The sequence below is a fragment of the Corynebacterium uberis genome (assembly GCF_020616335.1).
In the GTDB taxonomy this organism is placed as follows: Bacteria; Actinomycetota; Actinomycetes; order Mycobacteriales; family Mycobacteriaceae; genus Corynebacterium; species Corynebacterium uberis.
Window position 1 is genome coordinate 2,127,606 of record NZ_CP085051.1, and the last position, 57,671, is coordinate 2,185,276.

The window sequence follows — 57,671 nt, forward strand, 5'->3', positions numbered from 1 at the left end:
GAGGGCGTCGATAAGCTGGCCCAACGGGATGACAAACTGGCCCAACGCGAGGTTCGCCAGCAGGGACACCACCAGCGCGACCAGCAGGACAATCAGCGTGACCCGTCGCGCCATTAACTCGCGTCACCCACATACACGGCGCGCGCCGCCCGGACCAGGGACAATCCGGACTGCGGGCCCATGGAGATGGCCTCCGAGTCCGGCAACGCCACCACGCGGCGATTCTTCCCCGCGGTCGTCTGGGCCACACCGGGGCGGGCCAGCAGGCCCTCAATGCCACCCGTGGACTCCAAGCCCTTGGTCATCACCAGGATCACGTCCGGGTTGAGCTGGGCCAACGCCTCCGCGTTCGCCGGCTTGACGTCATTGATGCCCGCCTCCGCTGCGGCATCCACGCCGCCGAGGGCCGCAATCGTGTCATCTGCGCCCGAACCGCGACCCAAGATGAAGAACACGCCGCCGTTGCCGCGCACGTACAAAAACGCCATGCGCAGCCGCTTATCGCCGGTCGGCGCCAGGTTGGTCACCTGCTCGGCGGCCTGCTGCATCTGCTCGCGGGAGCGCTTACCTAGGGTCTTGCCTTCCTCGCGCAGACCCAGCGCCGCGGCGACGAGCGTGACGTCATCTTCTATCGAGTCCTGGTTGCGGTGCGGATCGAGCACCGCAACCGCAACGCCGGCGTCGCGGATCTGGGAGATCGCCTCCGGCGGCCCCACCGAGTCATCGACCAACACCACCGTCGGGCGCAGCGCAAGCACCGCCTCCGCGTTGATGTTGTGGCCGCCCTCCGTCACCACGGGGCGATCTGCGATAACCGGCTCCTCCGAGGAGATGGACCGGCCCACAATATTCGACGCCAGCCCCAAGCCTTCTACCGTGCGCGACAGGGTTCCATACAGATCCAGCGCGAGGATGCGGGAGACATCCGTGACCTCAACCTCACGGCCAGAGGCATCCGTGAAGCGGGAGGGCAACTGGGGCGTGGGATTGTCCGCCACCGGCTCAATATCGCCCACCGGAGCGGCGGTGCTCAGGCCCGTCAACGTCGCCGGGTCCGGGGCGTCCGCCCGGGCCGGCAGCGCCTCTACCTGGGTGGTGTCCTGCTCGGAGGGGTGGGACGAGGTGCCCACCCCGCAACCGGCCAGGCCTAGGCCCAGGGTTATGGCAACGGCGGCCGCGCTGGCGCGGAGAAGGCTGCGACGCATCATTCGGGCTGCGCCCCCTGCTGGCGACGCCGGCCGGTGGCCAGCCACGTAATCAGACCGCCGGCGGCGATGATCAGCAGCGCCAGGGCCACCGGGGTGGCCGGGTTCTGTGCGAAGGCCATGGCCACGGAGGTGTTTTCCACAGCGGGCTCATCAAGCAGGCTGGTCCGGGAGCCGGTGCGGCTGCCGTCCTCGCCCGGCGCCTGGGTCTCTTCGCCGTCCTTGCCAAAGGAGGCAAGATCCTCCGGGGAGAGCTTGTCCTTGTCCCCATCCTTGCCCTTGATGGCCTTCGGGCCGGAGGGCGCGGAGATGCGCGCGGTGTTGGTGTTGGATCCCATGATGGCCGCGCAGTCGCCGGAGCCAGACAGCGCAGCCTTGAAGCTCACCGGCGACAAGGCGGTACCCGGCTCGTAGAAGTTGCCCAACGCGGCGGCACCCTGCTGGGTCAGCGACGCCGAGGCGGAGCCGTCCAGCACGCTGCCGTCCAGGCTGGCGCGCAGCGACAGGTCCGCCAGCGGGATGCGGCCGTAGCTGGCCGGGTTGCCGTTGGTGTCATTGGACTGCACGTCCGCGGTGAGGACACCCGCGGCACCGTTGAAGGTGATCTCCGGGTTAGCGATGGTGGTGTTGAGCACCCCATCGTGGCCGTAGAACGTCACGGCACCCGAGTACTTCACCGAACCACGGTTCGCGGCAGTATCCACCGCGCCCTGGTTACCGGAGAAGATGAACGCCCCGCCGGCTTCCGTCACATTGTCCAGCTTCCAGCCGCCCTTGGCGATGGGCCCGCGGATGTAGGTGCGGAAGGAATCCTTCACGCCCCAGCCCATGCGGGCATCGCTGACCGACTTGGTCGTCGAGGCATCACACGTCCCGGTGGTGGCTGTGGTGGCGGCCGGCTGTTGCGCCCCGGGCTGAGCGCCCTGCTGCGGCTGGCGCGGCTGGTTGAGGTTGACCATCCCCAGCGGCGGCTTGGTCAAATCCTGCTCAGGCTGGGTCTGCGGCTGGGTTTGCTGCGGCGACGTCTGCTGGGGCTTGTTGTGCTGCGGCGTGTTCTGCTGGGACGCGCAGTTGCCTCCGATGACCAGGTGCAGCGGATCCGCCTGGTTGTTGCCCTCCCCGTAGTTGCCACCAAAGGCCCGGTTGCCCTCCGCGGTGATCACGCCCGGTCCGCTCAGGGTGGCAGGACCGGAGGTGTACGGGGCGTCCAGGGTGAAGGTGGCGATGGCCGCCTGCGTGCCGGTCTCCTGCCCGGTGACGGTGGCGCCCTTGTTAAAGCTGCTCACCGTGTTGGACTCGAAGTCCGCCACGAAGGACGCCTGGTTGCCGTGAACCTGGATGCTCATGTTGCTCAGGTGGATCTTCAGCAGGCCGAGGTGGCCGGTGAAGGTGATCTCCCCGCGCAGCGGGATGGTGGCGCCGTCGCCGGTAGGAGTCGCCCCCTGCGGGGCGGTGAAGTCAAACGTGGAGTCCGGGCCGCCGGGCTCGCCGCTGAAGCCCACGCCGGACAGCTCCCACTTGCCGTTGGCGATGGGCCCGGTGAGGTAGCGGCGGAAGGACTGCTTGATGCCCCAGCCCGCGGTGACGGAGTTGGCCTCGGCGCATTCCTGCGGCTGCGGGGTAGCAGCGGCTGGTGCGGGTGCCGGAGTGGGCGTGGCGGCAGGAGTCTCGGTGGCGGCGGGGGCGGCGGGCGTGGCGATGGGGGCGGCGTCGATAGTCCCGCACGAGGACGCGGGGGTGGTGGCCAGGTTGATGGTCACCGGGTCAGCGTCATTGTTGCCCTCCCCGTAGTTGCCGCCCATGGCCTGGTTGGCGTCCTCGGTGAGCACGGCGGTGCCGGTGAGGGTGGCGTTGCCGGACGCGTCGGTGGCTGCGGGCAGGGTGTTGTCCAGGGTGAAGGTGGCGATGGGCACCTGGCCGTCCCCGTCGCCGCCCTTAAAGATGCTGGACAGTTCCGCGACAGCGCCGCCGCGCCCGAAGCTGCCGACGAGCTGGCCCTTATCGCCCCGAATCTGCAGGACCAGGTCCCGCATGGTCACGTCAAGTAGACCAAAGTGCCCAGTGAAGTGAACAGACCCGTTAAGCGGAATATCAGCATTCTCACCGTCAATGGTGGCACCCGCGGGGTCAGCGGTGAAGTGGAAAGCGCCTTGGCCGCCCGGGTCACCGTTGTAGTCCACGCCGTTCAGGTCCCACCCGCCGCGCGCGATGGGGCCGGTGAGGTAGTGGCGGAAGGATTGCTTCAGGCCCCAATCAACGCTTCCAGAGGTCAGCTGCCTGCACTGCTGGGGCGCGGCCTCCGCGATGGGTGCCGCGGTCGCCGGGCTCAGCACGGGAGCAACAACAAGCGGCAAGCCTGCGATAACAAGTGCCGCCGCGAAGCGGCGAGCGGTAGTCAGGTGAGTCATGTCCTTTAAGGGATCCTCTGCGCGATGGTGATGACTGATTGATAACGTAACGGAACCTGAACACAAATCCCGCCCAATTCTTAGGTCATGCTACGCCTTCGATGACAACAAAGCCACGCCTGCGTCCAAAGGTTCCCCCCGGAAGAGGTGGTTCATGGGGCGTGTTTGTGCCCGGGCCGGCACACGTCGCCGCGTAATTTGGTGCTATTGGCTTCAACCAGACCAAATACCGTAATTCCCTTTCATTATGCCCCTGAAAGTTTCCTGATGAGGTCCCAACCGTGACCCTACGCTCCGCCTCTTTTACTCACCGCCACGCCAGCGCCCGCGTGATGAGTGGCCCCGCCGTGGCCTTTGCCACCCTCGTGGGGGCCCTCAACGCGTTGCTGTGGCACGGCCACCAGTATCCGGACGATTGGGCGTCACTGTGGATCGGCGGAATGCTGGTGCGCGACGGCCGCACGGACTGGCTCTACGACGTGTGGGAGGGGGACTTCGCCCGCTGGACGGAGCGCGTGTGGGATGCCTACGTGGTGGGCAACCCGGATTTCACTTTCCCGCACCCCTACTTGCACATCCCCGTGGTGGCGTGGGCGGTGGCCGGCCTGCAGTCCTTCATGAGCTACCAGTTTTCCGTCCTGGCGCTGACCTTTGCCCAGGGCTTTTGCCTGGTGGTGCTGGTCGCGTCGGCGTGGCGGCTGTGGTTCCGGCGGGTGGCGCCCCTGCCGCAGCTCGCGGGCGCGACGGTGGCGGTGTGGCTGACTGCGGCTTTCCAGTTTTCTTCCCACATCGGCCAAACCACGCCACTGATCCTGGCGGGCGTGGCCTACGGCATGGCGGCTGCTTATCGACGCCCCCTCGTCGCCGGAGTCATCCTGGGCATCGTGGGAGCCATCAAGCTGACTCCGTTGGTTCTGGTGGTGGTGCTGGCCATCTCTGCACGCACGCGCCTGACCGCGCTGGTGACTGCCCTCACGGCGGTGGCGATGGCCGGGGTGTCCTGGCTGCTGGCCGGCAGCGCGGTGATGCGCACCTGGATTGATACGCTGCGCTGGCTTTCTGGGGCGGGTATCGTCGAGCCGGTTAATCAGGCTTTTACCTCTGTTTTTTTGGAGCCGGGAATCGTGCGTAACAAGGACCAGCTGGTTCCGATAGTCACTGATATGGACCCGTGGATGTCTCTTGTTCCGCAACTCGTAGCCGTGGTGTTGGGCCTCGGCGTGGTTGCCGCAGCGTGGCGCAACCCGCTGCGCGCCCCGGAAATTTTAGGCGTGGGATTATTCTGCGTGGCCACCCTGACCGCGGACATTCTATGGACGCACTACCTCATCGTCGCCGTGTTGCCCACCGTGGGAATCCTCGCCTTGTGCTGGCGCCGCCACCGCACGGTGGTGTGGTCTGTACTGGCCGCCGCGTGGGTGGCCCTCTACCCGCCGATGGCGCAGTATACGGGCGTTGCCCCCGGGGACTTTTTTGTTGTCTGGGGCGGGCTGGCGTCATTGAGCGCCATCTGCGTGCTGTTTGTTGTTGTGGCATTCATTGGCCCGGAACCGCGCAGGAGGGCCCGTGTCTAAGCAAAGATCTGCGCGCCGGATCCTCTCCCCCGCCATCCTCGTGTGGGCGGTACTCGCCGGGGTACTCAACGCCGTGGTGTGGCACGGCCACCAACAAACCGACGATTGGTCCTCCCTGTGGATCGCCGGGCTGATCGCCCACGGCGGCGATAGCGCCTCGCTCTACGAGATTGATCTGGTTGACTTCGCCCGCTGGTCCGGGCCCGTGTGGGAGCGCTATACCGCCATGGTTGACGGCGCGACCCCGCACCCGTTTATCCACCTGCCCATCGTGGCCTACGCGCTGGGTGCGCTGTCTACGGTGATGACCTACCCAGTATCCGTGACGGTGCTGACCTTCCTTCAGGGCTTTTGCCTGGTGGTTCTGGTTGCCTCCGCGTATTTCCTGTGGTGGCGGCGCACCGCAGCGCCCTCGCTGGTGGTGCCGTTGAGCCTGGCGGTGTGGCTCAGCCCGGCGGCCCAGATGTCCTCCCACATCGGGCAGACAAGCCCGCTGATTTTTGCCGGCATCACGTATGGCCTTGCCGCCGCGCGCATTCGCCCGGGCCTGGCCGGCATCATCCTGGGGATCGTTGGGGCGATCAAGCTGACCCCCCTGGCACTGTTGCTGCCGTTGGTGCTGTATCCCAGTACGAGGCGCGCGGCGGCGTGGATGGGGGCGTCGGCAAGCGCCATGTTTGTGGGCTCCCTGGCGGGCGGGCTCGGCGTGATTGCTGAGTGGGCGCGCACGGTGCGATGGATCGGCTCATCGGCGGTCGTGGACTCGGTGAACCAGGCGTTTTCCGCGGTGGTGCTGCTGCATACGCGCGAGCTTCCCCAGGGGGTGTTCGCCCCGATCCTGCGCGACATTCCGCTGTGGGTGGAGTGGACGCCCAAGCTCATCGCGGTACTGCTGGGAATTGGTCTGTGCTGGGCGGCGTGGCTGCGGCCGCGCTATGGGTTTGAGATTTTGAGCATCGGCGGGCTGGCCGTAGCCACGCTGGCCTCCAACATCTTGTGGACGCACTACATGCTCATCGCTGTTCCCATCATCGCTGGTCTGGTGGCATTGACGCGCCCGTGGACCCAACCGATTTATCGGGTCATCGCGGTACTTTCCGCGCTGTGCGTGGTGGCGTTCTACCCGCCGTTGGCCCCCTCGGTGGGCTTTACTGGCAATGGTTTTACGGTCATTTGGTCCAGCATGGTCGGACTGCTAGTGATCACGGTTTTGCTCATCTGCGGCGGATTGGCAGGTCCGCCCAAGGTCAGCGGGGGTAAACACCGAGTCAGCCGCTAGCTTTTACATGCGCCTCACAGATATGATCTTTGATCGTGTCTACCCGGAAATCCCAGCTCAAGAAGATCTTTGCCTGGATCAGCGCCGGATTCGGCGCGCTCATCATACTCGCCGCACTGAGCAGCCTCAGCTCAGGTGTCCGCGAAGCCTTTGCCATGGTGCTCGTGGGACTCGCCATCGGGCTACCTGGCGCCTGGTGGCTCTACTGCGAACGCCGCGACGCGAAATTCCGCGCCGAGGCCGCCGACCGGGAGCAAACCTACAGTTTGCTTACCGACGCCGATCGCTCCCTCCTCGGCGAGCCCGCCCCCGCCGAGCACATCGACCGGCGCTGGAACCGCATCCGCGTCGCCGCCATCGCCTTCCTCATCGCCGGCCTCATCGCGCAGCCGTCCCAGGGCTCAACAACCAGCGAAACTGAAGACCCCGCGCCGAGCACCACCGCCGTTACCACCGAGGCCACGACGGAAGCCACAACCGAATCCACCACCGAAGAAGCCACCGAAACGACTCCCGAAGAGACAACCGAGGCAACCCCAGAACCCAACCCCATCGCCGAGGAAAACGAACCCGAAGACCAGCCCGCAGAACCACCCGCCCAAGAACCCGAAGCCAACCCGACCCTCGGAGAAGTTCAGCCCGCGGGCGTGAATAACTTCATCGCGCCTGCCCCCGCACCTGCACCTGCTCCCGCTCCCGCGAAGGTGTATTACAGCAACTGCGCGGAGGCACGCGCAGCCGGGGCCGCACCGATGTATGCGGGCGAACCCGGGTACCGGGCTGGCTTGGACAGGGATAAGGACGGGGTGGCCTGCGAGTAGAACAGCTGTCCATAGTTCGATGGGCTGTCCTTTACGAAGTAGAGCAGCATCCACACTCCCTGAACTGAGATGAGGAGCGCGTCCAGCGATTCTGGAACGGCCCCGATGCTCCCCGAAAGCCACGGAGCCATACTTGACGGTACCTTAGCTGTCATGATCACGTCTTAGTCGCAGGAGTACCCGTGATCCAAGGGGAGCATCAACCGGATAGGCAACGCCATCCGGGATGGTAAGCCTTTCGACAAAGAACTGTGGGATGACTGGCCCCTCTGACACAGTGAACTACTTGCGTTTGTCGAATCCATCCTGCGACCTGAGCTAAATGCATTCCTCGAAAAATTCTCCGGGAACCCACAATGCCTTTACAGCCCCGAGGAAGACTCGAACATGGAGCCCAATTCTCGGGTCAAGACCGTTGATACAGCCTGCGACAAACTACTGAGTCAAAAGATCAACCTCGCCAGCAAACTGGCAGAAGTGCTGTACACAGCAGGCGCGAGTCGTGTGACCATAAGGGACCTGCGCGAATCCCCTCACAGTGGGTACCGGGCCGACACCGGAGGTGTTAAGAACCAAAGGGAACGTGGTTTGCTCAGGTCGCCGAAATCGAGCGCCTGCACACCGAGGCTGACCTGGTGACGACAACGCGGGCGATCGATTCGCTCAAGGGCTAAAGGCCCTCGCATACTGCTTCGGCAATCTTGCCAAAGGCTCCGTCACCATTGACCCGGTCTATCGCTTGTGGGGTAAGCAACACCTTTCCGCCCCCAAATACAAATGAATTTTGCGGCTGATCGACGACGTTCTTGATGCTCTCGACCGCTTCGTACCACGCCTTGTAGGGGCGAACGACGATAATCGGAATTCCTCGCGCCTTGGCGCATTCCACTAGGTGAAATTGATACTCCTGGCTCTTCAGTACGCGCCGCTCTATCAAGCTGCACGATTTCTTTGAGTGATATGGAAAGAAATCGACATGCATGATCCGCTCGTACGCAACCTTTAACACCCGCTGTTGGGACGCAGAATCAAGAGCGGAAACCGACGCCGCCTTAAGATTCAGCTTCTTCGCGATCTCCTGGAGAATATGGTTGTGCGCCTGCGCGTGCCACCTCGCCGAAGACGTACCGAGGAGCTTCGGCGAAGCGTAGAAGTAGAACCCGCCTGCCTCGGCACCTGAGTGGATGTTTTCCTCGTACGCATCCCGCAGCTCCTGGTGCTCCCAGGTTTGGTAATCAGCCTCCGAGAACCCCGGGTTCGTCGTCAGGATGAGCACTCTTGCGGTGTTGATATTTCCGATAAACGGTTCCGGCGGCAGATCGAGACGCAGGGCTTTTTCAGGTGATCTCAGGCGGTGCGCTAGCTCCCTGAAATTCGGGTCCGAAGGGTCACAATCAGCAACGATCTTTTCACTGCCTATATGCGCAGGAAGTACGAGGTTTGCCCACGGGTTTTTTTTCGGCATTACACTCCTTCGAGTAGCCCCCCACAGAGCTGGAGACGAGACTTGAACTCGCAACCTACGGTTTACAAGACCGTTGCGCTACCGATTGCGCCACTCCAGCATGTCCGAAGACGTGGGACACACTACCCGATGCGGTGCGGCGGCGTCCACCAGGCGCTGCCACGCCCATGACCACCATGGATGCATGGCCTGGCGGGGGGCATTAAAGTACCGGGATACTACCCGAGTTACCTGCATTGAGGGAGGGGCTGTCTGCGTGGGCACCCTGCGAGAACGGCTGCGCGGCTGGCGGCAACGCTCACCGCACACCGCGACCATTGATACTGCCAGTGCGGCACCGCCGCCCTCACCCCTGGCACCCGTAGACCTTTCGGACCCCAATCAGGTCGCCGGCGTGATGGACCTGGCGGCCCGCATTGGGGATATTTTGTTGTCCTCCGGTACCGCAAACAGTGATACTAAAGCACAGATCCATGCGGTGACCTCGGCTTATGGTCTGATTTGGTGCCACGTGGATATCACGTTGAACACCATCACCATCTTTACGCATATGGGTACGCAGCGCCGTTCCCCGGTTTCGGTTTTTCGCGTGGTGCGCCATGTGAGTACGGACTTTTCCAAGCTTTCCGACGTCGATCGGCTCATCCGCTCCATCCAGGCTGGGGCTACCCCGCCGGATGTTGCTGAGCGCATTCTCGATGAGATTGAGGTGCGCCCCACCGCCTACGGTGCGCCGACTGCGCTGCTGGGCTGGGGAATTATGGGTGGCGCCGTGGCGCTCATGCTTGGTGGCACGGCCCTGGTGGGTGTGATCGCCTTTTTTACGTCCATTCTGATTATGGGCGTGAATATGTATTTGGATCGCCATAGCCTGCCGCTGTTTTTCCAGAATGTGTTCGCAGGAATTATTGCCACGGTGCCTGCGTCCGTGGCATACGGCATCGCCTCGCATTATGGGGTCCAGCTGCGCCCGAGCCAGATTATTGCCTCCGGGATTGTGGTGATGTTGGCGGGGTTGACGTTGGTGCAGTCCCTCCAGGACGGAATTACGGGTGCTCCTGTGACGGCTAGCGCGCGCTTTTTTGAAACGCTGCTGTTCACCGGCGCGATCGTGGCAGGTGTGGGCATGGGCATTGAGGCCTCGTCGATGTTGGGGGTTCACCTTCCACCGATGGAGTCCATCGCGCCGCCCAATTTCAATTCGGGGTGGATGCGCGTGGCGTGCGGCGGCATCGCCTCTGGGGGTTTTGCCATTGCCTGCTATGCGGAGTGGTCGGCGGTGACGCTGTCGGCCGTGGCTGCTGGGGCCGGTGGCGCGTTCTACTACTACTTGTTTGTGCCCCTGGGGCTGGGTCCGGTGATGGCGGGTTCGATGGCGTCGGTGATCATCGGCCTGGCCGGTGGCCTGTTGGCGCGGCGTTTCCAGGTGCCGCCGCTGATTATCGCGATCGCGGGCATCACCCCGCTGCTTCCCGGTCTGTCGGTCTATCGCGGAATGTACTCCGCGCTTAATGATCAGATGGTGGTTGGTTTTACCAATATCGCTATGGCGCTGGCTACGGCCTGTGGCTTGGCTGCCGGCGTGGTGTTGGGCGAATGGATTGCGCGGCGGATTCGCCGGCCGCAGCGTTTTAATCCGTATCGGGCGTTTCGGGTGGCCCGGCGCCATTCCTTCCAGGAGGCGATCCACAAGGTGCCCAAGGTGGCGGCGCGGGCGGTGCGGCGCCGGTGAGGCGGCGTCGACAAGCGTGGCGTAGAATTGTGGGCCTATCTGTAGTTTCCAAGATCAGGAGGATCCGTGCCGCCTAAGGTAACCGACACTCGCCCCAGTGCTGAGACCTTACACCGGGTGGAGGAGGCCACCGCCGCATCCGCGCGGCGCATCGTGGCCAGCTATGCCGAGGATCTCCTCGATGGCGTCACCCTCATGAGCATGCTCGGCGTTGAGCCCGAGGGGCTGGTGCACAAACTCGTCGCCGAGGAGCAGGCCGCCGCCGCGCCGAAGAAGGCGCCCGCCAAGCGCACCCGCAAAACTACCAAGAAAACTGCGGCTAAAAAGACAACTAAAAAGACCACGGCCAAGAAAACAACAAAGAAGACCACAAAGAAGGCCGCGGCTAAAAAGACCACCACTAAGAAGACCACCGCAAAGAAGACGGCGGCCAAGAAGTCTTAGTGCCGCCTAGTACTTCCTGCGCCTGGTCACGGCATTGACTAACCTGGAAGACATGGCCTCACGCAGCGATCAGGTAAACGATCAGGTAGTAGACAACGCCGAGGAATTCGGCGACAACAGCTTTGTGGTGGTAGCCAACCGGCTACCGGTAGACATGCAGCGCTGCGAGGACGGCTCGGTGGAGTGGACCCCCAGCCCCGGCGGGTTGGTCTCCGCCCTGTCGCCCGTGCTGGAGGAGCACGAGGGCTGCTGGATCGGCTGGCCGGGGGTTTCTGACGAGTCCCCGGAGCCCTTCCGCACCGACGGCGGGGTCCTGCTCTACCCCGTCCAACTGACCGCCCAGGACTTTGAGTACTTCTACGAGGGCTTTTCCAACGCCACCCTGTGGCCGCTCTACCACGACCTGATTGTCACGCCGGAATACCACCGCGAATGGTGGGCCGCCTACCGGGAGGTCAACCTCAAGTTCGCCGAGGCGACCTCGCACGTGGCCGCTAAGAACGCCACCGTGTGGATCCAGGACTACCAGCTCCAGCTCGTCCCGGGGATCCTGCGCCAGCTACGCCCCGACCTGACCATCGGGTTCTTCCTGCACATCCCCTTCCCCAACCCGGATCTTTTCCGGCAGCTGCCCTGGCGCGAAGAGTTGGTGCGCGGGCTGCTGGGGGCGGACGTTATTGGCTTCCACCTGGAGGGCAATGCGCAGAACTTCCTCGACCTTGCCTGCGAGGTCTCCGGCGTGGCCGGCTCGCACATCGGCCAGCCTGACACCCTCGATATTGAAGGGTCGGTGTCTACCCGCGATATCACCGCCGCCGTGGTCGTCCCCGGCGGCCGCAAGGTGGGCGTGGGCGCGTTCCCCATTTCTATCGACGTCGACTCCGTGACCACCCCGGATCCGGATGAGGTGGCCACGCTGCGCGCGGAGCTGGGCAACCCAGACTCGCTCATCCTCGGCGTGGATCGCCTGGACTACACCAAGGGCATCCTGCAACGCCTGCGCGCCTACGAGGAGCTGCTGGCTTCCGGGGCGCTGCCCAAGAAGGTGGTGCTGCTCCAGGTGGCCACCCCGTCGCGGGAGCGCATCGAGCACTACCGGGTGGCCCGCTCCCAGGTGGAAGAGGCGGTGGGCAGGATCAACGGGCGCTTCGGCCAGCCGGGCCGGCCCGTGGTGGAGTACATTCACCGCTCCGTGCCCAAGTCCCGCCTGGCGGTGTACTACGCCGCCGCGGACGTCATGCTGGTCACGCCCTTCAAGGATGGAATGAACCTGGTGGCCAAGGAGTATGTGGCCGCCCACGCGGATGGCTCCGGCGCGCTGGTGTTGAGCGAGTTCGCCGGCGCGGCCGAGGAGCTGCCCGAGGCGTTCATCTGTAATCCCTTTGACATGGAGTCCGTCAAGCGGCGCATCGTGGAGGCCGTGCTGGCACCCACGTATGATCCGCAGGATGCCAAGGAGCGCATGATCGCCATGCACAAGCAGGTCATCGAGCATGATGTGGACCTGTGGGCGCAGTCCTTCCTGGACTGCCTGGCCAAGGCCAAGGAACAGCGGTGCGGCGAGTAATCCCCCTGCTGGCCCTGCCCCTGGCGCTGGCCACCGCCTGCACGCCCGCACCCGCCCCCGATGCCGAGCCGCTGATCGGGCCAACTTGGCAGGTCACCGGGGTGTTTACTGATCCCGCCACCCCCGGCGGGGTGACTAGCGACGCCGAGCTCATCTTCGGCCGCGCGACGCTCACCGGCACCACGGGGTGCGCCCGCTTCAATGCTCGGGCCCATTACGACACGGATGCTGACACCATCGAGGTCACCCGGCTGACCATGGATGAGCCGGACCCGCAATGCGCCGGGGTTGCCCGCCACGTCCACGACCAGCTGGCCGGGATCCTGGAGGGCACCTTCGATGTGAGCCACCCTAGCGACACGGAAGTGGTGCTCACCAAGGCTGGGGACGGCCCGGACAGGCCGGCGATTCACGCGGTGAGCACCTAGTAGTGTTAAGCCCCATGAGCATTTCTTCTGTCGCCGGTGTTGACCGGCTGTTGGTGGTCTGTGACTTCGACGGCACCCTGGCTGGCATCAGCAAGGACCCCATGAACGTCCCGGTCAATGAGACCTCCGTGGCCGCCCTCCAGCAGCTGGCGCAATGCCCGAACACGCTGGTCTACATCCTGTCTGGGCGCAGCATCGCCCAGCTGGACGTGGTCTGCCCCACCACCGCGCCGATTCGGCGGGTGGGCTCGCATGGTGCGGAGCCGGACGGCATGGTCGTCGAGCTGACCGATGCGCAACAGGCCACCCTGGATGGCGTGGCGGGCGATTTGGAGAAGATCTGCGAGGGCATCGACGGCGCCTTCGTGGAATACAAGCCTTTCCAGCGTGTGTTCCACTTCATCCGGGTGGCGGACCAGCAGCTCATTGAGCAGCTGCTCGCGCGCGTGGACAAGGTTGATCCGCGTGGGGCGCACGTCCACTCCGGCAAGCGCGTGGTGGAGTTCTCCGTGGCGGACGCCACCAAGGGGTCGTGGATTCGCGGCGAGCAGGAGCGCTGGAACCCGGGCGCGACCGTGTTCTTGGGCGATGACACCACCGATGAGACCGGCTTTGCCGTCCTTGGGGGCAATGACCTGGGCGTCAAGGTGGGCCCGGGGGAGACTGCGGCAACCATGCGGGTGGCGGACTTGGACGAGGTCGCCCAGGTGCTCACCGAGCTGGCGCAGCGACGCTGCGGCCAGCAAGCAGCCGAGTAGGCAGGATCGTGTGGACGGGGTCGCCGGCGGTGTCTTCCAGCGCCTGCACCGCCCGGATGCCCTTGTCCCGGTTGGGTTGCTCCACGGTGACCAGGCCGACCGCGCGCGCGGCGGCGATGCCATCGAACCCGGTGACGGAGAGGTCTTCCGGCACGCGGAGACCCTGCTCACGCGCGTAGGCCAGCACGCCGAGCGCCATCGAGTCGGTGGTGCACGCCACGGCGGTGAGCTCGGGGTGGGATTCCAGCAGCTCGGCGGCGGCGTCGCGGGCGGTGGCCGGGGTGTTGAGGTGCCGGGTAACCACTGGCACGCCCGCCGGGTCGATGCCCGCGCCGGCAAAAACATCCAGGGCCCCGAGGATGCGGTCGCGCTGGATGTGCAGGTGGGCGCGCGGCAGGCGGCCAGGGTCGAGGGGGCCATTGAGCGGGGTGTCCTCCAGGCGGATGGCGAGGATGCCGATGTTGCGGTGGCCGGCGTCGATAAGCGTGCGGGCGGCGGGCGCGATGGCGGCGCGGTCGTCGATGCCCACGAAGGGCACCCCGGGAACTGTTTTGGGCTGCCCGCAGATGACGGTGGGCACCCCGCGGGCAAGCACCGCCTTTAAGGCGGCGTCGTCGCTGGCCACGGAGTAGACCACAAAGCCGTCCACGGCGGCCGCGTTGATCAGATCCGTGTTGGTCTCCCCCGTGCCCTCCGGGCCGACGGGGATGAGGGTGAGCGCCGTGGCGCTATCGGAGCACGCCTCCGCCACCCCGGAAAGAAAGTCCACGGAGGCGGCATCGTCGAAGGCGTAGCTCAAGTGCTCGGTGAGCACCACCCCGATCGCCCCGGCGCGGCGGGTACGCAGGCTGCGGGCCACCGGATCCGGGCCGGGATAGCCACGGGCGGCCGCGGCAGCCAGGATGCGGGCGCGAGTGGCGGCAGAGAGCTGGTCCGGGTGGTTGTAGGCGTTAGAGACCGTGGTGCGCGACACGCCGAGTTCGGCGGCCAGGGAAGCCAGGGTCCCGCGCGACTGGCCGGGGCGCTGGGAATCCATGATTGGCACGCTAGCACGCCGCGGATCTTGACAACCCTTTCCATTAAGCGTTGGCTTGTTGTCATGACGTTTCCCGCCCGCCGTACCTGCGCTGCCCTCCTGACCGCCACCGCGCTTGTGGCCACCGCCTGCTCGAGTGCTCAGTCCCCCGACGGGGACGCATCCGGGATGACCATTGTCACCTCCACCTCCGTCTGGGGCGACGTGGCCCGCGCGGTTGTCGATGACCCGGCCGTGACCATCACGCCGATCATCACTAACGACGCCACCGACCCGCACCACTTCGAGCCCACTGCCGCCGACATGGCACGGGTGAGCAAGGCAGACGTGGTCGTCGTCGGCGGCGGCGGGTATGACGCCTGGCTGTATGAAAACCTGGACAACCCGGACATCATCCACGCCCTGCCACTGACCCCACACCACCACGGCGACAAGCCGGATGGATCCGAGGCCACCAATGAGCACATCTGGTACGACGCCGACGCGCTGCGGGACGTGGCACACGGTGTGGCGGGGGCCGTCGAAAAGCACAACCCCGATGCCACCGTCACTGCCGACGCCCTCGATGCCCGCCTCGACGCCGCCACCGCGAAGCTCAAGGCCATGCCCACCGCCCGCATCGCGCAGACCGAACCCATCGCCGACTACCTGATCAACAAAACCCCCATGAAGGAGGTCACCCCCACCGGCTACCGGCGTGCCACCCTCAATGAGACGGACCCCGCCGCCGCGGACTTGGCTGCCTTTTTGGAACTGATCAACTCCGGTGGGCTGGACATCCTGGTGTACAACCCGCAAACCGCCACCGACATGACCAAGCGCATCCGGGCGGCAGCCGAAGCCAAGGGCGTGCGCATCGTGGAGATCCCCGAGACCCCGCCGAGCACCGTGCCCTTCCCCGACTTTTATGGGCAGGTGGTGGACCGGCTGGTGGGCTAGACCCCCAGTAATCGGCGGTACCTGTTAGATCTAAAATTCAACTGTGCTTGACTTCCTCGACGGTAACGTCCTTCTTACGGTATTCATCGTCATCACCCTCGGCACCGCGTTCGGGGCGATACCCTTCGGCCCGCTGCGTTTCGGCGCGGCCGGGGCCCTGTTCATTGGCCTGGCGGTGGGCCCCTTCGTTAACCTACCCGCAGAATCCCTCTCCGTATTCCAGGAGCTGGGCCTGGGGCTCTTTGTCTACATGATCGGCCTGGAAGCCGGGGAGACCTTCTTCCGGGACATGAAAGAGCAGCTGGGCATCATGGTCGCAGCGCTCATCTCCGTCACTGCGGCGGCCGCAACCGCCGTGGTGGGGGCAGGGCTTTTGGGGATCACCCGGGAGGTCGCCCTGGGTGTGTTCTCCGGGGCGCTGACCTCTACCCCGTCGATGGCCTTGGCCCAGGACCAGACGGGCTCTGATGCCCCGGCGGTGGGCTATTCGCTGGGGTATCCCACCGGGGTGATCTTGTCCATCATTTTGGTCGCCGTGACCATCGGTCGCACCTGGGCGGCTAAGCGCGACCAGGAAAACCCGGATGAGAAGGAGCATCGCCTGCTGCGCGTGGCGGTGACCAAGGACTTTGATTACGCGGCGCTGGCTGAGCAATACGGCGACCAGTTCCGCCTGTGCACCATTCGCCGCGACAATCGCACCCGCGTGGCCCACGAGCTGGCCGAGATCCGCCCGGGCGACACCGTGGTGTTGGTGGCCACCAAGGCCGCACTGCCCGCCCTGGTCAAGGCGATGGGCAAGCGCCTGGGCACCACCTCGGTACGCGGCAACGAGCACCTGACCGTCCAGCAATTCCGGGTGTCTAACCAGGACATCGCCGGCAACACCCTGGGCAACATCCCCCTGTATGCCAAGCACAAGGCGCAGGTGGTGCGCATCCGGCGCGGTGATGACTTCATCTTGCCCACCGATGAGACCTCCCTGCTCTACGGCGACATTGTGGAGATGGTCATGCCCACCTCGCGCACCGAGTCCGTCCAAAGCTACATGGGCGATTCCATCCAGTCCTTCTCCGAGCTGGACTGGATCGCCGCCGCCGGCGGGCTGGTCTTCGGCTTCCTGCTCGCACTGATCGAGGTGCCGCTGCCCGGCGGTTCTTCCTTCGCCCTGGGTGCGGCGGCAGGCCCGCTTTTGGCCGGCATCATCTTGGGCTCGGTGGGGCGCACGGGGCGCACCGCCTGGCAGCTGCCGCGCACCGCCAACTTCACGCTGCGCCAATTTGGCCTCATGTTGTTCCTGGCCGCCGTGGGTCTGGCCTCCGGGCCGGCGTTCGCGGAGACGGCGTTCTCGCGGCAGGGCCTGGTGGCCATCGTGCTGGCGGCCCTGGTATGCCTGGTAGGGGCTGGCGGCTTCTTGGCGCTGGCCTGGGCGATGGGCCAGTCCGCCTCGCGCTCCAACGGCGCCATGTCTGGCGTGTTGGGCCAGCCTGCCGTGTTGCAGTACGCGTTGGAAAACTCCTCTGACTCGCGCATCATGTCGGGTTATACGGCGACGTTTGCCATCGCGTTGATTTACAAGATTGTTGTCATTCCCGTCATGCTCGTGGTGTGAGCCTATTGATCCTGGCCCCACCAGGATGGTCACGCCAAGAAAGGTCCTGTCACTGCCGTGCTCGCCGAGTTTCATAGCGCCGCCGTTGACCCGTTGTGGTCCGGCCTGAACCTCCGGGTGGACAAAGGTGAGTTCCTCACCGTCCTCGGACCTAATGGGGTGGGAAAGTCCACCCTGCTGGCCACGCTGCTGGGCACCCGGGCGCTAACCCAGGGCAGCGTGGAGGTGCCCGCCCGGGTGGGCCTGATCCCGCAGCAGCGGATGTTCCCCGCGCACCTGCCGCTGCGCGCCCGGGATCTGGTGTCTTTGGCGTTGGCCCACGGGGTGTTGCGGGGGCGGCGCCCGGCCCGCGGCGAGGTGGACGCTTTGTTGGATAGCGTCGGCGCCGCCGGGTTGGCGGATCGGCGCGTGGGTGAGTTGTCTGGCGGCCAGCAGCAGTTGGTGCGCCAGGCGCAGGCTTTTGCGGGGGATCCGGAGTTGTTGCTGTGCGATGAGCCGCTGCTCAGCCTGGATTTGGCGGCCCAGCAGGCGACGGTGGCGCGGCTGGACGCGCGGCGTCGGCAGTTGGGTACCAGCGTCATCTTTGTCACCCACGGGATTAACCCGGTGCTTGAGGTCACGGACCGGGTGCTCTATCTGGCCCCGCAGGGCCACATGTTGGGCAGCGTGGATGAGGTGATGCGTTCAGAGACGTTGACGCAACTGTATGGCGCCCCGGTGACGGTGGCGCAGGTTGCCGGCAAGTTGGTGGTGATCTAGCCCATGGATGTTTCTTCCTTTGTTGCGGATACTTCTTATCTCCTATCCGTGGATTTTGTGCGCCAGGCACTGGTCGCCTCGGCGGTGTTGGGCCTGCTCAGCGGGGTGATCACGCCGCTGATTGTGCTGCGCCAGATGTCTTTTTCTGTGCATGCGACCAGCGAGTTGGCGCTGATGGGCGCGGCGGCGGCACTGCTGTGTGGGGTGGGTGTGGGCTTGGGCGCGGTGGCCGGGGCGGTGGTCGCGGCTATTGTGCTGGCGGTGTTGGGGCTTAAGGAGCAGCAGGATAGCGCCATCGGAGTGGTCATGAGTTTCGGCCTGGGCCTGTCGGTGTTGTTTATCTACTTGTATCCGGGGAATTCGTCGACGGCGTTTGCGCTGCTGACGGGCCAGATTGTGGGGGTGTCTTCGGCGTCTGTGTGGCTGTTGGCGGCCGTGGCGGTGGTGGTCATCGGGGCGATTGTGCTGTGGTGGCGGCCTATCCTTTTTGCCAGCGTGGACCCAGTGTTGGCGGCTGCTGCTGGGGTGCCGGTGCGCGCGGTGGCGGTTGGTTTTGCGGTGCTGGTGGGGCTGACTGCGGCGCAGTCGGTGCAGATCGTGGGCGCGCTGTTGGTCATGGCGCTGCTGATTACTCCGGGGGCGGCGGCGGTGCAGATTACGGCGTCTCCGGTGCGCGCGGTGGTCTGGTCGGTGGTGTTTGCGGAGCTGGCGGCGGTGGGTGGCCTGGTGGCCTCGTTGGCGCCGGGGCTGCCGGTGTCGGTGTTTGTGACGACCATCAGTTTTGCCATTTACTTGTGCTGCCGGGCGGTGGCGTGGTGGCGTGGCCGCGGGGTGCGCCGCGATGAGGTGGCGGTGGCGCGCCGCGCCGAGGCGGTGAAGTGATGCGCACGCTGTCGATGGAAGTTGCGGGGCATTCCCGGCGCGCCCGCATAGTGGGGCAGGGCGAGGATTTGTTGCTGTTTTTCCATGGTTCGCGCCAGTCGGGGGCGGTGGCGCGCCGGTTTAGCGCGGGCACGTTTGAGTGGCCGGGCTGGACGGTGGCCTACCTGGACGGGGTGGGCCACCACTTCAATGACCTGCGGCGTTGCTTGGATGAGCGCACGCGCCGCGAGGGGGTGGATGATGTGGCGTTCGCCCGCGCGGTGGTGGAGCAGCTGCATCCACAGCGGGTGTGGGCGTGCGGCTATTCCAACGGTGGGCACATGGTGCTGCGCCTGCTTATCGACGCCCCCGGCCTGCTCACCGGCGCCGCCGTGCTGGCTGCCACGCAGCCAACGCCAGACAATCTGCTGCCCCACAGCCTGGACGGCTACGTGCCCACCCCGGTGTTGTTCATGAACGGCACCGCGGATGCCATCTCCCCCTATGGCGGCGGGGTGGCGGGCCTGGATGCCACCTCTGGGCGGGGCACTGGGCTGTCGGCGCCGGAGACGGCGCGGCTGTGGGCGCGGCGCAATGGGTGTTTAGGCGCTCCGGAGGAGCTGCGCTACGCGCCGGATGTGTCCGTGTTGCGTTGGCCCAGCGTGGAGCTGTGGAGCCTGGAGGGCTGCGGGCATGTGATCCCCACGGGCCAGCCGGCGCCGCCGATGTTGGGGGCCACCACGGATTCGGTGGTGGCCGCTGAGGTGATTGCTCAGTTCTTTGCCCGGCGCTGACGGGCGAACTCGCTGAGCACGGCGCCTGCCGCGACGGAGGCGTTGAGGGATTCCACCCAGCTGGTCATGGGGATGGACATGAGCACGTCGCAGGTTTCGCGCACCAGGCGCGACAGGCCCTTGCCCTCAGATCCGATGACAATGACCACAGGGTCGGCGCCGCCATCATAGGTGTCCAGGGTGTGCTGGCCGCCGGCCTCTAGGCCCACCACCTGGTAGCCGTTGTCCTGGAATTGCTTGATGGTGCGGGTGAGGTTGGTGGCCCGGGCCACCGGCAGGCGCGCGGCGGTTCCCGCGGAGGTGCGCCAGGTCACGGCTGTGACGGAGGCGGAGCGGCGCTCGGGGATGACTACGCCGTGGCCGCCGAAGGCCGCCACGGAGCGGATGACGGCGCCGAGGTTGCGCGGGTCGGTGATGTTGTCCAGGATGACCACCATGCCGGGCTCACCCGAGTCGGCGATGGAGCCGATCAGCTCGTGGACGTCCGCGTAGGAATAGGGCGGGATGCGCAGGCCCACGCCCTGGTGCAGGGTGTTTCCGGTGAGGTGGTCCAGCTCGGAGCGGGGGACCTCTAGGACGGGGATGCCGCGGGAGTTGGCCAGGGTGACTACCTCGCTAAGCCGGTCATCGTGACCGGTGCCCTGGGCGACTAAGAGCTGGGTTGCCGGCACCTTGGCGTGGAGGCATTCGATGACGGGGTTGCGCCCCACCACCAGCTCCTCGACGGGCTCGTTGCGCTTGGGCCGGCCGGCGGCGCGCCGCTCGCGCTCGAGTTTGCGCTGGTGGGCGGCGTGGTAGACGCGGTCTTCGGCCTTGGGCGTGGGGCCCTTGCCCCGCAGGCCGCGGCGGCGTTGCCCGCCGGAGCCCTTGGTGGCGCCCTTCTTGTTGGTTTTGCGCACCCCGCCGTGTCGCTTGTCGTTTCCTGCCATGAGGGAAGTGTCCTGTTCTTAAGAAGTGTGTGGTTTTAGAGCGACCACTGGGGGCCGTCGGGAGTGTCGGTGACGGTGATGCCGGCGCCGGCGAGCCGGTCGCGGACTTCGTCTGCAAGGGCCCAGTTTTTCTCCTTGCGGGCAGTGGCGCGCAGCTCAAGCTGCTCGCGCACGAGGGTGTCCAGTGCGGCGCGGGCGGCGGAGTCGTCCGAGTGGGCCTCGGCCCAGGGAGCCGCGTAGGGGTCCACGCCGAGTACGGCCACCATGGCGCGCACGGATGCCGCGATGTCCCGGGCCTGGTCCTGGTTTCCGGCGGCCAGGGCGCTGTTGCCGGCGCGCACCTTGGTGTGGATGTGGGCCAGGGCCTTGGGCACGGCGAGGTCGTTGTCCATGGCCTCGGCAAACTCCGGGGTCCAGGTGCCTGCCTCGACCTCGCCGACGCGGTGGAGGAAGTCCTCGATGCGCCGGTAGCCGGCGGCTGCCTCGCGCAGGGCGTCTTCGGAGTATTCCAGCACGGAGCGGTAGTGGGCGGAGCCCAGGTAGTACCGCAGTTCCACGGGGCGCACCAGGGTGAGGATGTGCGGCACGGACAGCACGTTGCCTAAGGACTTGGACATCTTCTCCCCCGCCATGGTCACCCAGTGGTTGTGCATCCAGTAGCGGGCGAAGCCGTCGCCGGCGGCGTGGGATTGAGCCATCTCATTTTCGTGATGCGGGAACTGCAAATCCAGCCCGCCGCAGTGGATGTCAAACTCGGAGCCCAGGTAGAAGGTGGACATCGCCGAGCATTCCAGGTGCCAGCCGGGCCGGCCGGGCCCCCAGGGGGTGGGCCAGGACGGCTCGCCCGGCTTGGCGGCCTTCCACAGGGCGAAGTCGAGGGCGTTGCGCTTGCCGCGCCCGTCGGGTTCGCCTTGTTCCATGTCTTCAATGCGGTTGCCGGACAGGGCCCCGTAGTCCGATCCCTGCGCCTGGGACCAGGCGGTGACGTCGAAGTAGACGGATCCTGCGGCCGGGTAGGCAAAGCCGGCGTCGATAAGCCGGGACATGTAGTCGACCATTTGGGTGACGTGCCCGGTGGCGCGCGGCTCGACAGAGGGCGGCAGCACGCCGAGGGTGTTGTAGGCCCAGGTAAATTCGCGCTCGTAGGTGGATACCCACTCCCACCAGGGCCGATCGTGTTCGGCGGCCTTGGTCAGGATCTTGTCATCAATGTCGGTGACGTTGCGCACGAAGGCGACGTCCAGGCCGGAGGCGGCCAGCCAGCGGCGCAGGATGTCAAAGGCCACGCCGGAGCGCACGTGCCCGATGTGGGGTTGGGACTGTGGCGTCGCACCACACAAGTACACGCTGGCGTGGCCGTCGCGCAGGGGGGTAAACGGCCGAAGGCTGCGGGTTCCGGTGTCAAAGATGCGTAGAGTCACGCCGCTTAGTCTAACGGAGGCCGCTTCCTGTCTTAGTAGCGCTGCCAGGCGGGCTTGTGTTCTTCTACGAAGCGGTAGTAGTCGGCGCTGCGCAGGCCGGCGGCGGCGGGGGCGTCGACAAGCACGGTGGCGTGGCGGTGCCATTGCAGGATGGAGGCGGGGCAGGCGGCCGACAGCGGGCCTTCGACCAGGCGGGCCACGGCATCAGCCTTGGCCTCGCCGGTGGCTAGCAGCAGCAGGTGGCGGGCGCGCTGGATGGTGCCTAACCCCTGGGTGAGCACCTGGTAGGGCACGTCGTCGGGCGAGTCGAAGAAGCGGGCGTTGTCGGCCACGGTCTGCGGGTGGAGGGTCTTGATGCGGGTCAGGGAGTTCAGCGAGCTGCCCGGCTCGTTGAAGCCGATGTGCCCGTTGGTGCCCACGCCGAGGATCTGGATGTCAATGCCGCCGGCGGCTTCGATGTCGCGTTCGTAGTCGGCGGTGGCCTGGATGAGGTCGGCGGCCAGGCCGTCGGGGACGTGGACGTTGGCGGGGTGGACGTCGATACGCGAGGTCAGCTCGTCGTGGATGACGCGGTGGTAGGACTGTTCGTGCTCGTAGGGCAGGCCCACGTATTCGTCGAGGGCGAACATCTGGGTCTGGGCGAAGCTCAAGCCCTCCTCGCGGTGGCGGCGGATGAGCTCGCGGTAGGTGTGCAGCGGGGTCGAGCCGGTGGCCACGCCGATGGTGGCGCCCTCGCGCACGTAGCCGGCGAGGATGTCGGCGGCCTGGACGGCCACCTGTTCGGGGGTATCGCGGATGAGGATTTCCATGGTGGTCTGTGCAGTCTCTTTCTTAGCGGACCGCGCCGTCAACGATGACGGCTGCGGGCGCCCCGGAGGGCGCGATGAGTACGAGGGTGGCGGGCATGCCCGGACGCAGGTCCCCGGCCTCCCCGTCGAGGCCTAAGGCGGCGGCCGCGTTGGTGGAGGTCAGGCGTACCGCCGCGGGCCCGCCGTGGCGGGCGCGGTAGCGGTGGAACTGGTCGAGCAGGGTGGTGGTGCCTCCGGCGATGGCGCCGGGGGTGGCGTCGCTGGTGCTCAGCCGTGCCACCCCGCCGGCGACGGTGACGTCGAGTGGGCCCAGGATATAGGAACCGTCCGGCATGCCGGCGGCCTCCATCGCGTCGGTGACGGCCAGGGCGTGGTCGCCGACGGCTGCGGTGACCATGTCCACGGTGCCGTCGGCCAGGTGGACGCCGTCGGCGATGAGCTCCACCCAGGTGCGCCCTTCTGCGGCGGCTTCGATAAGCGCGGCGGCGATGCCGGGGTCGCGGTGGTGCAGCGGGGGCATGGCGTTAAACAGGTGGGTGGCGGTGACGGTCACCCCCAGCTCGGCGGCGCGGTCCAGCACGGCGCGGGTGGTGTCATAGTCGGCGTCGCTGTGCCCGAGGGAGGCGATGACCCCGTTGTCTGCGCAGACGGCGAGCAGCTCGGCGGCGTGGGGGGTTTCGGGGGCGAAGGTGATTTGGCGGACGGTGCCTAGGGAGGCGTCGATAATGCGGGCGAGCATGTCCGGGTCGCCGGGCTGGATGCGGGTGGGGGCTTGGGCGCCGCAGCGGCAGGCGTTGATGAAGGGCCCTTCGAGGTGGATGCCGGCGATCTCCCCGGAGTCGACGAGTTCGGTGAGCACCTGGACCTGGCTGGTCAGCTCGTCTTCGGTGCCGGAGACCAGGCTGGCTAGCAGGGTGGTGGTGCCGTGGTCGCGGTGGAAGGCCGCGGCGGTGCGGCACTGCTCGAGGGTGCCGGTGGGGAAGGCGCCGCGGGCGCCGCCGTGGTTGTGTAGGTCGACGAATCCGGGCACGGCCAGGGGGAGGTCGGCGGCCGCGGCGGGGGTCAGGTCGGGGGTGGGGGTGATTGCGGTGATGGTGCCGTCGGTGACGGTGATGCGGGCGGGTCCGACGTCCGTGGTGGCGGTGAGGACGTGCGCGTGGATGTGCATTCCGTCGGGGGTGGGGGTGATGGGCTGGTTCACGCCACCCAGTCTAGGACGTATGATGTCTTATGACCATCCCTCGATCAGGAAATGAGACCCCCGTGCCTTCCCCGCACACCCCCACCTCTGCCGTCACCGACACCACCCGCCCCTCCTTCCGCGGCGTCATCCCGCCCGTGCTCACCCCCTTGACCGAATCCGGCCAGGTGGACACCGACACCCTGGCCCACCACGTCGAGCGCCTCATCGCCGCCGGCGTTGACGGACTGTTCGCCCTCGGCTCCTCTGCCGAGGCGGCCTTCCTCACCCGCAGCCAGCGCCGCGAGGTCACCACCACCATCGTCACCGCGGCCGCCGGGCGCGTGCCCGTCACCGTCGGCGTGATCGACACCACCACCCCCCGCGTGCTCGAGCACGTCGCCGACGCCATCGAATGCGGCGCCCAGGGCCTGGTGGCCACCGCCCCGTTCTACGTGCGCACCCACCGCAACGAGATCGCCCGCCACTTCCGCCTCATCCACGCCGCCGCCCCCCAGCTGCCGCTGTTCGCCTACAACATCCCCGTCAGCGTGCAGGTGATCCTGGACGTCCCCCAGCTCATCGAGCTGGCGCAGGAGGGCGTGCTCGCCGGCGTGAAGGATTCCGGCGGCGTGGACTCCTACACCCGCACCCTGTGCGCCGCCCGCGACGCCGCACAGCTGGACAACTTTGTCATCCTCACCGGCTCGGAGACCACCGTGGACATGGCCTACCTGGGCGGGGCGGACGGCGTGGTGCCCGGCCTGGGCAACGTGGACCCGGCCTCCTACGTGGAGCTCGCCCGGCTGTGCAGCGCCGGCGACTGGGAGACGGCCGCGACGCTGCAAACCCGGATCAATGAGCTGTTCCAGATCGTCTTCGTCGGCGACCCGGCGCGCATGGGCGGATCCTCCGCCGGCCTCGGCGGCTTCAAGGCCGCGCTCGAGCACCTGGGGGTCTTCCCCAACCATCGCATGGCCGATCCGCACGAGCCGCTCAACGACGCCGAGCTCGCCCGCATCGCCGCCATCGTCGACGCTGCCGCGGTAGGGAGGTAATGATGCCCCGGCCCGGCCAGCTCACCGCGGCCCTCGACATCGGGGCCACCAAGATCGCCTACGGGCTGATCAGCGACGCCACCCCGCGCCACCCCCGCGCCGCGGCCACCCTGCCCACTCAACCCACCGGGCACAGCCCCCAGGAGCAGGTGCGCACCGCGCTGGACCGGCTGCGCGCCAGCCTGCGCGACGGCGAGACCATCGCCCGCGTGGGCATCGGTGCCCCCGGAGTGGTCCTGGCCCCAGAAGGCTACGTCGCCCACGCCGGGCCGACCCTGCCCGGTTGGGCGGGCACCAACCTCACCGAGCTCGTCCGCGAGCACGGCATCGACGCGCCCGTCGCCTGCGCCAATGACGTGCGCGTGTGGGGCTTCGGCGAACACCACCTCGGCGCCGGGCGCGAACTTCCCGATGGCACCGCCCTGTACGTCTCCCTGGGCACCGGCGTGGGCGGGGCCTTCCTGTGCGCAGGCGAGCTCGCCGCCAGCCCCACCGGCACCGCCGGGGAGATCTCCGAGATCATCTGCGCCGACTACCAGGGTAAAGCCGCCCGCGCCGAAGACGTTGCCAGCGGGCCCGGCTTGGCGCGCTACCACAACGCCGCGCGGGGTTTGAGCGGCCCGCACCAGCCGAGCCTGCGCGACATCATCGCCGTCCTCGACCGCACCCGCCAGGACCCGCGTATCGACGCCCCCCTCGCCGCCGCCATCATCGACGGCAACCTGCGCGGGCTGGGGCGCGCCCTGGCGGGCCTGGTCAGCGGCCTGGACATGGTGGGGGTGGTCATCGGCGGCGGCGTCGGCTCTATCGGGCCGCGCATCTTAGAGCCGCTGCGCGCCGGGTTTGCCTCCGGGCTGCTGGCCCCCAATGCCAAGGTGCAGGTGCATGCCAGCGCCCTGGGCTCCCATGCGCCCTTGGTGGCGGCGGCGGAGTTCGCCCGGCGGTGTTGTGCCTAGTTTTGCCAGTGATTTATTCGTGTGACGTGCTGATTCTTAAGGAGTGTTGAGGTTTCATGGTGTTCCAGTTTCGTGCCCCGGCCAGTGACATGGTGGCTCGGCGGGCTGAGTTGTGCGCGGCGGTGTCCGGTCGATTGATCGTCTCGGTGCAGGCCCCGGATGGGCATCCGATGCGCGATACGCACACGCTGACCCATGTGGCGCGCGCGTGCGTGGCCGGGGGTTCCCCGGCGATTCGCTGCGGTGGCTACGGCGGCCTGGAGGATATCCGCGCGATCGCCGCTGCTGTGGATGTGCCGGTCTTCGGGCTGACCAAGGAGGGCACCGAGGGGGTGTATATCACTCCGACGGTGGCCTCCGTGCGTGCTGTGGCCAAGGCCGGGGCGGCCGTGGTGTGTGCGGATGCGACGGGGCGTCCGCGCCCGGATGGCGCGCAGCTGGCCGAGATGGTCGCGGCGGCCCATGAGGCCGGGGCGTTGTTCATGGCGGATTGTGCGCGCCCGGAGGACGCGGGGGCGGCCGCTGCGGCGGGGGCGGACATCGTGTCGACCACGCTGGCGGGCTACACGCCGCAGCGGGCGGCAACCGAGGGCCCGGACCTGGAGTGCCTGCGCCTGGCGCGGGCGGCGGTGGGCCCAGAGGTCTTTGTCATTGGCGAGGGCCGTTTTCACAGCCCGCAGGACTGCGCGGCGGGGCGCGCGGCGGGCGCGGACGCGATCATTGTCGGCACGGCGATCACGGATCCTGCGTGGATAACCGGGCATTTCGCCGCTGGCATGGACGGGATTGCCCCCCTCCGATCGGGGGTAGTGCGAGGGCTGGGTTACCGCCATTCATCAGACGTCTGATGTACGGTGGGGGTAACGCTAGCTTCCCGAAAACCACCCGGGCCGCAGGCCACATAGTCGGCCCCAGAACCTACGAGGACACCTGATGAACCAGGAACTGTCACGCCGGAGATTCCTCCAGCTATCCGGGCTCTTCGCCGCAGCAGCCGGCATAGCCACCACCGTCAGCGCCTGCGCGCCAGACAACCCCAACATCTCCGGTGGCCGCGGCGCCGGGGGCGGGGCCTGCGCCGGTACCCCCAACGCGGACGGCACCATCTCCGCAGCCATCTCCTACGAGCTGGGCACCAACGGGTTTGACCCCATGTCCACCTCCGCCGCGCTGACCGTGGCCGCCAACTGGCACACCTTCGAAGGCCTCACCGAGCTCAACCCGGCAGACGGAAAGGTCTACCCCGCGCTCGCGGCCACGCTGCCCGAAACCAGCGGCACCGAGGCCCACATCACCCTGCGCGACGGCGCCGCCTTCGCCGACGGCACCCCCGTCACGCCCGCCGACGTCATCTTCTCCTTCGAGCGCGTCCTCGACCCGGCCAACAAGTCCCTCTACGCCGGGTTCATCCCCTTCATTGACAAGGTCACCGCCCACGGCGACAACGCCGTGACGGTCCACCTGGCCCACCCCACCGGGGTGCTCGCCGAACGCCTCGCCGTGGTCAAGATCGTGCCCAAGGCCGCCGTGACCGCCAACAAGGAAGCCTTCGACTCCCTGCCCATGGGCACCGGCCCCTGGCGCATGACCGACAACGGCGGCGCCTCCAAGGTGCTGCGCTTCGAGCGCAACGAGCACTACACCGGGCCCAAGCCGGCCCGGGCGGCCACCATGGAATGGCACGTCATCCCGGACTCCTCCACGCGCATCAACGCCCTGCAGTCCGGCAGCGCCCAGGCCATCGACTCCGTGCCCTACCTCAACATCGACCAGCTCCAGGCCACCCACTCGGTGCAATCCGTCCAGGGCTTCGGGGTGTTGTTCGCCATGTTTAACAACCACCCCTCCAACCCCTTCCACGACGTGCGCAACCGGCAGGCCTTCCTCTACGCGCTGGACTATGACTCCCTGATCACCACCGGGCTGTCCGGGCAGGCCGCCGCGCCCACCAGCTTCCTGCAAGAAACCCACCCGAACTACCACCGGGCGTCCACCGTCTACAGCCACGACCCCGCCAAGGCCAAGGAGCTTTTCGCGCAGACCGGGCTGAAGAAGCTGCGCCTGATGTGCACCGACCACAACTGGGTTGCCCAGTGCACCCCCTTGATCCAAGAATCCTTGACCGCGGTGGGCATGGACGTGGACTTCTCCGAGCGCCAATCCGCCGACGCCTACAACGCCATCGACGGCAAGCCGGAGGCCTTCGACGTCCTTGTCGCCCCCGGCGACCCCTCCGTGTTTGGCACGGACCCGGACCTGCTCATGCGCTGGTGGTACTACGCGCCCACCTGGGCGGACTCCCGCATGCACTGGATGGGCAGCCCCGGCTCGGACCGCGTCCGCGGGCTTCTCGACGCCGGCATCAAGGCCACGGACGCCGCCGCGCAGCAAAAGATCTGGAACGACACCTTCGACGCCCTGTCCGAGGAGGTACCGCTCTATCCCCTGTTCCACCGCAAGACGCCCACGGCCTGGGATCCTTCCACCCTCATCGACTTCGAGCCGATCTCCCTGTCCGGCTTGAGCTTTATCGACGTCGCCACCGCCACCGCCGGCGCCGGATCCTAGGAGGCATCGATGTCCAACCTCATTCGGCTCATCGGCCGGCGCCTCATCGCGCTGCCGATCATGATCCTCGGCGTGACGCTGCTGGTGTTCATCGTCATGTCCTTCTCCCCGTCCGACCCGGCGCGCCTGGCGCTCGGCGAGTCCGCCGCCCCGGAGGCCCTGGAGGCCTACCGCGAGGCCCACGGCCTCAACGATCCCATGCTCGTGCGCTACGTGGACTTCCTGTGGGGGATGCTCCACGGGGACCTGGGCACCACGTCCGGTGGCGGCAGCGTCACGGAGGTGGTCGCCCGGGCCTTCCCCATCACCTTGCAGCTGACCTTCGTGGGCCTGATCCTGGCCGTGATCGTGGCGCTGATCTTAGGCATCATCGCCGCGCTGTATCGGGATCGCTGGCCGGACCAGCTCATCCGCGTGGCCTCCATCGCCGCGCTGGCCACGCCGTCTTTCTGGCTGGCCCTGCTGCTCATCCAGTGGCTGGGTGCCGTACCGGGCGGCTGGGGCTTCTTCCCCGCGCTGATTACCAATTGGATTCCCTTCTCCGACAACCCCAGGTGGTACCTCAATGACATCGTGCTTCCCGCCGTGGCGTTGGCGGTGCCGGTGGCCGGCTCGCTCGCCCGCGTGGTGCGCACGGCCATGGTCGAGGAGCTGGACAAGGACTACGTCCGCACCGCCATCGGCGCGGGCGTGCCCTTCCGCGAGGTGATCTACCGCAACGTGTTGCGCAACGCGCTGATCACCCCGATTACGGTGCTGGGCCTGCGCGTGGGCTACCTCATGGGTGGCGCGGTCATCATCGAGATCATCTTTAATATCCGGGCCATGGGCCAACTCATTTTGGACGGCGTGCAACGCAATGACGTCTACCTGGTCCAGGGTGTGACCCTGACGGTGGCCATCGCGTTCATCGTGGTCAACATCGTCGTGGACATGCTCTACGTCATGGTTAATCCGAGAATCAGGAGCATCTGATGCTGCGTCACTCCCTAACCAAGAAACTGGAGGCGCGCGCCGGCGGCCGCTTCACCGGCTTGTCTTCCCTGCCGCTGAACTCCAAGATTGCGCTGGCCATCCTCACGGTGATCATCCTTGGCGCGCTGGGCGCCGGGCTGGTGACCTCCTACGATCCGCTGGCCTCGGGCCCGCCGGTGCAGCCGCCGAGTGGTGAGCACTGGTTTGGCACGGATGCCATCGGGCGCGACATTTTCTCCCGCGTCCTCTACGGCGCCCGGTCCTCGCTGGTCATCGGCCTGTGTGCCACACTGGCGGCGCTGGCCGCGGCAGCCGTGTTGGGGTCGATCGCGGCCACCGGCGGCAAGGTGGTCTCCGAGGTGCTCATGCGCGTGCTGGACATCATCATGTCCTTCCCCGGCATCGCCCTGGCGGCCGTCTTTGTCGCCGTGTTTGGCAATAGCGTGCCGGTGCTGGTGTTTGCCATCGGGTTCTTGTACACCCCGCAGCTGGCGCGCGTGATCCGGGCCAATATCCTCGGCGAGTTCGGCGAGGACTATGTCTCCGCCTCCCGGGTGATGGGCGCCTCCACGACCCACATTCTGCTCGTGCAGGTGGCCCGCAACTGCCTGGCCCCGGTCATGGTGTTTGCCACGGTGCTCGTGGCGGATGCCATCGTCTTCGAGGCCTCCCTGTCCTTCATCAACGCCGGCGTGGAGCCGCCCACCCCGTCCTGGGGCAACATCCTGTCCGACGGCAAGTCCCTGGTGCTCTCCGGGGCGTGGTGGCCCACCTTCTTCCCCGGCATCATGATCCTGGTGACGGTGCTGTGCCTGAACATCCTGTCTGAGGGGCTTACCGACGCCCTGGCCACCCCGGCCGCGCGCCCGCTGCGGGTTCCTGAGGAGCCGGCGGAAGGCGACGTCGATAAGCAGCCCTCCGACCGCCCGCTCACGCTGGGCACGACCAGCCAAGCCGAGGCCGAACAGGCGCTCTCGCTCGCGCTGACCAGCCTGCGGGAATCCGAAATCGAACACAACTCGCGGCTGGTCTTCGACGGCGCGGACGAACCGCTCATTGAGGTGCGCAACCTGTCCATCTCCTTCCCCGCCTCCCACGGGGACGTGGCCATCGTGGACAACATCTCCTTTACCGTCGCGCCCGGGGAAACCATGGGCCTGGTCGGCGAATCCGGATGCGGAAAATCGCTGACCGCGATGGCGATCATGGGGCTGCTTCCCCCCACCGCCCACATCACGGGAGAAATCCTGTACAAGGGCACCAACCTGCTCGCCCTGAGCCCCAAGGAGCACAACGCGCTGCGCGGCCATGACATCGCCATGATCTACCAGGACGCGCTGTCCTCCCTCAACCCCTCCATGCTCATCCGCTCCCAACTCCACCAGCTGACCAAGCGCGGCGGGCAACGCAGCGCCGAGGAGCTGCTTGAGCTGGTGGGCCTCGACGCCCAGCGCACCCTGCGCTCCTACCCGCACGAGCTCTCCGGCGGGCAACGCCAGCGCGTCCTCATCGCCATGGCGCTGACCCGCAACCCCTCGCTGCTCATCGCCGACGAGCCCACCACCGCCCTGGACGTCACCGTCCAAGCCCAGGTGGTTGACCTGCTCAACGAGCTGCGCGAGAAGCTCGGCTTTGCCATGATCTTTGTCTCCCACGACCTCGCGCTGGTCTCCCGGCTGGCCCACCGCATCACCGTGATGTACGCCGGCCAGCTCATCGAACAGGCGCCCACCGCGCAGCTGCTGCGCGACCCGCGCCACGAATACACCCGCGGGCTGCTCGGCGCCGTGCTCTCCGTCGAGGCCGGCGCGCAGCGCCTCTACCAGGTGCCCGGGACCGTCCCGTCGCCCGAGGAGTTCGTCCCCGGCGACCGGTTCGCTCCCCGCTCCCAAGACCCGCAGGCCCAGCGCAGGGTGGACACCAAACCGGTGCTCACCCGCATCGCCGGGACCGACCACTACGTCTCCACGACCCCCCAGGAGGCACCATGACCCCCGTCATTGAGATGCGCGACGCCAACGTCGTGTTCACCACCCGCACCGGAAGTCTGTTCCACCCCACCAAGGTGCACGCCAACAAGGACATCAACCTGGCCATCCACCACAACGAGGTGGTCGGCATCGTCGGCGAATCCGGCTGCGGCAAATCCACGCTCGCCCGCGTGATGGTGGGCCTGCAAGAACCCACCAGCGGACAGGTGCTGTTCAACGGAAAGAAGCTGCGCCCCCGCCGCCAGCGCAAAGAGTTGGGCCAGACCGTCTCCGTGGTCTTCCAGGACCCGGCGACCTCGCTCAACCCCCGGATGAACGTCCACGACCAGCTCCTCGACCCCCTGCGGGTGCACAAGGTGGGCACCGCCGCCACCCGCGAGGCGCGCGTGCGCGAACTCATCGAGCTAGTTGGCCTGCCCGCCTCCACGCTCGAGGTGCTGCCCCGGCAGATCTCCGGCGGGCAGCGCCAGCGCGTCGCCATCGCGCGTGCCCTGGCGCTCGGCCCGCAGGTCATCATCGCCGACGAGCCCACCTCGGCTCTCGACGTCTCCGTGCGCGCCCAAGTGCTCAATCTGCTGGTAGACCTGCGCCGCGAATTCGGCCTGGGGCTGGTGTTTATCTCCCACGACATCAACACCGTGCGCTACGTCTCCGACCGCATCTGCGTGATGAACTCCGGGCGGATCATCGAGCAAGCCCCCACCGAGGAGCTCTTCGCCCACCCCGCCGAGGACTACACCCGCACCCTGCTGGGCTCAGTGCCCTCCCTGCTGAGCTAACCCCCTGAAGCTCCAGGCGCAACCCGTACGCACCGGCTCCGGTGCGTACGGGTTAATTCAACCCCAACGCCGCGCGCAACGGCTCGTAGTGGCGGGCCACCGCCGCGCGGTAGGCGGCGTCATCGCGCGCCGCGAGCGCATCAAGGATGTCGCCGTGCGCGTCCACCGTCTGGCCAATCCGCTCCGGCTTATCCAAGCCCAACAGCGGCACGACCTCCATGTGCACCCGCCAAAAGGCGTCCGAGAGCTCCCGGATCAGCGGGTTAGAAATATGAGACAACAGCGTGCGGTGGAACTGCTGATCCTGGGTGGTAAACGGCTCGCCCTTGCGCTCGGCCTGGCGCATCTGGGCAACCAGCTCCCGCAGCCCGGCCGCATCCGCCGCCGTGACAGACTCCATCAGCTCCGCGCCCAAGGACAGGTCGAGTGCCTCGCGGGTATCCACCACGTGGGCAAGCTCATGCTCGGCGCCCAGGATCGTCCGAAAGACCAGGCCCTGGACCAGCGGCTCCAGGGACATCTCGGAGACATAGGTGCCGTACCCGTGCTTGACCTCCACGATGTCCAAGGTGGCAAGGATGCGCACCGCCTCGCGCACCGAGGAGCGCGAGCAACCTAGCTCCGTGCACAGCACTGCCTCGGAGGGCAGCATGTCGCCTGGGGACAAGCGATGGATACGGATGTAGTCCTTGACCCCTTCCATCGCGGCCTCGGTAGCCGAGGGGGCGCGCCGGGGCGCCGGCGTGGCGTGAGCCATCGTGGGGCTCCTTCCTGAGAATGCTGGTCAGCCCGCAAATCAGACGTCTGATGAATCCGATACCCCACTATAGCCCAACGGGCATGAATCCGTTATGACTGCACAGGTGAGCGTGGGATGACCAGCGCCGTCGCCACCGCAGCACGCCCCTCACCCCGGCCCGTAAAACCCAAATGATCCGTCGACGTGGCAGACACCGACACCGGCGCACCCAACGCCTCACTGAGCACCCGCTGCGCCTCAGCGCGCCGCGGCCCCAGCTTCGGCGTCTGCCCAATCAACTGCACAGCCGCATTACCCACCACGAAACCGGCCTTAGCCACCGCAGCCGCCGCCTCACGCAGCAACGCCACCCCGGCCACGCCGTCATACTCCGGGCGCCCCACCCCCACCAACGCGCCCAGGTCCCCCAACCCCGCCGCAGACAACACCGCATCCACCAGCGCATGGGCAACCACATCGCCGTCCGAATGCCCCTCACAGCCATCCGCATCCGCGAAAAGCACGCCCGCCAGCCAGCAGGGCCGGCCCGCCTCAATGCGGTGCGCGTCCGTGCCTAAGCCCACGCGGGGCACCACCATCTGCTGCGTCACTGTCTCAATCCTCCCGGCACCTCAAAAACCGTCGGCTCGGCCTCATCGACCACCGCCCGAGCCACCATCATGTCCATCGGGGTAGTCACCTTAAACGCCATGGGATCACCCGCCACACACACCACCTGGTGCCCCGCCCACTCCATCAGGGAGGCATCATCGGTGGCCACAAAACCCGGATCCGCAGACGCAAAATACGCCTGGTTCGCCGCCCGCAGGGCATCCAGGTCACAGCCCTGCGGGGTCTGCACCGCGCGCAGCTGAGACCGCGGCGGGGTGGCAACCACCCGCTCCGGGCTCACAGCGGTATCCACCGTCTTGATGGTATCTGCCACCGGAAGCACCGGAATCACCGCCGGCGCCCCGCCCAACACGGCCCGGGCAACCCGCGCGATCATGCCCGGGGGCGTCAACGCCCGCGCGGCGTCATGAATAAGCACCACCCCACCGGAACCCGGCGGAGTGGCAATAGCCTGCACCCCGGCCCACACGGAATCCACCCGCTCCCCGCCGCCGTGAACCAGACGCACCGGGACGTCACGCGACCCGCCCAGAAGCCCGCGGCGGGTCAACAAATCCCGCGCGAAGTCATGCATATCTGGGCTGATGAGCACGATGACTTCATCAACAACCCCGGATGTCAGCAGCGCCACCACGGAGCGCTCCACCAGGCTGCGCCCCCGCAGCGTGACAAAGGCCTTGGGCACACTCGCCCCCAGCCGGGTTCCCCGGCCGGCGGCGGCCACCAGGGCGGTGACCGTGCGGCTAGTCTTCGTCCTCGTCATCGAAGCTTAAGTCATCCAGATCAACGTCAGTATCCTCAGGCTTGACCTGAGCATCCGTGGTGGCCGTTCCCGCCTTTTCCCGGTGCCGGGCGATGGTGTCATCCACCAAAGCTAAGAACTCATCGGCGCGCTTCTTATCTTCCGTGTCCGCCAGCGCGATCTCGCCGACGAGGATCTGGCGCGCCTTAGCCAGCATCCGCTTCTCCCCCGCCGACAGACCGCGATCCTGGTCCCGGCGCCACAGATCACGCACCACCTCGGCGACCTTGTTCACGTCGCCGGAGGCCAGCCGCTCCTGGTTGGCCTTATAGCGCCGCGACCAGTTGCCGGCCTCCTCCACGTCCGTCTCGCGCAGCACGCCGAAGACCTTGCGCAGGCCCTCATCGCCCACCACGTCGCGCACGCCCACCAGCTCGGCGTTCTTGACGGGGACACGGACCACAAGGTCGGACTGGTTGATGCTCAGTACCAGGTACTCCAGCTTCTCTCCGCCGATCTCCCGGTGCTCGATGTCATCAATGACGGCGGCACCGTGATGCGGGTAAACCACCACGTCCCCGACCTTAAAATCCATTCCCCACTCCTTCGCGGTTCGCACGTGTTCCCGCGCGCATATCGGCGCACAACAGCGCCCCATTCTACCATGAGGACAAATCCACCCGGAGTGGCCAGTGCATCACCCGAACGTATACCCCCTACACCCCCGCGGGTCAGTCTTGGAGCCACATAACTACGTCCAGCGGCGTGCCAGCCACTATGGTGGGGACTATCAACTGTGATTACCCTGATGATGGAGGACGATCCCGTGAAGTCCGTGAAGTCAGCCGCCCGGCGCGCTGGACTCCTATCCGCCGCCGCTGTATCCGCCCTGGCGTTGGCATCCTGCTCGGCTGGACACATCACCCAGACCTCTGAGCAGGTCGCTGCCGTTGACGGCTCTTCCGCCGATGGTGCTGACGGCGCCGTCGCCGTGCGCGACGTCACTTTGACCGTCGATGAGAACAGCGCCGCCGCGCTGAAGTTCACCGCTATCAACCAGGATCCGCACCGGGCCGACCACCGCCTGCAATCCGTGGCCGTCAACGGCAAGCCCGTCAACGTGCCCGCCCAGACCCTCAAGCCGAACTGCGCCGTCGTCGGCGCCTCCGCCGCCGCGCTGGCCACCATTCCGCGCGACACCGGCGCCGGCTGCACCGAGTACGTGACCACCACGCTCAACAATGAGGCCTTCGCCCCCGCCGGCACCGTGAACGTGACGTTTACCTTTGATAACGCCACGATCGACGTCCCGGCTGCGGTCTCCGGCGGCCACGTCAAGTCCGGCACGTTCACCCGTGACTTTGACAAGGACGAGCACGCCGCCGGCCACTAATTCCGGCCACCAACTCCTGGCTACGCCCACCCCGCCGCCTGTTATCCACAGGCACCCGGCACTGGGGTGGGCGTTGTCACGCTCTGGCTTAAGCTAGACGCTATGGCTAAAAAGGCGCGCAGCGTATTTACGTGCACCGAGTGCGGCTACTCCTCCGGCAAGTGGCTGGGTCGCTGCCCGGAGTGCGGGTCCTGGGGGACGCTGGCAGAGGCAGCAGCGCCGGCTGCGGGCTCGGGGGCGCAGGCGCGGGCGAGCATCTCCGGGCCCGCGCCGCAAGGGCTGACCCCTACCACCCCGGCCGCGCCGATGACCCGCATCGATTCCGCGGACGCCAAAGCAGTGGCTACGGGCATTGGGGAACTTGACCGGGTGCTCGGGCGCGGCATCGTGCCGGGCTCGGTGGTGCTCATGTCCGGCGAACCGGGGGTGGGTAAATCCACGCTGCTGCTGGAGGTTGCCGCCCGGTGGGCGCGGCTGGGCCGCACGGCGCTCTACGTCACCGCCGAGGAGTCCGCCGGCCAAGTCCGCCTGCGCGCCGAGCGCACCAATGCCTTAGAAGACCAGCTCTACCTGGCGGCGGAGTCCAACTGGGACGTGGTGGTCGGCCACGTCGGCCAGGTCAAGCCCTCGCTGCTCATCGTGGACTCCGTGCAGACCATGCAGGCGCCGGGCGTGGAGGGGGTCTCCGGCGGGGTGGCGCAGACCCGGGCGGTGACCGCCGCGGTGACCACGCTGGCCAAGACCAGCGGCATTCCCGTCATCCTGGTGGGGCATGTGACCAAGGATGGCGCGGTGGCGGGCCCGCGGGTGCTTGAGCACCTGGTGGATGTGGTGCTCAACTTTGAGGGCGACCGGCATTCCAGTCTGCGCATGCTGCGGGGGTTAAAGAATCGCTTCGGCGCCACCGATGAGGTGGGCTGCTTCGAGCAGACCTCAGATGGCATCCGTGAGGTGGCGGACCCGTCGGGACTCTTCCTGTCTCACCGCGACGCCACCCCGGACGGCTCGGCGGTGACGGTGGCCATGGATGGGGTGCGCCCCATCCTGGCGGAGGTCCAGGCGCTGGCCGTGGAGTCCCCGGCGAAGAACCCCCGCCGCGCGGTGACGGGCCTGGATTCTGCCCGGGTGCCCATGGTGCTGGCGGTGCTGGCCGCCCGGGCAGGCACGCCCACGCAGAACAAGGACGTGTACGTGGCCACGGTGGGCGGGATGCGCATCGGGGAGCCGGCCACGGACCTGGCGGTGGCCATGGCCACGGTCTCGACGCTGCGGGCCACCCCGCTGCCGGCGCGCACGGTGTTCATCGGGGAGGTGGGCCTGGCCGGGGAGCTGCGCCGGGTCCCGGACCTGCACAGGCGCCTCCAGGAGGCCGCCCGGCTGGGCTACCGGTGCGCGGTGGTGCCGGCAGGCGGGGAGGAGAAGGTGCCGGGCCTGCGCATCCGGCGGGTCGCCGACGTGCGGGAGGCCATCGGGGTGGCGCTCGGTGCGGGAGACGGGGGCGTCGATAAGCGGACAGATTAAGGTGGTGTGAGTGACTGACCACCATCCCCTGCGCGACGTTATTCGGGAGCTCGCCCCCGGCACCTACCTGCGAGACGGGTTGGAGCGCATCCTGCGGGGGCGCACCGGCGCGCTGCTGGTCCTCGGCGATACCCCGGAGGTGCTTGCCCTGTGCGACGGGGGATTCGAGCTGGACACGGCGTTGTCGCCGACCCGCCTGCGCGAGCTGGCCAAGATGGACGGCGCGATTGTTATCTCTAGCGATCACACGCGCATCCGCCGGGCCAACGTGCAGCTGGTGCCCAACCCCTCGTACCCCACCCAGGAGTCCGGGACGCGGCACCGCAGCGCGGAGCGCACCGCACTACAGACGGGCGTGCCGGTGGTGGCGGTCAGCCAGTCGATGAGCATGTGCACCCTGTATGCGCAGGGACGGCGCCACGTGCTCGACGAGCCGGCGCAGATCCTTTCCCGGGCGAATCAGACGATGTCCGTGGTGGAGCGCTACCGGCACGACTGCGACGCCGCCAACGCGGAACTCTTCGACGCCGAGGTCGGCCGCTACGCCACCGTCGCCGACGTGGTGCGCCTCATCCAGCGCGACGTGCTGCTGGGGCGCGTGGCCGCGCGAGTAGACCGGGACCTGGAGGAACTGGGGGTGGATGGCTACCAGGTTGGCCTGCGGCTGGCCCAGCTGCGCGGCGATAACCACCAGCAACTCCACCTGCTCGTGCGCGACTACCTTGCCCGCCCCGAGGAGGAAGACACCGCCCTGGCCCGCCTCACCGCGCTCAGCGACACCGCGATACTCGACCCGATGCGCGTCGCCCTCGCCCTCGAACTGGGCGACTCCGGAGCCGCCAGCCTCGACGAATGGATCGTCCCCCGCGGCTACCGCATGCTCGCCCGCGTGCCGCGCATGCGCACCCACATGATGGAGACCATCCTTGCCCGCTACTCGCCGCTGCCAGCGCTTATCGACGCCCCCGTCGCCGAGCTCGCCGCCATCGAGCACGTGGGCCCGGTGTGGGCCACCCACATCCGCGACAGCATCGACAGGCTGCTGCGCTAGCGTGAGCGCACTAGCTTAAGTTGAACGGCAACGCCGGGGACGGGTGCGAGCCGATCACCGCGTGCAGGTAATACGATCCCGGCGCCGCGGGCTCGCGGCCCGAACACGCCTGCGGGGCGGACGTGGTGCGCGACCACACCGCCTCAAAATGCCGCTCCTGCCCGGCAGGAATATCCAGCACCCCGCGGCCTTCCGACTCGTTACAGTCCGTGTCCGCCCACACCCGCTGGTTGGTGGCCATGGAGTACACCTCAAAGCGCAACTGCTGCTCCTTGAGATCAATGTGGCAGTCCCCCCGGGTGGGGTTAGCGGCGGTGAGATAGAACTTGGGCTGCACATCGGGGCCGTAGCTCGTCTTATCCGTCGCCGCAGTGATAGTCAGATCCGCCAGCTCGCAGGTCTTCTTGTTTGCCAATGCGGCATTCGCCGCCGTTGCGTCCGCTGCGGAGGAGGCCTCCGTGCGGTCAGCCGCCTGGGTGCCGCTCGGCTCGGTGCTCGACTCCGTGTCCGACTCTGCGTTCGGCTCGGCGCTAGCTGTACCTTCTGGCTGTTCCTGCGTTGCCGTTGCCTCCACCGACTGCTCAGTGCTGGCCGCAGCCGGGTCCGGCTGCGGGTCGTCCCCGCGGCCGGCAAACGCTACGGCGGCCCACACACCCAGCGCCGCCAAGACCACCAACGCGGCCAGGGCAGCCACGCGGCGGCGGATGTAGATCTGCTGGGGAAGACGGTTCGGGTCAGGGGAGGTCACAAAAGGACATTTTAGGCGCCCGACGATGCTTATTGAGCGTGGCTTAGCGCGCGGGCGTGTCTTCATCCACGCCGAAGGTAGCCACCGTCTCTATCGAACCGCTGCCCAAGTGATAGCGCGCCCCCACCACGCCCACCCGCCCGGCATCCACCTCTTCTTCCAGCCCGGGTAGCCGGTAGAACAACTGATTGACCGTCTGCTCCACATGGATGCGTTCCAGATCCTCCGTATCGGTATACCCCGCACGGATCCCCGCCAGCACAGAAGAAGAGACCTTTTCCACCAACACCCGCTGCCAGTCCCGCGGAACCTGGCCGTGCTCGATGGTCTCCAGGGCGGCCGATACCGCCCCGCAGCCCTCGTGACCCAACACCACCACCAGCGCTACCTCCAGGCCAGTGATGGCGTATTCCAGGGAGGCCAGCACCGCCGGGTCGATGATCTCCCCTGCCGTGCGGATGACAAACACGTCCCCAAAGCCGACGTCAAAAACCAGTTCCACGGGAGCGCGCGAATCCGAACACGCCAGCACCACCGCGCGCGGGTGCTGCCCACCGGTCAGCGCGTCGCGCCGCGAATTATCCGTGTTGGGGTGCTCCGGGCGGTTGTCCACAAAGCGGGCGTTGCCCGCCAAAAGGTCCCGCCACACGGTGGTTGGTGAATCGATTGCGCTCATGTGGTCCATTATCCCCGCCGACGTGGCGCTGGTTACAATTCCGGGCTGTGACCATCCCCGCCACCGCGCTGATCTCCTGGTACCGCGCCCACGCCCGCGACCTTCCCTGGCGGCAACCCGGCACCACGGCCTGGGGCGTGTTGGTTTCCGAGGTGATGAGCCAGCAAACCCCCGTAGCCCGGGTCGCACCGCGCTGGCAGGAATGGATGCGGCGCTGGCCCACCCCCGCCGACCTGGCCGCCGCCGGGGCTGATGAGGTACTGCGCGCCTGGGACCGGCTGGGCTACCCGCGGCGGGCGCTGCGGCTGCGCGAGTGCGCGGGGCGCATCGTCGCGGATCATGGGGGGCGGGTGCCCAGGGACGTCGATACGCTGCGCAGCCTGCCCGGAATCGGCGACTACACCGCCGCTGCCGTGGCCAGCTTCCACTTCGGTGCACCCGTTCCGGTGGTGGACACCAACGTGCGGCGCGTCTACGCCCGCGCGGTCACCGGACAATTCCTTGCTGGGCCCGCGCGCAAGGCCGACCAGGCCGCGGTGGGCGCCGTCTTGCCGCCCGGCCAGGAGCCGGAGTTTTCCGTCGCACTCATGGAGTTAGGCGCGCTGGTGTGCACGGCGCGCACCCCCTCCTGCGCGCGCTGTCCGCTGCACGGCTCCTGCGCCTGGGTGGCGGCGGGCTCCCCCGAGCCGAGCGCCGAGCAACGAGCCCGCGCCGCCGCCCGCGTGCAACGCTACGTGGGCACCGACCGCCAAGTCCGCGGGCGGATCATGGGGGTCCTGCGCGCAGCCCACGCCCCCGTGCCCGCCCACGCAATCGCGGCAACCTGGGACGATGACACCCAACGTGAGCGCGCGTTGGAGTCCTTGCTTGCCGACGGCCTCGCCCAACGCACCGCGGGCGGCTGCTACCAGCTGCCCGGCTAAAGGCGGGGAGGCTGCCGCTACTTCCAACGCCCCCGGAAGTGCAGGCCACCGGGCAGGTTCACCCACATCCCGCCCCGGCTATTAAACGTCAACGGCCCAACCTTGGTGGAGGCTGACGCACCCGAACCGGAAATGTTCAGCCAACTGTTCTTGCCCACCTTCTTGCGCTGCCGATACTGGATGCCCATGGCAGGTCCCATCCCTTCACATCACGGAAAAACAAGGAGAAAAGTAGTGGGCTCGAGTCTAGTCCGCGGCGCAACGGATGTGCGCCGGCGGGATGACCGGGCGCGCAGCACCGGCAATCGAAGCCCTCGGCATCCTCCCGCCGTGTGATGGCGAGCGGATTCGGCGCGACGAATCGCTGGTCACCGTGCATTTTGGCAATAGCGCAGACGGGCTCTCCGGCGTGCGGCACGCCCTTGGGCACCACGTAATCCCCGGCGTAGAGGACCATTGCGCCCACTAGGGGGCACGCGCGCCTTGGTTTCAGTAGCTTCCTGCCGCCGACGCTACCTACTGGTAGGTTAGTTTTGTGAACAAACGTATATACCGTACCGTCGCGGCACTAGGGCTCGCCCTGACCACAGCCCTGGCCCCCACGGCCGTCGCCGAACCTGGCGTCCCCGGCGGACAACCCGCAGCACCGACCATCCCCGCCGACTGGTCCAACCTGCTCTACCACCCGGACGACCCCTTCTACCTCATCGACGACAGTCAAGCAGGCGAGCCCGGCACGGTGCTGCGCCACCAGCGCGTCGATGGCGGCGCCCCCGCCACCAAGTTCATCTACTCCTCTACCTCGCCGGAAGGCACCCCCCGCACCGCCTCCGCCGCACTCATGGAGCCGCTGGCCCCCTGGCTGGGCGCGGGGCCCGTACCAACGGTTGTCATGGCCCCAGGCACGCGCGGACAGGCACACTCCTGCGCCCCCTCCCGCGGCCCCGCCATGGCCGGCACCTATGACCCCGTCACCGGGGCGACGGCCCTGAACTATGAGTTGCCCTTCATGTACGCCGCCGCGGCCGCTGGCATGCGCGTCATCATGATCGACTACATCGGCTTGGGCACCGGGGGGCTGCACCGCTACGCCAACTCCGTCGACGAGGCACACGCCGTGCTCGACGCGGCGCGTGCCGGGCTCACACTGACCGGAGCCGCGCCAGATTCCCCGATCGGCTTCTATGGCTATTCCCAGGGCGGCGGGGCGGTGGCTGCCGCCGCCGAGCACGCCGCCACGTATGCGCCCGACCTTAATGTGAAAGGGACCTTCGCGGGGGCGCCGCCTGCGGATCTGTTGGACACCATCAACACCATCGACGGCACCGCCATCGCCCCCGTCCTCGCCTACGCCATCAACGGCGCCCAGTCCGAAGGCGCTGACGAGGCAGCAGCGGAGGCCATCTCCGACACCCTCAACGAGTCCGGCAAACAGTGGCTCGCGCTGGCCCAGCAAGGGTGCATCATCGATGCCGCGGCCCGGTGGCCGATGATGAGCACCAGCCAGTTCACCACCACCGGCGAAACCCTGGGCGAGATCGCCGCCCGCGACCCGCGCGTCATGGATTACCTGGTGCGCAGCCGCATCGGCACCCGCACCCCCAACGCGCCGATGCTCGTCTACTCCAACCCCGCCGACGACGTGGTCCCCTTCCCCCAGGCACGCACGATGGCGCGGGATTTCTGCCAGCGCGGAGCCACAGTGCTTTTCGACGCCACCCCCGCACCCGTCACCTTCCCCGCAGGCCTGGCCATCAACCACGCGCTGCCGCTGTTTAGCACGTTCCCCGGCGCGCTGAGCTACCTCATCGACCGCTTCAACGGTCACCCCGCCCCCAGCAACTGCGGGCAGTTCTAGCCGCTTATCGACGCCCCCTTTCCCCCACCCCAGCACGGGGTACGGGAGGGGGGGGGACCAAGGTGGATCAGCAGCACTCTTAGAACTCTGCCGACTGGTGCGGCCAGTCAACCTGGAATCACACCTCGCGTGCCACTTCTTCTCAACGTGCGCCCTACTCCTGTTAACAAGTCTCACCTGCACACATCTGATGCTCTCCGCTCGCTGTGCCGCCTAGACAGCCTCAATGAACTGTAGAAGAGACAGAACCTATGCGCGCAGAATATATTCCCCCTGATAGTCCAATCTCCGGGACTAGAACACCTTGCACTGGAGCCTGCTAATATCGCGAGCCTGGCCTCCAAGAGAAGATCTCAATGGAGGATTAATATCCGCGAGAGACTAGCGCCCTTACTCAGCTCACCTCACAAATCCATTGTCCGGCACCCGGCCTACCATTCCAGAGAAGTTGGTTTCCTGGGGCAACGCCAGACAAGGTGCGACACACTCGTAGATAATCCGTCCCGATTTAAACAATAAAAATAAGTAGCGGGACCATTCTCTAATTTCTCAATAGCACAGACTCCCCGCGTTCTGCTGCTCTTCGCCAAAGCGCTCCCTGCACACAATGAGATTCCGTCTCATCGCTTTGGATAAATGATCCACTGTATGAGATATACGACGACCATCGGAACGCCAAACAAGGCCGCCATTACATAGATCACTCTTACAGTATTCGCAGTCAGCCCGCAGGTCTCAGCTACGCCTGCGCATATTCCAGCAATACGTTTTCCATCGTCGGTACGATGCCATTTATCTTCCGCAAAACTCATGAGTATGTTTGTCCTTTTATCGCTCCAACAACATCACACGAGCTTAAGTGAGAGCGCAAGCTTGAAATTTGCAGCGCTTCTACCGTCTATTCAAGATTTCTACACTCTAGCAGCAAGATAGGCGACTGCCCTTGGCATGACTCGTTCTTACTACTAACCGGCTCGGGTGGGAAAGCGTTCATGGGACTAACGCATACGCCGACGGCGAACGAGTTCGGGAGCCCTAGGGTTCGGTTTCAACGTCGACCCTTCGCAGACCTGGATGGCTCCAGCGCGGATCTAACAAGCTTACATTCCCCCTCCAGGTACCAAGAGCCATCACCACAGGGTTTGAACTGTCGCGAATACCATCTCCTTGTGAGCTCCAAGCCCCTCCTTGCCGCTGTCACCCCCCTATGGCCTAGCCACGTACCAGCAGGCCTCACAGCTGGCATCAAGCCACCAGTTGCCACGATCGCATCATTGCGAATTGCAGTTGTACGACCATGGCAACTCGGCTCTGTGTATCCTGACTAGTCCTGCTCGGCGGTGTCCTCCGTGATCTGAGCGGCGGTGTCCGTCTCCGGGACGTCGCCGTCGGCGGCGTCGTCAACGTCCGTGACTGCCTCGGCTGCGGCTTCGGGCAGACCGGCAGCCAGGGCGGCGTCGGGAAGCGGCTTCGGCCGCGGGGTGAAGGTGAACTGGGCGTCCTGAGTCTCCTTGGACTCGCCGTCCCAGCCCTCGACATCCACGGTCACGATCTCACCGGCGCCGAGCTCACCGAAGAGGATCTTCTCACTCATCACATCTTCGATGTCACGCTGGATAGTCCGGCGCAACGGGCGCGCGCCGAGCACCGGGTCAAAGCCGCGCTTAGCCAGCAGGTTCTTGGCCTTGTCGGTCAGCTCGATGCCCATGTCCTTGGCCTCAAGCATGATCTCCAGGCGCCCGATGAGCAGCTCGACCATTTGGACGATCTGCTCGCGGGTGAGCTGGTGGAAGACCACAATGTCATCGATGCGGTTAAGGAACTCAGGGCGGAAATGCTTCTTCAGCTCGTCGTTGACCTTGTTCTTCATCCGCTCGTACTGGGCCTGCTCATCGTTCTCGGAGCTTCCCGTAAAGCCCATCCCCACAGCCTTGGAGATGTCCGAGGTTCCCAGGTTCGAGGTGAAGATGAGCACGGTGTTCTTAAAGTCCACCACGCGGCCCTGGCCATCGGTAAGCCGGCCTTCTTCCAACACCTGCAACAGGGTGTTGTAGATCTCCTTGTGGGCCTTTTCAATCTCGTCGAAAAGCACCACGGAGAACGGCTTACGGCGCACCTTCTCGGTGAGCTGGCCGCCTTCCTCATAGCCCACGTATCCGGGGGGCGCACCGAACAGTCGCGAGGCGGTGAAGCGGTCATGGAACTCGCCCATGTCGATCTGGATGAGCGCGTCTTCCTCACCGAAAAGGAACTCCGCCAAAGCCTTAGACAGCTCCGTCTTACCCACACCAGAAGGCCCGGCGAAGATGAAGGAGCCGGACGGGCGCTTGGGATCCTTCAGGCCCGCGCGGGTGCGCCGAATAGCACGGGAGACGGCCTTGACGGCGTCATCCTGGCCGATGATGCGCTTGTGCAGCTCGGACTCCATGTTGAGCAGGCGCTGGGACTCTTCCTCGGTGAGCTTGAACACCGGGATGCCGGTCCAGGAGCCCAAGACCTCGGCGACCTGCTCCTCGCCGACCTCGGCGATGTCCTCCAAGTCCCCGGAGCGCCACTGCTTTTCCTTCTCCGCGCGCTCCTCGCCCAGCGTGCGCTCCTGGTCACGCAGGCCCGCGGCCTTTTCAAAGTCCTGGGCATCAATGGCGGCTTCCTTCTGGCGACGCACCTTGGCAATGCGCTCATCCACCTCGCGCAGGCCCTCCGGTGCGGTCATGCGCTTGATGCGCATCCGCGCGCCGGCCTCATCGATGAGGTCCACGGCCTTGTCCGGCAGGAAACGGTCATTGATGTAGCGGTCCGATAGGCGCGCCGCGGCCGCCAGAGCGGAGTCCGTGATGGACACGCGGTGGTGGGCCTCATAGCGGTCGCGCAGGCCCTTCAAGATGTCAATGGTCATCTCCACCGAGGGCTCCGGGACCTGCACCGGCTGGAAGCGCCGCTCCAGGGCCGCATCCTTTTCGATGTGCTTGCGGTACTCCTCCAGCGTGGTCGCGCCGATGGTCTGGAGCTCGCCGCGGGCCAGCTTGGGCTTGAGCAGGCTAGCGGCGTCGATAGCCCCCTCGGCCGCGCCGGCACCCACCAGGGTGTGGATCTCATCGATGAACAAGATGATGTCGCCGCGCTGGTTGATCTCCTTGAGCACCTTCTTCAGGCGCTCCTCAAAGTCGCCGCGGTAGCGCGAGCCGGCCACCAAGGAGCCCAGGTCCAGCGAGTAGAGCTGCTTATCCTTCAGCGTCTCCGGGACCTTGCCATTAACGATGTCTAGGGCCAGGCCCTCCACCACGGCGGTCTTGCCCACGCCGGGCTCGCCGATGAGCACCGGGTTGTTCTTGGTACGCCGGGACAGCACCTGCATGAGGCGCTCGATTTCCTTCTCACGGCCCACCACCGGGTCCAGCTTGCCGTCCTTGGCAGCCTGGGTCAGGTTGCGGCCAAACTGGTCGAGCACCAGGGAGTTGGACCGCTCGCCGGCGCCGCCGCGCCCGCCGCCACCGCCGCCCGGACCGGAGGCCGCGCCTGCGCCGATAGGCCCGCTACCCTGCGGGTCCTCCGGGCTGGAGCCCTGGCCGCCCTCATAGCCGGAGAGCAGCTGGATGACCTGCTGGCGCACGCGCGGCAGGTCCGCGCCGAGCTTGACCAGCACCTGTGCGGCTACGCCCTCGCCCTCGCGGATAAGCCCGAGGAGCAGGAATTCGGTGCCAATATATTTGTGGCCCATCTGCAGGCCCTCGCGCAGGGACAGCTCCAGCACGCGCTTGGCCCGCGGGGTAAAGGGGATGTGGCCAGTGTGCGGCTGGGTGCCGTGGCCGATGATCTCCTCGACCTCCTGGCGCACGTCGTCTAAGGAGATGCCCATGGACTCCAGCGCCTTGGCTGCCACGCCTTCACCCTCATGGATCAGCCCGAGCAGGATGTGCTCGGTGCCGATGTAATTGTGGTTGAGCATGCGCGCTTCTTCCTGCGCCAAGACGATGACGCGGCGCGCGCGGTCCGTAAACCTCTCGAACATGTCTTAAATAACCCCTATGCGGATAAGTGATATTAGTTGTGCGATCCGGACTGGATTGTCCGCGCTTGTGGCAGCGGCTAGTACAAGTGCCACCTACTGTAACGCGGGCCGGGCCCACAAACTTGCACTCCCGGCCACGCCCTGCCAAATCTACCCATAAAAGTGCTGGTCACGGCCGTGTACGCCGCTAGCGAACACGACTGTGACCAGCCTTGTCAAAGAAATTTATGCGGTTGCCCGGCGCCGCTGCACCCACCAGGCGATGACCAGCGCGGCGATACCAAATCCGGCCAGGCCCCCCAGGCCGAGCCAGAAGGTGGGGTCATAGATGCCGTCGGTGGCGCGGGTAAAGGCGAAGCGCGCGTAGCTCAGCGGGGAGACCATGTGGAACGCCCGCAGGGCTGCGGGGGTGGTGGCCAGCGGCCACACGCCGCCGAAGCTAAACAGCCCGATGGCAAAGACCGCGGCTGCCGCCACCCCACCGCCCAGCCGCCCGCCGACGCGGCGGCACAGCCCGAACACGGCGGCACCTGCGGCGGCCATGGCGATGAGCACGCCGGCCAGCGGCAGCCAGGCCATGGGCGCCCAGCCGGTGACCACGGACAGTCCGGCCAGGCCGAAGAGGATGAGGGTGTTGATGGCGGTCTTTTCGGCGAACCCGTGCGCGACGCTGCGCCGCAGCGGCATGGCGATGGCCACCACGCCCATGAGCAGGCTGCCAAAGACGAGGATGAACAGCATGGAGGCGCCGCCGGAGAGCGTCTTGACGGTGGGGTCATCCACGCTGACCACGGCCTGGACGGCGTGGTGGTTGGTCTCGTCGAAGGCGATGGGCACGGCGATCTGGCGGGCGGACAGGGAGGGCGAGTCAATCTTGGGCGCCCGGGCCGCGCCCTTGCCCAGTTCACCCGACAGGGTGCCGGTGCCCTCGGTCAGCTGGCGGGTGCCGTCGTTGAGTTGGCGGGTGCCGTCGGCAAGCGTGGAGGTGCCTTCGGCCAGGCGGCCGGCGCCGGCGTCGAGTTTGGCGGTGCCGTCCTTGAGTTTGCCGGTGGAGGCCTGGAGTTTGGTCAGCCCTGCGGACAGGGTGTCTGCCCCTTCGGAGAGGGTGCCCAGGCCCTGCTGGAGGGTGAGCACGCCGGAGAGGTAGGGCGCCTCGGGGTTGTTCAGGTTGTCGCTCAGCTGCGCGGTGCCGTCCTTGAGGCGGGTGAGCTGGGCGGCCATGTTCTGCGGATTGTTGGCGTCGAGTTTGTCCGCCAGCCCGGAGATCTGGTCGGCCTGTTCGGTCATACCCAGGCTGCGTAGGGTGTCTGCAACGGGCCGCAGGGTGGGGGCGACGGTTTGGGCCTGGTCGAGCAGGGGCAGGACCATGCCGGTGAGTTGGCCGACGCCGGCGTCGATTTGCGCGGCACCGTCGCCGAGCTTGGCGGTGCCGTCGACGAGTCGTCCGGCGCCGTCGGAAAGCTTATGGGAACCGTCGGAGACCTTGGCGCCGCCCGCGGCGAGCTTGTCCACGCCCGCGCCGAGTTCGCCGATCTTGCCGTCGAGGGTGGTCAGGCCTTGTGAGAGGGTGCCGGCGCCGTCGGCAAGCTTGGCGGCGCCGTCGACGCCGCGGGTGGTGCCGTCGTGGAGCTTGGCCGCGCCGGCGTCGAGTTGCTGGGCCCCGGCGGCGGCACGAGTCAGGCCGTCGGAGAGCTGGCCCAGGCCGTCGAGGACCTGCTTGGCGTAGGTCTCGGAGATGGATGCGGCGACACCCGCCTGGACCTGGGGCACCAGCCCGGAGGTGAGGATGGTGCCGTTGGTGCCGTTGTAGTCGTTGTAGGAGATGTTGACCTTGGGCTGGCGCGGCTGGGAGTCCACGACGGTGACGATGTCCGAGGAGAAGTCCTGCGGGATGGTCACCGTGAACAGGTAGTTGCCCTTGAGCAGGCCGGTCTGGGCGTCCTCGGCGGAGACCTCTTGGAAGTTGAGGTAGTGCTTGTCCAGCAGGCCGTGGACCACCTCCGCACCGTAGTTCTGGTGCTTGCCGTCGCGGTCCACCCCGGTGTCCGTGTTGACCACCGCGAGCGGCACTTTGCGCAGGTAGTGAGTGGGATCCCACATGGACCACATGTAGACGGCGGAGAGGATCACGGGGATGAGGGTGCAGATGATCAGCGTGGAGCGTAAGCGCCGGCGCACGAGCACGCTGCGGGGCGGGACGATGCGGTGCGAGGGTCCTGTGGTGCCTATTGTCACTGGCTTGGCCTCCTGGAAATGTCAGGCAATCACGGATGGCTACGCTGACCACGGTCGGTTACCGCGCCGTAGCATACCTAGTAGTTTTCCAGACAAAGCTACTTTGTTTTGCCCACAGAACCAATTCGCCCTGCTCAGCGGCTACGTCGCGCCACGCACACAACCCCTCCAAACAAAAACGTGAGATAGCACACGTCCGCGCGTCACAGCCGCCCCATCACCCGTCCCCGGGCCACCCCATGCGACCTGCACCGACAACCGCACCGTCTATTTTCGCATGCGTAACGACGCCGCCCGTCCCCGACCAACCCCGCCCATAAGCGCCCATAAGCACAGCGCGCCACCCCGCGCGAATGCTAGGCTGTGGGCGTCTTGGAACAGAAAGAGACAACCAGTCATTGCTGGACATCCTTTAAGGACCGCACAGAGAAGCGGGAAAGGAGGTCACGATGAGCGAAGCTGATTCCCGTCCAGACACCGCCGAGATTTTGAGCGGCGACGACGTCGGACGCATCATCGCGCGCATCGCGCACCAGATCATTGAAAAGACTGCTATTGACTCCCCGGATTCACCACGGGTAGTCCTACTGGGAATTCCATCGGGAGGGGTTCCGCTGGCCAAGCGGCTCAGCGCAAAAATCGAGGAATACTCCGGAGTCCACGTCGAATACGGCGCACTGGACACCACTCTCTACCGCGACGACCTGCGCGGCAAACCGCACCGCGCACTGCGGCCCACCCAAATCCCCGCCGGGGGAATCGATGACATCACCGTCATCCTGGTCGACGACGTCCTCTACTCCGGGCGCACCATCCGCGCCGCGCTGGACGCCCTGCGCGACCTGGGCCGCCCCGCCCGCATCCAGCTGGCCACGCTGGTTGACCGCGGCCACCGGGAACTGCCCATCCGGGCGGACTACGTGGGCAAGAACCTGCCCACCTCCCACACCGAGGACGTCACGGTCCTCCTCGAAGAACTCGACGGCACCGACGCGGTGACCCTGACCCGGAAGGATGCGTGAGCACGCGGTGAAGCATCTCCTGAGCATTTCTGACCTGTCCCGCGAAGAAATCGTGGGACTCATGGACGAGGCGGACCGCTTCCGCGAGGCGCTCGAAGGCCGCGAGGTCAAGCAGCTGCCCACCCTGCGCGGCCGCATGGTGTTCAACCTCTTCTACGAGAACTCCACCCGCACCCGCTCCTCCTTCGAGGCCGCCGGCAAGGCGCTGAGCGCCAACATGATGAACATCGCCGCCAGCTCCTCGTCGGTGAAGAAGGGCGAGTCCCTGCGCGACACCGGCCTGACGCTGCGCGCCGTGGGCGCCGACGCCATCATCATGCGCCACCCCGTCTCCGGCGCCGCCCAGCACCTCGCCGAGGTTGTCGCCCCCGGCGGCAAGGGCCCCAGCGTGATCAACGCCGGCGACGGCCGCCACCAGCACCCCACCCAGGCGCTGCTCGACGCGGTGACCATGCGCCAGCGCATCGGAGAGATCTCCGGCAAGAAGATCGTCCTGTGCGGCGACTGCCTGCACTCCCGCGTGGTGCGCTCCAACGTGGACCTGCTGACCACCCTGGGCGCCGAGGTCGTCCTGGTCGCCCCGCCCACCCTGCTGCCCGTGGGCGTAGAAAACTGGCCCGTGCGCACCACCGCCAACTTCGACGCCGAAATCCCGGACGCCGACGTCGTCATGATGCTGCGCGTCCAGGCCGAACGCATGCACGGCGGATTCTTCCCCTCCAACCGCGAATACACCGCCCTCTACGGGCTGACCGAGGAGCGCGCGGAGAAGATCCAAGAAAACGGCATCATCATGCACCCCGGCCCCATGCTGCGCGGCATGGAAATTGACTACCCCGTCGCCGACCAGGGCAACACCGTGGTACTCCAACAGGTCTCCAACGGCGTTCACGCCCGCATGGCCGTCCTGTTCACCCTGCTGGCCACCGACGACGCCGCCTAAACCCGGCTCACACGGAAAGGAACATCTACACCCATGTCCGATTCAACCCAGCCGGGCGGCACCAGCACCGAAAACTACCCCGCCACCGGCACCACCGCCCCGGCCTTCGCCGGGACCGTCCTGCTCACCAACGTGCGCCCCTACGGCGAAGGCTCCCCGGTCAACGTGCTCATCACCGACGGCGTGATCAGCGACCTCGACGCCTCCGCCGATACTGACGCGGACCGCACCGTCGACGGCCACGGCGGCGTCCTGCTGCCCGGCCTGGTAGACATGCACGTCCACCTGCGCGAGCCCGGCCGCGAGGAGACCGAAACCATCGCCTCCGGCTCCGCAGCCGCAGCCCAAGGCGGATTCACGGCCGTGTTCACCATGGCCAACACCCAGCCGGTCACGGACCAGCCCGTCATCGCCGAAGGCGTGTGGTACAAGGGCCAACAGGTCGGCCTGTGCGACGTCCACCCCGTCGGCTCCATCACCAAGGGCCTGGAAGGCAAGACGCTCACCGAGTTCGGCCTCATGACACAGTCCGACGCCAAGGTGCGCATGTTCTCCGACGACGGCAAGTGCGTGGAAAACCCCGTGATCATGCGCCGCGCCATCGAATACGCCCGCGGCCTGGACGTGCTGCTCGCCCAGCACTGCGAGGACCCGCGGCTGACCGATGACGCCACCGCACACGAAGGCGAAATCGCCGGGCGCCTGGGCCTGCGCGGCTGGCCGCGCGCCGCCGAAGAGGCCATCATCGCCCGCGACGCCCTGCTCGCCCGCGACTACGGCAACCGCGTGCACATCTGCCACGCCTCCACCGCCGGCTCCGTCGAACTGCTCAAGTGGGCCAAGGGCCAAGGCATCCCCATGACCGCCGAGGTCACCCCCCACCACCTGCTGCTCTCCGACGAGCTGCTGGAAACCTACGACGGCCAGTACCGGGTCAACCCGCCGCTGCGGGAAAACTCCGACATCGAAGCCCTGCGCACCGCACTGCTCGAAGGCACCATCGACTGCGTCGCCTCCGACCACGCCCCGCACTCCGCGGAGGAAAAGTGCTGCGAGTTCGAACTCGCCCGCCCCGGCATGCTCGGCCTGGAGACCTCCCTGGCCATCATCGCCGAGGTCTTTGTCAAGACCGGCCTGGCCGACTGGCGCTGGGTGGCCAAGGTCATGTCCGAGCGCCCCGCCCAGATCACCCAGCTGCCCGACCACGGCCGGCCCATCGCCGTCGGCGAGCCCGCCAACCTCACCGTGGTCGACGAGGACTCCCCGTGGACCGTCAGCGGACGCGAACTGGCCTCCAAGGCCAGCAACACCCCCTACGAGGGGCGCACCTTCAACGCTAAGGTCACCACCACCCTCCTGCGCGGGCACGTCACCTGCCAGGACGGTGCGGCCGCCCCGGCGGGAACGCACACCGCCTAGGCGCCTACAGCAGCCCTACGGCAGCCCTACAGTTGCCGTACAGCCACCACCGGCCCCGGCCTCCACCCCGCCCCGCGCGGACAGGAGGGCGGGGCCGTGGCACATTCCCAGCCACCCCCAAGATGGGGGGAGAACGCCGACCGCACGGTGTGATTTACAGAACATTTCCACTTCTGGACAGCCGCACTTTGTTGGGTATACACCGCAGTGCATGGCCAATTCCACCGATCGGCGTGACTTTTAATTGATAGTCGCACTCACTGCGGCAACCCCGCACCCCGATAGTTTCCACTGCAATTAAAAGGCGCAAACTATGCCCCGGCACCCGGAAAGACCCGCTGCCCCAGCGGCGAGCGGACCGGAGATTTTGTGCAAAACCCCAGGCACGAGGGTCGTCGATAAGCGAAGGGGACACCGCTCCGCCTCGCGCCCGCGCAGCGCCCCCAGTGGACACGACACCGCCGCGGGCATTAATCTTTTAATTCGAAAGACGGAAACGTATTTCTACTATGCACGCCGCTACACTTTATTGAAATATCTGTTTCGCGGGCTGTTTCCTCGATTGTGGCGGCACCGGCGATCAATTCGCAGGAAGGAATAACATGCAAACTGAGAACGTTTCGGGCAGCGGCACCGCGGCCGCTCCCGAGTCGCCCACCCAAGGGGGTGCCGGGGCCCAAGGGCTGTCCTTCTTCGCCCTGCTGGCCCTGGTGGTGGGCTCCATGATCGGCGGCGGCATCTTCTCCCTGCCCCAAAACATCGCCTCCGTCGCCGCGCCGGGGCCCATCATCATCGGCTGGACCATTACCGGCGTGGGCATGGTCTGCCTGGCGCTGGTCTACCAGTTCCTGTCCATGCGCAAGCCCAACCTGGACAACGGCATCTACGCCTACGCGCGCGCCGGCTTCGGCGACTTTGTGGGCTTCAACTCCGCCTGGGGCTACTGGCTGTCCGCCTTCATTGGCAACGTGGGCTACCTGGTGCTGCTGTTTTCCACGCTGGGCAAGTTCTTCCCGATTTTCGAAGGCGGCAACACCCTTCCGGCCATCATCGGCGCCTCCGTGGTGCTGTGGGCCACCCACGCGCTGGTCATCCGCGGCGTGCAGACGGCCGCCCTGGTCAACACCATCACCACGGTGGCCAAGATCGTGCCGCTTGCGGTGTTCATCATCATCGTCGCCTTCGGCTTCCACTATGACCTGTTCACCCTGGACTTCTGGGGCTCCGAATCCGCCGACCTGGGCAGCATCGCCGAGCAGACCAAGTCCATGATGATGGTCACCGTGTGGGTGTTCATCGGCATCGAAGGCGCCTCGATCTACTCCAAGCGCGCCGCCAAGCGCTCCGACGTGGGCAAGGCCACCGTGCTGGGCTTCGTGTTCATGCTCGCCCTGCTCGTCGCCGTGAACCTTTTGTCCCTGGGCGTGATGAAGCGCGCCGAGGTCGCCGGCCTGCCGGACATCTCCATGGGCGACGTCCTCGCCGAGGTCGTGGGCCCCTGGGGCTCCTGGCTGATCAGCATCGGCGTGCTCATCTCACTCATCGGCGCACTGCTCGCCTGGATCCTCCTGTGCGGCGAAACCATGCAGGTCCCCGGCTCCGACGGCACCATGCCCAAGTTCTTTGGCAAGCTCAACTCCCACGGCGCCCCCGCCAACGCCCTGTGGGTGACCAACATCCTGTGCCAGCTGTTCCTGCTGAGCACCTTCTTCTCCAACGACGTCTACCTGGGCATGGCCACCCTGGCCGCCGCACTGATCCTGGTGCCCTACCTGCTCAGCGCCGGCTACGCCCTCATGGTCACCCTGCGCGGCGACACCTACACCGGCGAGCTGGCCAAGGGGCGCACCCGCGACCTGGTGGTCTCCATCATCGCCACCATCTACGGCTTCTGGCTGATCTACGCCGCCGGGATTGAAAACCTCCTGCTCGCCGCTCTGCTCTACGTCCCCGGCGCCGCCGTCTACATCTGGGCCCGGCGCGAAAAGGGCGAAAAGACCCTCTTCCGCGGCTACGAATTGCTCATCCTCGCGGTCATGGTCGTCGCCGCCGTCGCGGCCATCGTTCTTATCGCCCGCGGCGAGCTGTCCCTGATCTAGTTTCCACTGTATTTCCTGTCACGAAAGGATTTTGATCATCATGTCCCACACTCCCATCGGTGCCTGGTCCGAGGTTGGCAAGCTGCGTCAGGTCATGGTCTGCTCCCCCGGCCGCGCCCACGAACGCCTCACCCCCCGCAACTGCCAAGAGCTGCTTTTCGACGACGTCCTCTGGGTCGACCAAGCACGCCGCGACCACGCCGACTTCGTGGAAAAGATGAGAGGCCACGGCGTCGAGGTACTAGAAATGTCCCAGCTGCTCGCCGAAACGCTCGAAGACACCACCGCGCGCGCCTGGGTGCTGGACAACAAGCTCGCCCCCAAGAACGTCGGCCACGGCATCTCCCAAGAACTGCGCGGATGGCTTAACGACGTCCCCGCCGCCGAACTGTCCGAACTCCTCATCGGAGGCGTGGCCTACGCCGACCTGCCCAAGGACCTGCGCGGCCCCGTCTCGTCTGCACTCGCCGGCGTCCACGAGCCCACCGAATTCGTCCTGCCCCCGCTGCCCAACACGCAGTTCACCCGCGACACCACCGCCTGGATCTTCGGCGGCGTCTCGCTGAACCCCATGCACTGGCCCACCCGCCGCCAGGAAACCCTGCTGACCACCAGCATCTACAAGTTCCACCCGACCTTCGCCGACCAAGACTTCAAGATCTGGTACGGAGACCCCAACGAGGACCAAGGCCTGTCCTCCCTGGAAGGCGGCGACATCATGCCCGTGGGCAACGGCGTGGTGCTCATCGGCATGGGCGAGCGCTCCTCCTGGCAGGCCATCTCCCAGCTGGCCCGCAACCTGTTCGCCGAAGGCGCCGCCGAAAAGGTCGTCGTGGCCGCCATGGCCCCCGACCGCGCCTCCATGCACCTGGACACCGTCTTCTCCTTCTGCGACCGCGACCTGGTCACCTGCTACGAGCCGGTCACCGACACCATCGCCTCGCTCATCCTGCGCCCCGAAGACAACGCCGCCGGCATGTCCGTCGAGCGCGACGACCGCAAGTTCGTCGACGTGGTTGCCGATGTCCTGGGCCTCAAGGAACTGCGCGTCGTATCTACCGGAGGCGACGCCTTCGCCGCCGAGCGCGAGCAGTGGGACGACGGCAACAACGTTGTCGCCCTGGAGCCCGGCGTGGTCGTGGGCTACGACCGCAACACCTACACCAACGCCAAGCTTCGCGACGCCGGCATCGAGGTCGTCGAGGTCAGCTCCGCCGAACTCGGCCGCGGCCGCGGCGGCGGACACTGCATGACCTGCCCGATCACCCGCGAGGCCGTTGACTACTAACGCCTAGAGGGTTTTCGAAGGTTTTCGAGGGTTTTCGGCCCCCGCGAAGGGCCCGCACGCTGCAGGGTGTGCGGGCCCTTCTTCGTGTCTTGGGGGTTGGGGAGGTCGGCACCCTTCTGCGCCCCCTCGCCATGCACCGTGTGACTGGTGGGGTTAACAAAGTGCGCAAATCACCCCCGAAACGCCGGTTTTTCACCCCCGAAAACGCATCGTGTAAACCTCACCAGTCACACGGTGCATTTTGGGGGCCTACCCGAAAGGGCAAGACCCCCGGAGACGCGAACAGACCCCGGGCCCGAGCAGAACGCGAACGCACGAGAAGGCCCCGGGGGCGTCGATAAGCGTCTGCCTTGCGGACCTTGTAGACTCTCGGCCTCGGTACGCGCCCCCCTCCTGCACCGTGTGACTGGTGGGATTAATACAGTGCACAAATCACCCCCGAAACGCCGGCTTTTCACCCCCGAAAACGCACCACGTAAACCTCACCAGTCACACGGTGCATTTTGGGGGCACGGAGAGTGCGAGGCCCGCGCCCGGGGGACGCGAACAGACCCCGGGCCCGAGCAGAACGCGAACGCACGGGAAGGCCCCGGAGGCGTCGATAAGCGTCTGCCTTGCCGCCCTGCGCCGCGCCCCCGTTCTCTGCACCGTGTGACTGGTGGGATTAACAGAGTGCGCAAATCACCCCCGAAACGCCGGCTTTTCACCCCCGATAACGCATCGTGTAAACCTCACCAGTCACACGGTGCATTTTGAGGGCCTACCCGAAATGGCAAGACCCCGGATACGCGGACAAGCCCCGGGCCCGAGCAGAACGCGACCGCACGGGAAGGCCCCGGGGGCGTCGATAAGCGTCTGCTTTGCGGCCCTGCGCCGCGCCCCCGTGCCATGCACCGTGTGACTGGTGGGATTAACAGAGTGCACAAAACACCCCCGAAACGCCGGCTTTTTACCCCCGAAAACGCACCGTGTCAACCTCACCAGTCACACGGTGCATGTGAGGACCCTCCCGGAGAGGGCAGCGGCCTGCAAGGGTCTACCGCTTGTGCCGCCCTGGCGGTGCATCGTCACCAAAATAGGCCAGATAACAGCACCCCAAACAGTCCCTCGCACCGCAATCCTCGCCGGCAAAAATCGGCACAGCAATACCCTCGATCCCCTTCTTTATGTTGGGTTTGTCGGGCCCGTGGGACCAGCGCGGATCAACATAAACCGCTACATTTCCACCTTTCGCATTATATTTGCACACCCCGTTAGTAGCAGCGTTTAGTGTGACAATTGCCATAGCACATTCGGGGGTAATCCGTTTCCACTATAGAAATACCAAAAGTCCCCACATGCCCGCAGATTCGCGCATACCTGCAGGTCAGGGCGTCGATAATGTGGATTATGCAATCGCCGGAACATTGCACAATTACCGCCGTTCGATTTTCGCAATTCTGACAAACTGGTAGCATCGCAAACGTGAACGGAGGTCAGGGGATACTCGATTCCCAACGTTCAGCCCGGGAGGGACGACCCGATCCCGGGATTCGAAGTCAGAAGGAGAGTCACTCTCATGCCAGTTAGCCTCAGCGGCCGGAACTTCCTCAAGCTTCTTGATTACACCCCCGATGAGATCCGCTACCTCATCCGCCTGTCCAAGCAGTTCAAGGACATGAAGCTCGCGGGTGTGCCCCACCGGTACCTGGAGGGCAAGAACATCGTCTTGCTCTTTGAAAAGACCTCCACCCGCACCCGGTGTGCCTTCGAGGTTGCCGGCATGGACCTGGGCATGGGCGTGACCTACCTGGATCCGGGCAGCTCCCAGATGGGCAAGAAGGAGTCCATCGAGGACACCGCGCGCGTGCTGGGCCGCATGTATGACGGCATTGAGTACCGTGGCTTCGCCCAGGAGATCGTGGAAGACCTGGCCGCTAACGCCGGCGTGCCGGTGTGGAACGGCCTGACCACCGAATTCCACCCCACCCAGATGATCGCGGACATGCTCACTGTGGAGGAGAACTTCCCGCAGGGGCTCAAGG

Annotated in this window: 51 protein-coding genes and 1 tRNA gene (2 of these 52 cut by a window edge); 32 read left to right on the forward strand and 20 right to left on the reverse strand. The window is 66.5% G+C overall.

From position 1 onward, the window contains the following. The 3 genes in view from LH390_RS09715 to LH390_RS09725 are tightly spaced (each overlapping or abutting the next) and all read right to left on the reverse strand, a layout consistent with a single transcriptional unit that may run on beyond the window. A protein-coding gene (locus LH390_RS09715) for a FecCD family ABC transporter permease (protein WP_227281518.1) crosses the window boundary here: on the reverse strand, window positions 1-114 show its 5' portion. The gene continues 873 nt to the left of window position 1, outside the view; 114 of the gene's 987 nt are visible here — the first part of the coding sequence; it begins with the start codon at window positions 112-114; its stop codon lies off the left edge, out of view. Then, window positions 114-1,205: a heme/hemin ABC transporter substrate-binding protein gene (locus LH390_RS09720; protein ID WP_399524853.1), complete on the reverse strand. Its 1,092-nt coding sequence runs from the start codon at window positions 1,203-1,205 to the stop codon at window positions 114-116. Before LH390_RS09720 ends, LH390_RS09715 begins: the two co-directional genes overlap by 1 nt. After that, window positions 1,205-3,613 carry an HtaA domain-containing protein gene (locus LH390_RS09725; RefSeq protein ID WP_227281516.1) on the reverse strand — a complete coding sequence of 803 codons (2,409 nt, stop codon included), beginning with the start codon at window positions 3,611-3,613 and terminating at the stop codon, window positions 1,205-1,207. Before LH390_RS09725 ends, LH390_RS09720 begins: the two co-directional genes overlap by 1 nt. Window positions 3,614-3,894: 281 nt before the next feature. Between LH390_RS09725 and LH390_RS09730 the strand changes: the two genes are divergently transcribed. From LH390_RS09730 to LH390_RS09740, 3 genes are read left to right on the forward strand one after another with little or no spacing between them, the layout of a single operon-like run. Continuing rightward, window positions 3,895-5,187, forward strand: a complete 1,293-nt coding sequence (locus LH390_RS09730; RefSeq protein WP_227281515.1) for a glycosyltransferase family 87 protein — start codon at window positions 3,895-3,897, stop codon at window positions 5,185-5,187. Beyond that, window positions 5,180-6,466 carry a glycosyltransferase 87 family protein gene (locus tag LH390_RS09735; RefSeq protein ID WP_227281514.1) on the forward strand — a complete coding sequence of 429 codons (1,287 nt, stop codon included), beginning with the start codon at window positions 5,180-5,182 and terminating at the stop codon, window positions 6,464-6,466. The genes LH390_RS09730 and LH390_RS09735 overlap by 8 nt, the downstream gene beginning before the upstream one ends. Window positions 6,467-6,501: 35 nt before the next feature. Next, on the forward strand, window positions 6,502-7,287 hold the full coding sequence (locus LH390_RS09740; protein ID WP_227281513.1) for an excalibur calcium-binding domain-containing protein: 786 nt from the start codon (window positions 6,502-6,504) through the stop codon (window positions 7,285-7,287). Between the two features lie 670 nt (window positions 7,288-7,957). Here LH390_RS09740 and LH390_RS09745 read toward each other — a convergent pair. Both LH390_RS09745 and LH390_RS09750 read right to left on the reverse strand, forming a co-directional pair. Continuing rightward, the gene (locus tag LH390_RS09745) at window positions 7,958-8,752 is read right to left on the reverse strand and encodes a hypothetical protein (RefSeq protein WP_227281512.1); all 795 of its coding nucleotides are present in this window, start codon (window positions 8,750-8,752) and stop codon (window positions 7,958-7,960) included. 27 nt (window positions 8,753-8,779) lie between these two features. Beyond that, window positions 8,780-8,852: transfer RNA gene (locus LH390_RS09750), tRNA-Thr, on the reverse strand. Window positions 8,853-9,008: 156 nt separating this feature from the next. Here LH390_RS09750 and thrE point away from each other — a divergent pair. From thrE to otsB, 5 genes are all read left to right on the forward strand, one after another. Beyond that, window positions 9,009-10,484, forward strand: a complete 1,476-nt coding sequence (thrE, locus tag LH390_RS09755; protein WP_227281511.1) for a threonine/serine exporter ThrE — start codon at window positions 9,009-9,011, stop codon at window positions 10,482-10,484. Window positions 10,485-10,550: 66 nt separating this feature from the next. Further along, window positions 10,551-10,928, forward strand: a complete 378-nt coding sequence (locus LH390_RS09760) for a hypothetical protein (RefSeq protein WP_227281510.1) — start codon at window positions 10,551-10,553, stop codon at window positions 10,926-10,928. A gap of 52 nt (window positions 10,929-10,980) precedes the next feature. Beyond that, window positions 10,981-12,495, forward strand: coding sequence for an alpha,alpha-trehalose-phosphate synthase (UDP-forming) (locus LH390_RS09765; RefSeq protein ID WP_227281509.1), 1,515 nt, complete (start codon window positions 10,981-10,983; stop codon window positions 12,493-12,495). Next, window positions 12,483-12,923 (forward strand): META domain-containing protein, encoded by a 441-nt coding sequence (locus tag LH390_RS09770; RefSeq protein ID WP_227281508.1) that lies wholly within the window; start codon window positions 12,483-12,485, stop codon window positions 12,921-12,923. The genes LH390_RS09765 and LH390_RS09770 overlap by 13 nt, the downstream gene beginning before the upstream one ends. Window positions 12,924-12,937: 14 nt before the next feature. Further along, window positions 12,938-13,681 (forward strand): trehalose-phosphatase, encoded by a 744-nt coding sequence (gene otsB / locus LH390_RS09775; RefSeq protein WP_227281507.1) that lies wholly within the window; start codon window positions 12,938-12,940, stop codon window positions 13,679-13,681. Here otsB and LH390_RS09780 read toward each other — a convergent pair. Beyond that, the gene (locus tag LH390_RS09780) at window positions 13,635-14,717 is read right to left on the reverse strand and encodes a LacI family DNA-binding transcriptional regulator (protein ID WP_227281506.1); all 1,083 of its coding nucleotides are present in this window, start codon (window positions 14,715-14,717) and stop codon (window positions 13,635-13,637) included. The genes otsB and LH390_RS09780 overlap by 47 nt on opposite strands. A 63-nt stretch (window positions 14,718-14,780) precedes the next feature. Between LH390_RS09780 and LH390_RS09785 the strand changes: the two genes are divergently transcribed. The 5 genes from LH390_RS09785 to LH390_RS09805 are packed head-to-tail and all read left to right on the forward strand — an operon-like array spanning window position 14,781 to window position 19,682. After that, window positions 14,781-15,656: a metal ABC transporter solute-binding protein, Zn/Mn family gene (locus tag LH390_RS09785; RefSeq protein ID WP_227281505.1), complete on the forward strand. Its 876-nt coding sequence runs from the start codon at window positions 14,781-14,783 to the stop codon at window positions 15,654-15,656. A 43-nt stretch (window positions 15,657-15,699) separates the two neighbouring features. Further along, the gene (locus LH390_RS09790) at window positions 15,700-17,268 is read left to right on the forward strand and encodes an aspartate-alanine antiporter-like transporter (protein WP_227281504.1); all 1,569 of its coding nucleotides are present in this window, start codon (window positions 15,700-15,702) and stop codon (window positions 17,266-17,268) included. A gap of 57 nt (window positions 17,269-17,325) precedes the next feature. Next, complete coding sequence (locus tag LH390_RS09795; RefSeq protein ID WP_227281503.1) at window positions 17,326-18,027, forward strand: metal ABC transporter ATP-binding protein; 702 nt, start codon at window positions 17,326-17,328, stop codon at window positions 18,025-18,027. Between the two features lie 3 nt (window positions 18,028-18,030). After that, window positions 18,031-18,909 (forward strand): metal ABC transporter permease, encoded by an 879-nt coding sequence (locus LH390_RS09800; protein WP_227281502.1) that lies wholly within the window; start codon window positions 18,031-18,033, stop codon window positions 18,907-18,909. Further along, window positions 18,909-19,682, forward strand: a complete 774-nt coding sequence (locus LH390_RS09805; protein WP_227281501.1) for a CE1 family esterase — start codon at window positions 18,909-18,911, stop codon at window positions 19,680-19,682. Before LH390_RS09800 ends, LH390_RS09805 begins: the two co-directional genes overlap by 1 nt. Here LH390_RS09805 and rlmB read toward each other — a convergent pair. The 4 genes from rlmB to LH390_RS09825 are packed head-to-tail and all read right to left on the reverse strand — an operon-like array spanning window position 19,661 to window position 24,042. Next, window positions 19,661-20,611: a 23S rRNA (guanosine(2251)-2'-O)-methyltransferase RlmB gene (rlmB, locus tag LH390_RS09810; protein ID WP_227324287.1), complete on the reverse strand. Its 951-nt coding sequence runs from the start codon at window positions 20,609-20,611 to the stop codon at window positions 19,661-19,663. The two genes, LH390_RS09805 and rlmB, sit on opposite strands and share 22 nt — an antisense overlap. A 35-nt stretch (window positions 20,612-20,646) precedes the next feature. Further along, a complete protein-coding gene (gene cysS / locus LH390_RS09815; RefSeq protein WP_227281499.1) occupies window positions 20,647-22,032 on the reverse strand; it encodes a cysteine--tRNA ligase in 1,386 nt (461 codons plus the stop codon). Window positions 22,033-22,064: 32 nt separating this feature from the next. Continuing rightward, the gene (nagB, locus tag LH390_RS09820) at window positions 22,065-22,841 is read right to left on the reverse strand and encodes a glucosamine-6-phosphate deaminase (RefSeq protein ID WP_227281498.1); all 777 of its coding nucleotides are present in this window, start codon (window positions 22,839-22,841) and stop codon (window positions 22,065-22,067) included. Window positions 22,842-22,863: 22 nt separating this feature from the next. Next, window positions 22,864-24,042, reverse strand: coding sequence for an N-acetylglucosamine-6-phosphate deacetylase (locus tag LH390_RS09825; RefSeq protein ID WP_227281497.1), 1,179 nt, complete (start codon window positions 24,040-24,042; stop codon window positions 22,864-22,866). Window positions 24,043-24,071: 29 nt separating this feature from the next. On the opposite strand from LH390_RS09825, the gene LH390_RS09830 reads away from it, so the two are divergent. The 7 genes from LH390_RS09830 (at window position 24,072) to LH390_RS09860 (ending at window position 32,348) form a co-directional block, all read left to right on the forward strand. Then, a complete protein-coding gene (locus LH390_RS09830) occupies window positions 24,072-25,079 on the forward strand; it encodes a dihydrodipicolinate synthase family protein (protein ID WP_227281496.1) in 1,008 nt (335 codons plus the stop codon). Next, entirely contained in the window at window positions 25,079-26,035 is a 957-nt protein-coding gene (locus tag LH390_RS09835; protein ID WP_227281495.1) for an ROK family protein, read from the forward strand. Before LH390_RS09830 ends, LH390_RS09835 begins: the two co-directional genes overlap by 1 nt. Before the next feature lie 89 nt (window positions 26,036-26,124). Continuing rightward, window positions 26,125-26,883, forward strand: coding sequence for a putative N-acetylmannosamine-6-phosphate 2-epimerase (locus tag LH390_RS09840; RefSeq protein WP_227282702.1), 759 nt, complete (start codon window positions 26,125-26,127; stop codon window positions 26,881-26,883). A gap of 85 nt (window positions 26,884-26,968) precedes the next feature. Then, a complete protein-coding gene (locus LH390_RS09845; protein ID WP_227281494.1) occupies window positions 26,969-28,603 on the forward strand; it encodes an ABC transporter substrate-binding protein in 1,635 nt (544 codons plus the stop codon). Between the two features lie 9 nt (window positions 28,604-28,612). Then, on the forward strand, window positions 28,613-29,578 hold the full coding sequence (locus tag LH390_RS09850) for an ABC transporter permease (RefSeq protein ID WP_227281493.1): 966 nt from the start codon (window positions 28,613-28,615) through the stop codon (window positions 29,576-29,578). Between the two features lie 2 nt (window positions 29,579-29,580). Continuing rightward, on the forward strand, window positions 29,581-31,569 hold the full coding sequence (locus tag LH390_RS09855; protein WP_227282701.1) for a dipeptide/oligopeptide/nickel ABC transporter permease/ATP-binding protein: 1,989 nt from the start codon (window positions 29,581-29,583) through the stop codon (window positions 31,567-31,569). Next, window positions 31,566-32,348, forward strand: coding sequence for an ABC transporter ATP-binding protein (locus LH390_RS09860; protein WP_227281492.1), 783 nt, complete (start codon window positions 31,566-31,568; stop codon window positions 32,346-32,348). Before LH390_RS09855 ends, LH390_RS09860 begins: the two co-directional genes overlap by 4 nt. A 52-nt stretch (window positions 32,349-32,400) precedes the next feature. On the opposite strand, the gene LH390_RS09865 is transcribed toward LH390_RS09860, so the two are convergent. From LH390_RS09865 to LH390_RS09880, 4 genes are all read right to left on the reverse strand, one after another. Then, entirely contained in the window at window positions 32,401-33,105 is a 705-nt protein-coding gene (locus LH390_RS09865; protein WP_227281491.1) for a FadR/GntR family transcriptional regulator, read from the reverse strand. A 92-nt stretch (window positions 33,106-33,197) separates the two neighbouring features. Further along, window positions 33,198-33,686, reverse strand: coding sequence for a 2-C-methyl-D-erythritol 2,4-cyclodiphosphate synthase (gene ispF, locus LH390_RS09870; RefSeq protein WP_227282700.1), 489 nt, complete (start codon window positions 33,684-33,686; stop codon window positions 33,198-33,200). Between the two features lie 8 nt (window positions 33,687-33,694). Then, the gene (ispD, locus tag LH390_RS09875; protein WP_227281490.1) at window positions 33,695-34,483 is read right to left on the reverse strand and encodes a 2-C-methyl-D-erythritol 4-phosphate cytidylyltransferase; all 789 of its coding nucleotides are present in this window, start codon (window positions 34,481-34,483) and stop codon (window positions 33,695-33,697) included. Beyond that, window positions 34,464-35,057, reverse strand: a complete 594-nt coding sequence (locus tag LH390_RS09880; protein WP_227281489.1) for a CarD family transcriptional regulator — start codon at window positions 35,055-35,057, stop codon at window positions 34,464-34,466. The genes ispD and LH390_RS09880 overlap by 20 nt, the downstream gene beginning before the upstream one ends. A 231-nt stretch (window positions 35,058-35,288) precedes the next feature. On the opposite strand from LH390_RS09880, the gene LH390_RS09885 reads away from it, so the two are divergent. From LH390_RS09885 to disA, 3 genes are all read left to right on the forward strand, one after another. Continuing rightward, window positions 35,289-35,855, forward strand: a complete 567-nt coding sequence (locus tag LH390_RS09885) for a hypothetical protein (RefSeq protein ID WP_227281488.1) — start codon at window positions 35,289-35,291, stop codon at window positions 35,853-35,855. 102 nt (window positions 35,856-35,957) lie between these two features. After that, window positions 35,958-37,376, forward strand: coding sequence for a DNA repair protein RadA (gene radA, locus LH390_RS09890; RefSeq protein ID WP_227281487.1), 1,419 nt, complete (start codon window positions 35,958-35,960; stop codon window positions 37,374-37,376). Window positions 37,377-37,386: 10 nt separating this feature from the next. Next, on the forward strand, window positions 37,387-38,427 hold the full coding sequence (gene disA / locus LH390_RS09895; protein ID WP_227281486.1) for a DNA integrity scanning diadenylate cyclase DisA: 1,041 nt from the start codon (window positions 37,387-37,389) through the stop codon (window positions 38,425-38,427). Window positions 38,428-38,437: 10 nt separating this feature from the next. Here disA and LH390_RS09900 read toward each other — a convergent pair whose 3' ends face one another. Both LH390_RS09900 and LH390_RS09905 read right to left on the reverse strand, forming a co-directional pair. Beyond that, window positions 38,438-39,175, reverse strand: a complete 738-nt coding sequence (locus LH390_RS09900; RefSeq protein WP_227281485.1) for a hypothetical protein — start codon at window positions 39,173-39,175, stop codon at window positions 38,438-38,440. A gap of 43 nt (window positions 39,176-39,218) precedes the next feature. Beyond that, a complete protein-coding gene (locus tag LH390_RS09905; protein WP_227281484.1) occupies window positions 39,219-39,851 on the reverse strand; it encodes a carbonic anhydrase in 633 nt (210 codons plus the stop codon). Between the two features lie 53 nt (window positions 39,852-39,904). Here LH390_RS09905 and LH390_RS09910 point away from each other — a divergent pair, with 53 nt between their 5' ends. Continuing rightward, complete coding sequence (locus LH390_RS09910) at window positions 39,905-40,774, forward strand: HhH-GPD family protein (RefSeq protein ID WP_227282699.1); 870 nt, start codon at window positions 39,905-39,907, stop codon at window positions 40,772-40,774. Window positions 40,775-40,791: 17 nt separating this feature from the next. On the opposite strand, the gene LH390_RS09915 is transcribed toward LH390_RS09910, so the two are convergent. Next, entirely contained in the window at window positions 40,792-40,962 is a 171-nt protein-coding gene (locus tag LH390_RS09915; RefSeq protein WP_227281483.1) for a DUF4236 domain-containing protein, read from the reverse strand. A 92-nt stretch (window positions 40,963-41,054) separates the two neighbouring features. Here LH390_RS09915 and LH390_RS09920 point away from each other — a divergent pair, with 92 nt between their 5' ends. Both LH390_RS09920 and LH390_RS09925 read left to right on the forward strand, forming a co-directional pair. Beyond that, window positions 41,055-41,243, forward strand: a complete 189-nt coding sequence (locus LH390_RS09920; protein ID WP_227281482.1) for a hypothetical protein — start codon at window positions 41,055-41,057, stop codon at window positions 41,241-41,243. A gap of 66 nt (window positions 41,244-41,309) precedes the next feature. Then, window positions 41,310-42,632: a lipase family protein gene (locus LH390_RS09925; protein ID WP_227281481.1), complete on the forward strand. Its 1,323-nt coding sequence runs from the start codon at window positions 41,310-41,312 to the stop codon at window positions 42,630-42,632. Window positions 42,633-43,252: 620 nt separating this feature from the next. Here the strand turns inward: LH390_RS09925 and LH390_RS09930 are convergent. From LH390_RS09930 to LH390_RS09940, 3 genes are all read right to left on the reverse strand, one after another. Beyond that, entirely contained in the window at window positions 43,253-43,444 is a 192-nt protein-coding gene (locus LH390_RS09930) for a PspC domain-containing protein (RefSeq protein WP_227281480.1), read from the reverse strand. 512 nt (window positions 43,445-43,956) lie between these two features. Continuing rightward, a complete protein-coding gene (locus LH390_RS09935; RefSeq protein WP_227337369.1) occupies window positions 43,957-46,641 on the reverse strand; it encodes an ATP-dependent Clp protease ATP-binding subunit in 2,685 nt (894 codons plus the stop codon). A 225-nt stretch (window positions 46,642-46,866) separates the two neighbouring features. Further along, window positions 46,867-48,876: a YhgE/Pip family protein gene (locus LH390_RS09940; RefSeq protein WP_227281478.1), complete on the reverse strand. Its 2,010-nt coding sequence runs from the start codon at window positions 48,874-48,876 to the stop codon at window positions 46,867-46,869. 449 nt (window positions 48,877-49,325) lie between these two features. On the opposite strand from LH390_RS09940, the gene pyrR reads away from it, so the two are divergent. The 6 genes from pyrR to argF form a co-directional block, all read left to right on the forward strand. Then, entirely contained in the window at window positions 49,326-49,898 is a 573-nt protein-coding gene (gene pyrR, locus LH390_RS09945) for a bifunctional pyr operon transcriptional regulator/uracil phosphoribosyltransferase PyrR (protein WP_227281477.1), read from the forward strand. 7 nt (window positions 49,899-49,905) lie between these two features. Beyond that, complete coding sequence (locus tag LH390_RS09950) at window positions 49,906-50,841, forward strand: aspartate carbamoyltransferase catalytic subunit (protein ID WP_227281476.1); 936 nt, start codon at window positions 49,906-49,908, stop codon at window positions 50,839-50,841. Window positions 50,842-50,874: 33 nt separating this feature from the next. Beyond that, window positions 50,875-52,260 carry a dihydroorotase gene (locus tag LH390_RS09955; protein ID WP_227281475.1) on the forward strand — a complete coding sequence of 462 codons (1,386 nt, stop codon included), beginning with the start codon at window positions 50,875-50,877 and terminating at the stop codon, window positions 52,258-52,260. A 602-nt stretch (window positions 52,261-52,862) separates the two neighbouring features. Further along, complete coding sequence (arcD, locus tag LH390_RS09960) at window positions 52,863-54,359, forward strand: arginine-ornithine antiporter (RefSeq protein WP_227281474.1); 1,497 nt, start codon at window positions 52,863-52,865, stop codon at window positions 54,357-54,359. Window positions 54,360-54,399: 40 nt separating this feature from the next. Beyond that, window positions 54,400-55,647, forward strand: a complete 1,248-nt coding sequence (gene arcA, locus LH390_RS09965; RefSeq protein ID WP_227281473.1) for an arginine deiminase — start codon at window positions 54,400-54,402, stop codon at window positions 55,645-55,647. Between the two features lie 1,558 nt (window positions 55,648-57,205). Continuing rightward, a protein-coding gene (gene argF / locus LH390_RS09970) for an ornithine carbamoyltransferase (protein ID WP_227281472.1) crosses the window boundary here: on the forward strand, window positions 57,206-57,671 show its 5' end (the start). It continues 530 nt past the right edge of the window; 466 of the gene's 996 nt are visible here — the first part of the coding sequence; it begins with the start codon at window positions 57,206-57,208; its stop codon lies off the right edge, out of view.

Coding starts and splice junctions, on each gene's coding strand:
- LH390_RS09720 (WP_399524853.1), bottom strand. CDS start 1,205: ATGCGTCGCAGCCTTCTCCGCGCCAGCGCGGCCGCCGTTGCCATAACC.
- LH390_RS09725 (WP_227281516.1), bottom strand. CDS start 3,613: ATGACTCACCTGACTACCGCTCGCCGCTTCGCGGCGGCACTTGTTATC.
- LH390_RS09745 (WP_227281512.1), bottom strand. CDS start 8,752: ATGCCGAAAAAAAACCCGTGGGCAAACCTCGTACTTCCTGCGCATATA.
- LH390_RS09765 (WP_227281509.1), top strand. CDS start 10,981: ATGGCCTCACGCAGCGATCAGGTAAACGATCAGGTAGTAGACAACGCC.
- otsB (WP_227281507.1), top strand. CDS start 12,938: ATGAGCATTTCTTCTGTCGCCGGTGTTGACCGGCTGTTGGTGGTCTGT.
- LH390_RS09780 (WP_227281506.1), bottom strand. CDS start 14,717: ATGGATTCCCAGCGCCCCGGCCAGTCGCGCGGGACCCTGGCTTCCCTG.
- LH390_RS09785 (WP_227281505.1), top strand. CDS start 14,781: ATGACGTTTCCCGCCCGCCGTACCTGCGCTGCCCTCCTGACCGCCACC.
- LH390_RS09800 (WP_227281502.1), top strand. CDS start 18,031: ATGGATGTTTCTTCCTTTGTTGCGGATACTTCTTATCTCCTATCCGTG.
- LH390_RS09805 (WP_227281501.1), top strand. CDS start 18,909: ATGCGCACGCTGTCGATGGAAGTTGCGGGGCATTCCCGGCGCGCCCGC.
- rlmB (WP_227324287.1), bottom strand. CDS start 20,611: ATGGCAGGAAACGACAAGCGACACGGCGGGGTGCGCAAAACCAACAAG.
- nagB (WP_227281498.1), bottom strand. CDS start 22,841: ATGGAAATCCTCATCCGCGATACCCCCGAACAGGTGGCCGTCCAGGCC.
- LH390_RS09830 (WP_227281496.1), top strand. CDS start 24,072: ATGACCATCCCTCGATCAGGAAATGAGACCCCCGTGCCTTCCCCGCAC.
- LH390_RS09835 (WP_227281495.1), top strand. CDS start 25,079: ATGATGCCCCGGCCCGGCCAGCTCACCGCGGCCCTCGACATCGGGGCC.
- LH390_RS09840 (WP_227282702.1), top strand. CDS start 26,125: ATGGTGGCTCGGCGGGCTGAGTTGTGCGCGGCGGTGTCCGGTCGATTG.
- LH390_RS09845 (WP_227281494.1), top strand. CDS start 26,969: ATGAACCAGGAACTGTCACGCCGGAGATTCCTCCAGCTATCCGGGCTC.
- LH390_RS09850 (WP_227281493.1), top strand. CDS start 28,613: ATGTCCAACCTCATTCGGCTCATCGGCCGGCGCCTCATCGCGCTGCCG.
- LH390_RS09860 (WP_227281492.1), top strand. CDS start 31,566: ATGACCCCCGTCATTGAGATGCGCGACGCCAACGTCGTGTTCACCACC.
- LH390_RS09865 (WP_227281491.1), bottom strand. CDS start 33,105: ATGGCTCACGCCACGCCGGCGCCCCGGCGCGCCCCCTCGGCTACCGAG.
- ispF (WP_227282700.1), bottom strand. CDS start 33,686: ATGGTGGTGCCCCGCGTGGGCTTAGGCACGGACGCGCACCGCATTGAG.
- ispD (WP_227281490.1), bottom strand. CDS start 34,483: ATGACGAGGACGAAGACTAGCCGCACGGTCACCGCCCTGGTGGCCGCC.
- LH390_RS09880 (WP_227281489.1), bottom strand. CDS start 35,057: ATGGATTTTAAGGTCGGGGACGTGGTGGTTTACCCGCATCACGGTGCC.
- radA (WP_227281487.1), top strand. CDS start 35,958: ATGGCTAAAAAGGCGCGCAGCGTATTTACGTGCACCGAGTGCGGCTAC.
- LH390_RS09905 (WP_227281484.1), bottom strand. CDS start 39,851: ATGAGCGCAATCGATTCACCAACCACCGTGTGGCGGGACCTTTTGGCG.
- LH390_RS09915 (WP_227281483.1), bottom strand. CDS start 40,962: ATGGGCATCCAGTATCGGCAGCGCAAGAAGGTGGGCAAGAACAGTTGG.
- LH390_RS09920 (WP_227281482.1), top strand. CDS start 41,055: ATGACCGGGCGCGCAGCACCGGCAATCGAAGCCCTCGGCATCCTCCCG.
- LH390_RS09930 (WP_227281480.1), bottom strand. CDS start 43,444: ATGAGTTTTGCGGAAGATAAATGGCATCGTACCGACGATGGAAAACGT.
- LH390_RS09935 (WP_227337369.1), bottom strand. CDS start 46,641: ATGTTCGAGAGGTTTACGGACCGCGCGCGCCGCGTCATCGTCTTGGCG.
- pyrR (WP_227281477.1), top strand. CDS start 49,326: ATGAGCGAAGCTGATTCCCGTCCAGACACCGCCGAGATTTTGAGCGGC.
- LH390_RS09955 (WP_227281475.1), top strand. CDS start 50,875: ATGTCCGATTCAACCCAGCCGGGCGGCACCAGCACCGAAAACTACCCC.
- arcD (WP_227281474.1), top strand. CDS start 52,863: ATGCAAACTGAGAACGTTTCGGGCAGCGGCACCGCGGCCGCTCCCGAG.
- arcA (WP_227281473.1), top strand. CDS start 54,400: ATGTCCCACACTCCCATCGGTGCCTGGTCCGAGGTTGGCAAGCTGCGT.